Source organism: Bacillus sp. JKS001846, assembly GCF_900176455.1.
GTDB classification, from domain to species: domain Bacteria; phylum Bacillota; class Bacilli; order Bacillales; family Bacillaceae_G; genus Bacillus_A; species Bacillus_A cereus.
Map to the genome: position 1 here is coordinate 3,250,225 of NZ_FWYG01000001.1, position 57,671 is coordinate 3,307,895.

Here is a 57,671-nt window from a genome sequence, read left to right on the forward strand (position 1 = left end):
TTACTTATTTAAAGGGGATTACATATATGAACGATATTAATGTTGGTCACAAAATTAGGGCATTTAGAAAAGGGGCCGGATTAACCAGTAAACGTTTAGCAGAGTTAGCTGATATAACACCTTCCATGTTAAGTCAGATTGAAAAAGGAATCACAAATCCTTCATTACAAACACTAAAATTAATTTCTGTAGCACTAAATATTCCATTGTTTAACTTTTTCTTAGAGGATACCAATACAGAAGAATTAGTTGTAAGAGCTAACCAAAGGAAAAAAATAACTTTTCCTGAAAGCGGCAATGTTTCATATGAGTTATTATCTCCTAATTTAGATGGAGCACTAGAATTGGCTTTAATGAATCTGTTCCCTGAAACTGCTTCATCTATGGAGCCTGTGGCACATAAAGGGGAAGAAATAGCATTTATTATGGAGGGACAAGTAAAACTATATCTAAATGATGAGGTTTTACTTCTCAATACAGGTGATAGTGTTAAAATCCCACCTTATACAAAGCATAAATGGGAAAACACTTCTTTAAACAAAGTCACTGTTATATTTGGGGTAACTCCACCATCTTTTTAATTTCAAATACTAGCGAAGAAAAGTTAGAGAAAATAATTCTCTAACTTTTCTTGTATACTTAATTTTATTTTAAGAAATTAAAAAACTTGTCTCCCAATTATATGAGATTAAAATCTAAACGATTAAAACTAATGAAATAGATCTTTTTAATTACATACTTAATTTATTTTTTAATGTCCAATATTTTTCTCCATTAGCTTCAAAAGAGAATTCTACCCATCCATTTGGATCTTCACGATAAATAAAGATGGTTGTTCCAGGGGTTACTGTACCAACTTTATTCTCCTCGACAGCTACATCTGGTCTACTTTTAATTTTTAAATTAAATGGATAAGGTACCTGGTAGTAAGCAGCTGATGATACAACATTTGAGCTTGAACCGTCTGCATACATTTTATATGGAATTTCATTCGATAACGCGTCGACATCTAATGTTTCAGGATTCTTTGGTAATTTTTTTGCATATGTATAGTCTTCTACATGAAACGGTTTAATACGTTCCATAATACCCGCAATTTTCTTAGCCCAGCCTTTATCTGATGCATATTTCACATTCATGCCAGTTAATGTTGGGCCGTTATAATACATACCACTTTCTTCTAAATATCTTTCTCGTACATAATTAGCGTTATAAGCAATGCTATCCCCGTAGCTTGGTAAATATTTTGCATATTTAAACGGATCTCCATCATATGCACGTAGACCGAATAGATTATGTTTTTGATATGCGATTTCTGATTTTCCGTATCCAGATTCTAAAATCGCATGCGCTGCTAAATAATGAGCACTCACGCCATATTGATTTTGCGCATTGATAAAATCTTGCCCATGTCCAACTAAAGGACTATCCGAGTGATATTTCGCAATAAAACTATCAATCTCTTGAGCTGTAATTTTCGAAGCCACTGTTAAATTTAAATCTTCATATGAGGTAGCAGTAATAACCTCTTTTTCATCGTTTAAATTTTGTTGTAACATATCTGTTTTTGCAGTAAGTTGAGCAGCTTCAGCACGTGTTATAAATCTATTTGGTTGCCAACCGTTCTCGGTACCATTAGAGATTTTTAAATCTATTAAAATATTGGCATATTTTTCTCCCCAATGCCCTTTTAAATCTTCAAATCTAACCTGATCATTATGATTTGGTGTGCTTTGTAGTTTATATGCATTTACTAGCATCGTAGCCATAGCAGCGCGAGTTACTTTTCCGGATGGATTGAAGATTCCATTACCTTCACCTTTAACAATCCCAGCTTTTTCAGCAGCAGCAATATAAGGAGTAGCCCAGTGATTTTGTGAATCTGTAAAAGATGGTTTTGCAGTAGGATCAATTTGTATCCCTAAAACTTTTGTCATAATCTTTGTAGCCGAAGCTCTGTCTAAGGAGTCATTTGAACCAAAAGTTCCATCTGGATAACCATTTAATACCTGTTTATCAACTAAATAGTTAACGGATTTATCAGCCCATGTAGGAACATCAGGAAATTTATGAGTATCCGCTAAAATATTAGAAGAATAGGATAATATAGCTCCTGCAAGGATACCTGTTGCAATTAATTTGTGCTTCATTAAAATAAACACCTCTACCATTGTATTTATCAAATTGAAATTTTCTATTTTTATATTTACATGTTTGTAATAATAATAAAATTGTATTATCACGCATTCAATTCGATGTAACGAGTATAGTTACTTATATACATAAGTGTCAATGAATGTCTTTTACAAAATTGAATAATATTTACATATAATCAAGTTTCCGTGATCTTATAATTGACTTATGTATATGGTAGATTTAATAGTGAAATTCCCTTTTGGTAGTTTAAGTTTCTTGAATTTAATGCAGTGAATACTTAACCTATCTACTCTTAATAGTTTAGATTTTTGTCACAGGCAATTATTAAATAAATTTTTTATTTTCCTTAAGCTTAATTATTAAATGCTATTACTATAATTTTCAGTGCAGAATCAGTAGAAAACACAGATATACTAAAAACATGTTAATGTATTCTTAATAATAAAATATTTTTATAAATATATGCATATATTATAGTTTTTAATATAATTGGTTCGTCTGTTATTTCTTTTAATCCGTTTCATTAGGCAATTCCTCTATACAGAGAATTGCCTATCTTTTTAATTGTAGTCCTCCTACTATCTTTACAGGAGTAGCACCACGTCACCATCAACTTAAGAGGTTTTAATACCCCCAAGGAGCAAAAATTTGTTTCTTTAAAACTCATTAATTTTTGTTCAAAAAACTCCAAAGGTGATTTCTTTCCATCCATGCCCACATCCGTTCCCCCATATTGGGATAATTTCTAAACTCAAATACTCCAGCATTGCTAATCTTTTTTTGCATAAGTGATTCGATAATCTAAGTAATCAACAGCAATTACACGCTTAGCATTTTTCATCCAAGCAAATTTTTGTGGCATCAATCCAACAGGTCCACAATTAAGCACGATAACAGTATCCCCTGACTTTACATTTGCATTTATGACACTCCAATAGGGGTTCTGTAAAACATCGGATAAAAAAGAGGGACTCATCCTCCAGTTCACAAAATTACGGTATAACAAATAGAGTAAAGTTTCCAAATGGAACTTTTAAATACTCAGCTTGCCCACCTGGGTGATTACCAAATTTGCTGAATCAGATGCCATATTCATGAACCCAGCACATAATAGTTTTTGGATGAACTGACACACCACGTTCATTCAAAATTTCAGAGACATTACGCTAGCTTAAATAAAAGCGAAAATAGTAGCCGACGGCTACTATTTTCGTTTTGAGGAACATTTAATTTCTTAAGTTGATGGCAATGTAGCAGTACCCCTACTAATATTCTTGCTTTTAAATCATTTTCAATATATTATAATTATATACAAACATAGGGATTATAATATACAAAAAGGACTCAAATCTATTATTAAAATTTAAATCCTTTTCAAAGATAAAAAGATTCTATCACAACGTAATATAACTTATGCTTATCTTTTTAATATATATCTAGTAAAAACACATTTTTTATCAATAGAATTCTGTTTTCAATATAAATGGAAACTTTAAATAGAAGTTTATTAACTCTCGATGATAGGAGTTAGTGGTCTAGAACATAGAGAAACAAGGCACCGTACAAAGTAATCTGACAAACCTAAGATGTATTTTATATTGTTTGCTCATCTCCAGATACAATAAAAGAGCCTTACCTCTCTAGGCAAGACTCTACTAGTTTAATTGTATAATATTTACATGATAACTAAGAAACAGAAAACATATAACACCAAATAGCAGCACCCTATTATTCCTCCTACAGCTAATACCTGTTTAATCCAACTTTTAAGTTTTGGATTACTGTAAACTTTTTGCACTCTTTCCATATTTCCTCCTATTAAGGAGAACCCTTATAGACTCTCACCTTGCTATGGTACCATTAAAAAATGTCTAATAGAGGCATAACGTATAAATATGCAATATTGCATACAAAATTGTATTGTTATAGTAGAATAATGTGTTTTTCATTTTAAGGGCATTATAAAACTTTAACTTGATAGTAATGGGGTAACAATTGCGATTTAGAGATAAGATTCGATTATACAAAGACCACCCACCGATATGTGGGAGATGAAGAAAACACTTGCGAAATTGAAACGATTGAATTAAAGTGCTTGATATTAGTATGGTTAACAGAATATGAAATTCACTTAAAAAATCGTAATTTTAACTAAAAAATATCAAGCCCCCTCCTTTCTAGGACGGTCTTGGTATTTTTTACGTTCACATACAAATTATTATTTGTATTGCTGCATAGGTTCTCTTTTAAATTATATACGTCTACTTTACCATTGCTAAACAATTATTAATGTCTTCCATTTAATTGTACTAATTACCTATAACATGTTTTAAAAACTATCTTGGCTAAAATGATAAAAATAAAGAGAGATACTCGTCCATCTCTCAATAAGTACTGTTATTTTTAAATCATACCCTTTAATATTAACCCCAAAACCGACATAGTGATTGCACTAATAATAATTCGTAAAATCCAAGTTGTATTTATGCTAATCTTTTCTAATTGCTTATTAATTGTAGCTATGTCTTTCTCATTAATTGTTGTACGAGTTTCTAAATTACGAATATCTCGCATAATTTCTTTTTGTTCTGCTTTTAAACTGTCAATTTTCACATAAACATCTTCCAATGCATTCACACCCTTTTATAATCTTAATAAAGCAATCTTTACATGATATGAGACAACCTTATCCATGGTGAATTCATTGCAGGAAATTCCATACAAAACCCGTATTTTGTTGAAAATAAATACTCATTAAATGTCTTCTTGTTACAAACTATAGCTTTCTAATCGTCTTAAGTATCACCATCTGACAGTTAATGTTCATGTTTATCCATCTCATATCCTTTTAGTTGTGTCCACATGACCTTATCGTCAATATACAGGACTTGCAGTAAGGTGGCGTTTTCCTTCATATATATCCCGTAAGCATCTACATCTACAGGCTTCAAGTAAAGAGTTCTATCGAACTCTAATTGATTAGACTATCTCCGCAGTCCTTATGGTTAGCAGCTTGATCGCTTCATTCTTTAGATTGATACTTGCGTTAATATCCTTATCATGATGTGTTTGACATGAAGGGCAAACACATTTACGTAGGTTGAGATTTTTAACGTCTTTATTTTGAGACCCACAACAAGAACATAATTGTCTGGAAGAAAATGTTTTAGATACGACAATGACTTGTTTTCCATACCATTTTGCTTTGTATTCTAACATGGCTCAAAACTGTGACCATGATACTTTACTAATTGCTTTTGCTAACTTATAATTCTTTAATATATTCGATATTTATAAATCCTCTATATTTATCTATGAAAATTTAAGTAATAAATAATTCAAAAAGTAAAATAAAAATACTACAATTAAAAACTTCCATTTGTTTCTTTTCGTTGGTTTTCCAGCTTGTTGTATATAAAAAAACAAGGCAATACCTGCCATGGTAATTAAAAATATTGGATAGTAATTAATCATCTGTAATACCCCCTCGATACAAAAATAAGAAGTCTCATTTTAAGAGACTTCTTATTTTTAATACAAACGACATACATAGGCTAAACATACACAATAAAGTCAGGATGATGTACTTTATTGCTTTTTATCATAACATATAATTTATCATTTTTATTTAATAATCCCACACAATAAAACTTTATCAACCTTAAAATGTTTCATAATAAAAAATGAATACAGATAAAATTAACAATATACTCACTTGATGCACACGGAAAACGCTCAAAAGATATAAAGTTCTTCAGCTAATTCCCATTCTTTCAAATACGTACAAGCTAACGCCATAAGGTTATTACAATAACCGATTTTCACTTCCTACCCATTGTGTTCAGTAAATATTTCTTTTGCTTTTGTTGCTTGTTGGAAAGCCACAAAAGCCTGATAGTAATGATATTGGAACACAGCTTGGTTATAATAAAACTCTGCCTTTTCAATTTCATCCGGAATATTTTTAAGTGAATTTTCTGCTATTTCATAATGCTCTTTGGCTGCATTGTAGTCACCAACTGCATTAGAGTAGATTGCTTTATAAAAATGATAATAATACGATAAGAAATCGTCAGTTGGTTTATTAAAAGATTCAATTTGATCAAAACTATTTTTAGCTACACTCAAATTATCTATTAAATATTTATAACCAAAATCAAGTAATGAATAATACAGTAATAGATTTTGGTCTTCTTCAATATTTTCTATAGAACTCTCAATTTCTTTTTTTATTTATATGCATTCGCAACATTTCTATTTCGAATTTCAATATACCAGGCATTTAACAGTTCAGTAACTTTATTATTTATAGTAGTTTGAACATCCAATTTGCATCCTCCTTTTCCAAATTTATCTATATTTTTTCCCTTCTATACTATCACACAACATTAAATCTTGATATCTTCATAAACTTGAGATTAATTTAATAGAAAATTCAGATGAACAACCATCTAACTAACCGTGTGTTTTGGTTACAGCCTCATGCCCATAAAGCTAACATTTTGAAGTGCCCCCAAAACAACAAAAATGGACCTGATACTATAAAAAACACAAAATTTCCGTTTATCTTAGCTTGATCGATATAGGGTAGCGTATCGTTAAAGTATGTATCATTTTTCTTAGCAGCACGCTTACGCCCAATGAAGATACACTGTTTAAATGCATCGAGCTCCTCATTATCATCACCAAAACGCATTAACCAATTTCCTCGTAATGCTTTGCTAAGAAATAACTAATATCATCCCTAGCGAATCTGTCGTATGGAATGACATACACCATAATCTCACCTTCTTGTAAATAAATGAACAAAAAGTTTTAGCTCATTAGAAGCATATCATCAAAAAAGGTAGAGTCCTTAATACAACTCCACCTTTTCTATATATAACGAATCATTTAATTATTTAACAGTATGTTTTTAAAATCTCTATATTTTAGAAAACTTAACAATAAAACCATACTTTCCTATTTCTTTGAAGAAACAGGATCCATTTTTAATGTTTTTATTCCTTCTTTTAATGTAAACGCATCTGCTCTTAATGTTTTCCAGCTGTCTTTGGCTGCATTCAGATTAGGTTTTAAGAATTTAAATTTATTTTGATCTGCTTTTTGGGATGCTTTATCAATATGATTAAGTACTCCTGAATATTGAGAATCTAAATCATGCCATTGTGCTGACATATAGGTGAGAGCATTAATAGCTGATCCAATTGCATTTTGCATTTCAGCAATATTATTATACGCAACTCCAACTACACGATTCAATGTAATTTTATAGTCTACCGTTTGGCGCAATTGCGCTAATAGCGGTTCCAGCGTACTTAAATTATTTCTTGCTACCCCTATCATTACACCTCCAGCAATCCATGTAGGGATTGAGGGAACTGATACAGTTATTATTCCATCCGATTCTACTTGTTTAAAATGTCTTACTTGCTCTAAAACATCATTTAGACGTTTTTCATCTTCATCTATTCCAGATGCTTGATTTTTTAAAATCGATTGCAAGATATCTTTATGACCTCCAAATGCTCGGACATCTTCTCCAATACTATCTCTTAACTTAGCTAGTTCTTGTATTAAATTCTTTGTATATGCTTGGTTTTTTTTAATCTCACCTTGTAAATCTGTAATGCCTTCTTTTAATGTATCTGCATCTCCTTCATTAATTGCTTCTACTAATGTATCGTAATAATTGTCAAATGTAGTATCATACTCTACAATTCCTGTAAGAGTATCTAAAAGTTGTTTTTTTATGTGCGCATCCCACTTTGTAGCATGCTCTCTTGCATTCTTTTGATCTTGTGCAATTTGACTAGGTAGATTTGTATATCCTTTAATATCAATTCCTTCAAAGTTAACATCTGGATTATTAATTAACAAATAAGAGTAATCATTCATGGATTTTGCAAATACCCCAGCATCTTGCAAAGCTTTTTTCATCTTTTCACTGTTTACAGAAAGAGATATATCTTCCGTACTGGTTTGTTCTATTTTACTTTCACTTGCAAAAGCAGCTACTGGTGAAACTACAGTAGTTGTTGTCAGGGTTAAAAACGTCGATACAGCAAGTAGTTTATAAGGAAAATTATTATTCACTTTAATTCCTCCTATGAATATATATTAATTTCTAGTTTGTTTTTTCTTGTTTAAAAGCAATGTCTTTTGAAATGAATTCTGCATCCTTATGAATATCATTCCAACTTTGTTTAGCAGCTTTTAAATCGTCAGGTATTAACGAAAGTTTATGTTCTTGCATTTGATCGATATTATCATATAAATCTTTATAATTAGCCCCCATTTTATTCCATTGTTGCTGAATACTTGTTAGAGACATTATTGCTTGATCCACTGTCTGATACAAATATGTTAGAGTGTCTTTCGTATTAGTAAGTGAAATAACCGCTTGATTAGCCAAATCAGCTTTCATACTTAATTCTCCGATTTTATTCGAAATTTCATTATAAGAATTCATATGATTAGATGCCTCGACGCCAGCTGCTGTTCCTAAACCGATACCAGCGGCTCCTAGAGCTGTAAGACCACCAACAACAGCTGGCGTAGCTGTACCACCAGTCACAACAATTACTACCGCTCCTGCAATCGTTCCAATAACTAAAATAGCTGCTCCTAATCCACCACCAATTGACCAGGCTAATACATTATCAAAATGTGTTTTCTGTGTAGAACGTAAATTCTCAATTTCGGCCTGAAGTTGTGGGACTAGCGCTTGTTTTCCCGCTAATATAGCCGTCAATCCTCCCTGTCCATCTGGACCACCAACATTATTTTTAAAATCTACAGTATTTGTATACAACTTTGTTTTGAAAGCCTCTAACATCTTAATGACTTCCGTAACTTCATTTGAATTTGTATGAATTGTATAGATTAAATCCCCTATTCCTTCTTTGAGGCTCACCTTATCCTTCTTTTTTACAGTATCTACTAATGTGTCGTAATAATTTTGAAATTGCTCATCATAATTTACAATATTACGTGCTGTTTTTTGAATGTTTGGCTTCGCTGTATCTAACCAGTAATTTGCATTGATTCGTGACAGTTCTTGATTCAGGTGAATATTTTTGATTAATTCTTCTCCACCCGAACCTAAATCAATGTTGGATAAATTTACATTCGGTTGCTTAATCATAGTTTTTGCGTACAAATCCATTACAAGAATATGAGAGCCTGTTTCAGCCAACGCTTTCTTTAATCCTTCAGGTCCTAACGCATAATTTTCTATTTTCTGTTCTTGAGCTGTCTGTTCTTGTGCAAGTGCATGAATAGTACTACCATTTGTAGCGGTTATAATCGTTGCTAAAGTAGCTAAGGTTATAACTTTAAATGGAAATTTCATCATTTGATTCTCCTCCTTATTTTCCGTTTCGTTATAATTTTTTTAATAAACCTAATTTCTTAATATCAAAATTTATAAACTTGTTCTTCAAGTTGAATTGTCACACTTTTTAATCGTCTTAATATATCTTTTTGAGCCTGAGTATTATTGGTATCAACTTCCGTCGATAATTTTGTAATACTATTATTTATTAGATCCAAATCCTCTTTGTAACGTTTCATTAACTCAATTTCTCCATCTACTTGATTAGTAAATGTATGCAAGTCATTTTGCATGAAAAGAATCATTGATTTTTGTAAATCTGCTACTGTTAATTTAGTTGTTAAGTCATATAACTTCTGATTTTGTTTCTCTAAATCATTTAAATATGCTCTTTGCTCAGCTGTTAGTTTATTAATTTCAGCAAAAGTATTATATGTTTTTTTTATTTTTTCAGGATCAATCACTTTCATAAGATCATACTCTTTCGTTTTTGTAACTGCAGCTGCAGCGATTTCACCTTTTTTACTTTTCTCTATCGTTTCACGTGCTTCTTTTTTGGCAGTTTCAATTTCTATAGCTGATTTTCCCTTTTCTTTTGCTTCTTGCTCTGCTTTCTTCTCTGCGTCTACAATGGCATTGTTTATTTCTTTTCCTTTGTTATACGCTACTACTGCTGTTTGAGCAGCCGGTTCAATGATATCTTTCGATAGACTATAAATTTCTTGGAATACCTTTAGCCCTTGTTCATTTAACGCGCCTGGTAATAATGCTATTTGCTGCAAATCATTTTGAATAGATTTTTTTGTATCTAGCATTTCATTTTTTAACTTATCTATTTTTCCTGTTCCCTCTGAATTAAGGACACTTTGTGCTTTTACCACATCAGTATCAAGGTTTTTCAACTTCTTATCTACCAGTAATTTTAAATCTGTTAACTCATTAATTTGACGTTGCACACTTTCTTGATTTGTTATGGTCATGTCTTGAAGAACTTCCAGTCTATCTGTAAACCCTTCTTTATCTTCCTTATTATCTACAAATCCTTTTAATGTTGGATAATAACTATTAAATTTAGTTATAAATCCTTTACTTTTTGAATTTAATAGAATTAATTTAGGGTAAAGTTCGGATGACCACTCTTTCATATCTTGTTTAATTAGAAATTGAGTTGTATTTAAAGATGGAATTTCTTCAAATTGTACATTCGGACTTGCTAAAGCTCCATCGATAAAGGTTTGTGTTAACTTGGAGTGTGCACCTATTTTTCGTAATGCTGAGGAAATATCTACATTATCTTGTTTTGTTTCTGCCTGAACGATTGGCGTTGCTAGAGTATTGATAGGAAAAGTCGCCCCGGTAACAATTGATGTTATTAAAAATCCTGTCATAATTTTATTCTTCATTCCTTACACCTCTTCACTATTGTTTTTTACAAGTTTTAGTCGTAAATGTTGTACAACCTAACGTTAGGATTTCTTCACACACACTTGCGGATAGAAGTTTTTTCGAAAGAGTAATTGCATCTCGTTTTTTATTTATTTTTGATAGAATATAAGGTCCTTACTTCCCCCCCATTTTAATCACTATGCTTTTCATAAGTAAACTAGAAAATCGCATATCTTATGTTTGATTTTTCCGACATTAAATATTTTGTTTTTTTCTAATTATATTAAAAAAATTTCCATACTATTATCACTTCATGAAGCGAAATAATTTTACTACTATAATTAAACATAAAATTTGTTGGTATCATTAATTCTTAATAAATATCATGCAAAAAAATGTTTTCACTATAACTTTATGGGATTTTATGTATTATGTACTTTATATGAATATGTACAATTGCATACTCATATACTCTCCTTCAATAACATACAAGGTAGTCACTATACATTCCTATCAACTTAAGTTTTTTTACTCCTCCAAGTGTAAAAAAGTTTTTATTTCTAAAATTTAACTAGAAAAGATGATGTTTTTTATCTATATTTCAATTTAAATTGAATTACAACTATTTTTTATAGTTTGTTCGAACTGGAGAATACAACCAAATTAATCTAGATAATATAGTGAAGAAGCTTTTTCTCAGAAAGAAGGAACTGATTCTAAAAATGAAATAACTTTATTGCTACTTAACATTTCCTTAATCGGCCTTTTAGTTCAGATCTTCTTTTCACTAAAAAACATCCCTTTAGATAAAAAGGTTCCAAGGAACAAAACATCGCAATTTTTTTAAAACATTACACCTCTTTTGTAAGCAATGTGACTTTATTTAAAAAGCGACATTAAAAATTTTTTTTCAAAACCTAGAAGTAACAGTTTGTCCAAAACAAAAACAACCATAAGTTTGCCGGTCCGGAAAACTTATGATTCATATCACACTTATTCTTAAAATTATTCATTCAAATCTTCTACTTATATTATTTTTTCAAGCTCTATTACTTTTAAACAAATTAGAATTCCATTTTCATGTAGAAACATATAAGTTTCTTGCTGCTTTTTTGTAGAATTGAAAGTCTAATAATCCTTGAATCTACGGATATTTTTTCTAATATTTATGATTTTCTACGCTCTAACATTAAATCTTCCCTTTTGAGGGTAAGTCTATGTCCTATTTTTGATAACCTATAAAAGTTTTATCTTTATTTCTTTTTAATATATACGATATATATTAATAATAGATTTTATCGATTCTGGAACGTGATTGATTTTGTCCTAATCAAGTTAAACTTTTTTACTGAAACAAGATATAAATCGTCAGTTTTAACTATATAGTTGAGAAGGAATGCATAAAAAAGGAGGAAAATAATAATGAAATATCAAACAATATTTTCATCGTTAAAAAAATCCTGTTTTATCTTAATACTCTCTTTCATTATATTAATTCTTGCACTTCCAGCACCAACTTTTGCACAATCCAATAACAATGTTACACCTGGAACAGATTACTATGTATCTCCGGCAGGAAGTGACCTCAACACTGGCACATTAGATCAACCTTTCGCTACCATTCAAAAAGCTGCTGACGTCGCCACAGAAGGAAGCACAATCTACATAAGAAGCGGAGTTTATAACCAAAAAGTACATGTAACTCATTCAGGAATCTCAGAAGCACCGATTACTTTTCAAAATTACCAGAATGAAAAGGTAATTCTCGATGGCTCTAAAGTCAAGTTAGAGGATGATGGATTATTTACCATAGAAGATAAAAATTATATTCAGGTAAACGGGTTAGAATTTCGCAATTTAAAATCAACGAAAGTTAGCGAAACCCCTATTGGTATTTATATTACCGGAACAGGGAGTAATATCGAGATTAGAAATAATTATATCCATCACATTGAAACGAATGTAAAGAATGGAAACGCACACGGTATTGCTGTCTATGGTACTTCATCTAGTGCACAAAATAATTTAAATCATATTGTCATCGATAATAACGAAGTAGCAAATTTGAAATTAGGACTAAGTGAAGCAATTGCTGTGAATGGGAATATTGATTCTTTTGAAGTTACCAATAACAAGGTGCATGATAACAACAACATTGGAATTGTTCTGATTGGACATGAAGGAGTATCTCCAGTAGCTGCTTTAGATCAAGCACGGAATGGAATTGTTCGTAACAATATCGTCCATCACAATTCATCTTTCAATAATACTAGTTATAACGAATATTCAGCTGATGGTATTTACGTGGATGGTGGGAAGGAAATTATTATTGAGCAAAATCAGAGCTATGAAAACGACCTCGGTATTGAAGTAGCTAGCGAACATGCGGGGAAAAGTGCAAGTCAAATTACAGTTAGAGATAATACAATATCTAACAATACTATGGGTGGCATTGCAATTGGTGGATATGACAGTCAGCAAGGATACGCTGAAAATAACACGATTACCAACAATTTGATTTATAAAAATGACACAAAAGATCAAGAGAGTGGTCAAATTGAATTAAATTACGATCTTCGTAACAATGTGATTACCAATAACGAAATCTATGCAAGTAATAGTCGTATTTTTATTAGCAATAATTTTAATAAAAACACAGGAAACAAACTTGATTACAATCATTACTATGGTGAATTCGATCAAAATAATGGCTTATGGCAATGGAAAAGAAAAACGTATAAAGGATTTCCAATTTATCAAGCCGGTATGAATCAGGAAGGAAATGAACAACATAGTATATTTAGCAAATTACCCTCTTCATTCAAACTAATACAGTAGTCTAATACTAAATTAGTATTACGTTATAAAAAAGTACATGCAATAGGCACTTTAAGAATACTAATAAATTTAACCTTATTAAAACAAAAAGAGATGCCCTAGTACCATACCTAGGGCATCTCTTTCATTTTATTATAAATAATCTTAATTTCTAGACCTTATACATCCCTAACAAATTAACAATTATCCACTATATTTTCTACTTAAAACATAGTATTATTATTAGCTGCTTCACTTGGAATCTCTTGAATTACATCCCAGTGTTCGACAATCTTTCCGTCCTTGTTACGAAATATACCGACTATAGCAACTCCCTTATCTTGAGAATTAGTACGACAATGTACATGAAGAGCAACTGTATCCCATTCAGCTACTACACGTTTAATCTCTGCAGAGGAATTAGGGTTTTTAACAAAATCCTCCTTAAAGAAATCCATGAAGGCTTTTCGTCCATCAGCAACAAAAGGATTATGTTGCTTATACTCTTCACCTACATATTTTTAGTAAAAAACTCATAGTTGAATTTAATGTATCTAATTCCTTTTATTATCAGAATAAGCCTTTACAACAACTATTTATTATTTTTTATTTCATTAATTCTGTAATTTCTTTAATACACTTACCATTATCCATTGTTATATCTAATTTCTATTTAAAACCCTTCTTTGTACGTTTATACCTATATATCGTGTTAAATTGTGTGTGGCAAGATAAAATAAGCTGTTAAATTTAATTATTGTTAGGTAGTTTCTACAGTATGATATTATCACACAATTAGTTATACATATAAAAAAGGTTTCTTGCCTTGTAACAGGAAACCTTTTATGTATTATTAACCTACAAATCTAAAATTTCAACAATCTGACGTGCCTTAGCATTATCTATATAATAATGCATCTCTAATCCTCTTCTTTCTGATTGAAGTACGGTTCCCCTCAATTTTGATAAATGTTGTGAAACAGTGGATTGGGGGAGTCTTAATATTTCCGTTAACTGTGTAACATTGCATACTTTATGGTGCATTAATTCATTTACAATTTGTAATCGAACAGGATGTGCCATTACTTTTAATACATCTACATCGTCTTCGTGGATTTCAGATAGATTTCTTTCAGATATTAATGTTATCATTTTGCATTCTCATTTATTATTAATTTCTATTTTCCAGTTATCCTTATAATTAATACTTATAGCTAATTACCATTTGTCCTGTTGAGAAAATATATTCTCTTTTTAAAACAAAAAGGACACCAATTAATTAAAACGTTTTTTACCGCTTTAATTAATTGGTGTCCTCTAATTTTTTGAACAAAATATATCTTATTTTAAAGGATATTTTCAATTCTTTTTTCTCACGTCTAGTAAAATTTTATATTTTCTTTAAAATTCATATTAAGAATATTCTTCAAATCCTGAAAGCACAAGTTTGCGGCAAACTTATGCTTCATATCACATTCCACACCAATCAAGCTAATTAACACTATCAATGTAGTGCTAACTATCTTAATTGAATATTAGTAATAATGAGTTTAAATATTATCAATTAACTTTATATTACATGTATGTAAAAACAATGACATGATAAGCTTTTTCAAATTTTTCTCCTTGTAAAGATTTGAAAATAGTATTTCAATACTCTCCTTACTGTTAATATGCCTAGAAAAAGAACCCCATAGGGTTCTTTTTCTGTTCATTCCCTAAAAATCTCATATTAATAAAAAAGAAGAGGGATATATCCTCTCTTCACCAATACAATCGAACATCTTTATACTTAAGGAAGGGCATACATTCATCAAGAGATGAAATGAACAATAATAGTTCACCTAGTGAATTATAACACAAATCCAATTCCATTAATAGATAATATTAACATTTATAGGATAATTGTGACAGAACTGTTAAGCATCTTAATATTAAAAGGCTTTATATGTATGTAAATTGAAAGTGGATAGTGTAAGAATAAAATATAAGGAGGATATACCATGTTTAACAAAAAACAAACATTCATAACAACGGTAACAACTTTAACACTAGGATGTGGACTTACATTCGGATTAACACCGGCCTTTGCAGATTCTAACAAGATTTCCGCCAATAATATTCCTGTTCATACTATTCAGAACCAAGAACAAGAACCTTTTACTGGATATGTCATTTCAGTAGAGAACAATTATTTAGTAGTTGCTGCTACGTCTACAAAAGATGAAGCTCTTGCTTATCAACATGATTGGTGGGATCTAGTTTCTCAAAATAAGATTTTAAGGGTCCCTGTTTCAGATGGTGCAAACTACACATTAGGTGAGAAATTAAATGTATATGCAGCTGCATGGACTAAATCCCTACCACCAATAGCTGTTATGCCTACAATTGAAAAAGTATTTCAATAGGTAATATTTCCAATAATTAAGCTATCCCATATAAAAAGGAGTCGAATAACGACTCCTTTTTATATTCTACATTCCCTTGGATTCCTTACCTTCTCGTACCCCTAATATTTAATAACATGCTTCTTTCTCCCTAGCTAAAGATGATATAGAGGTTATGTCACTCGCTTCTTTCCTTTCTTCTTCTATGGAAGTAGCTATTATACTAGTCGAGTATCAAACATCATCATTATTTTATAGAACAAATAAGACATCTTCTTAATTCATGCTCTAATTAAAAAAGAGATCTAATACATATCTCTTTATAAAACATATTTAAAAATAAAAACCAAAGGACAACAAGCATATCTCTTTTGTTGTCCTTTAGTTTTTATCGTTGCCTATTCCATATTGTACTAAATTTTTTATTTTACTCTATTATAGAATGAGAATAAAGTTTGATTAAAACATCAATCTGACTTAATTTTTTTCCTACCAAACTAAATTATGCTGTAAATTCCTTATCCATTTAGAATATAGTATTTAGTAATTCTTGTTCTGGACTGAATTTTTTAGTATTATAGCCATCGATTAAACTTCCTTATGTATATTCTCTTTATAAATTGAGTAACTAAAGCATACATTGTTAAAATTCCCAATAACCACAGAAAATAATAAAATGGAAGTGGGGTTAAACCAATTTGAGTACTTAAACTGGTAAATGGAAGGGAAATCCCTATAAACATAACCAAGCCTGTAAGCATCAAAACTGGCCTAGCAGCCGTACTTTGTAGGAAAGGGATATGTTGAGTACGAATCATATGCACAATTAATAATTGTGTTAATAACCCTACTACGAACCAACCCGTTTGAAATAAGGATTGCATCTCAGGAAAATTTGCACCAAATACATTCCACATTACGATAAAAATGATTATATCAAAAACACTACTTACCGGCCCAATAAAAATAATAAAACGAAATAAATCTTTTGTATCCCAACTTCTTGGTTTTATTAAAAATTCATTGTCTACTTTATCCCACGGAATTGAAAGTTGGGATAGATTATATAGTAAGTTTTGACATAATATTTGAATTGGTAGCATTGGAAGAAAAGGAAGAAATGCACTAGCAATTAATAAACTTAATACATTTCCAAAATTTGAACTTGCTGTCATCTTAATATACTTCAGTATATTTCCAAACGTTGTCCGTCCTTCCACTATAGCATCTTCTAAAACATGTAAGTCTTTTTCTATAAGTATAATATCTGAACTCTCTTTAACAATATCATCTGCTGTATGGATAGATACACCAACGTCAGACTGTTTTAAGGCAAACACATCGTTAATTCCATCCCCCATAAACCCGACTGTATGACCATTCATTTGAAGTGCCTTTATAATACGGAATTTTTGACTAGGATTTAATTTTGCAAACACACTTGTTTTACTTGCAAGTTTTCCTAATACCTTATCAGGAAGACTATCAATTTCATAACCCAGTACTGGTTCTCCTATATACAAGCCCATTTCCCTACATACATTTCTTGTCACGGACTCGTTATCACCTGTTAAAATTTTCACTTGTACTCCTTTCTTTTGTAGAGTATGAAGTGCAGCGATAGCCGATTGTTTGGGTGGATTTAAAAAACCTACATATCCAACGAGTATCATATCTGATTCATCATTTATAGAATAACTTCCCACTTTATCACTATTTAATTGTTTATATGCAACTGCAACAACTCGCATCCCCTGCTCTTGCCAGAGTTCAATTAGGTGTTTATTTCTACGCTGGATTTCATCTGTAATAGGAATTATCTTATTATTTTCTTTTATAAAACTACAAATTGATACAACTTCTCTAACTGCACCTTTACAAAGCATTATTCGTTCGTTAGCATTTTTTTCTATAACAACTGAAACTCTTCTTCTATCAAAATCAAATAGACATTCATCTATTTTGGAGTATTGAGACAGATCATATTTACTACTATCTTTTACATAACGTATAACTGATAAATCAATTTCATTTTTATTATTTGTATGGAAGTAACTATTTATATACGCTAATCTTAAAATCTCATCCGACTTCTCTCCATTTGTATCTGTATGGCGTACCAGATCCATCTTATTTTCTGTCAACGTGCCTGTTTTGTCGGTGCAGAGAATATCAATAGCTCCAAGGTTATGAATAGAAGATAGTTGTTTTACAAGTACCTTTTTTTTACTCATATTAATAGAGCCTTTAGCTAAATTAGCTGTTACAATCATTGGAAGCATTTCTGGAGTGAGTCCAATTGCTATAGCAATTGCAAATAAAAAAGCCTCATACCAATTTCCATTAATACCCCCATGGATTATCATGACAATAGGAGTCATGATGATCATAAATTTAATTAATAGCCAACTAACTTTGCTTACCCCTTTATCGAATTTAGAATCAGATTTCTTGTTCATCTTAACCTGATTCTTTGCTATTGAACCAAAGTAAGTATCTGTTCCAGTACCTACAACTATTACTTTTGCTGTACCACTTATAATATGAGTTCCCATAAAACAGAGATTTTCTAATTCAATTAGATTTTGGATTTTTCTAATTTTACGTTTTTTGTACATATGGAAATACTGATTTGATTTTTCAACGGGTAATGCTTCTCCTGTTAGAGATGATTGATTTACAAGTAAATTTTCTGATGAGATAATCCGTACATCTGCAGGCACAATATTTCCAGCAGATAATTCTATAATATCCCCTGGTACAAGATCCTCAAGACCAATTTGTAACTTTCCACTTTCCTCCAATAAAGTTCTCTTATTTTCTTTATAAGGAATATTTCCCTTCCTGAGAACAGTTACCTTTTCATATACAAGATTTTTTAATCTTTCTATAGACTTCTGAGAACGAATTTCTTGTATGAACCGAATTAATACGCTTAACGTCACCATGATTCCCACAATAATAGTACCTTTTATATCATTGGTAAAAAAAGATAACATCCCTAATATAATTAGAAGAGAAATAAACGGACTTCTAAAAGAATTAAATAATGTTATATACCATTTTATTCTTTTTTGAGAAACTACTTTATTTTCTCCATACACTTCAAGCCTCTTAGTAGCTTCCTCGTGAGACAGCCCTTGAGACGTTGTTTTAAAAAAATCTAACGTTGATTTAACATCACTTTTTGCAATTTCAATTAGCATATTATAATTTTTGCTTAATACTTCCTGTTTATAAAAATATTTTTTATTAGATCTCAACAAATTTACCTCCTATCCAAATAAATAGAATTCCCCTGTTTTAAAAAAATAATTATAAAACTACATTCTTATAATTACTCTGAATTTTCAATTAAATCCAGAAGTTCAATAGCACTTAAATAGTATTATTCTCACCATAAATAGTAATTTTTATTTATAAGTTCCCTCTTATTAGCAACAAAAAACTACTATAGCCATAATTTTCAACTGCAACAATTGAGCTAGCACTATACATAATCAAAATTCCAAATACAATTGTAATGATAAGCGAAAACACCAACGGATATTCCAGTAACTTGAATACTTTTTTCATTTCTATTCTCTCTTTCTCTATACTTCCAACGAGTTTGTCTACAAACTTTGCGGAAACGAACTTAGGTATAAAAAAACTTAATATAAGTTTCTTATAACCCTAGTAACATTTTTGCAATGGTAAAGTACAGAATTAACCCCGTTCCATCGACTAATGTCGTAATGAACGGACCTGAGATAACAGCTGGATCTAGCTTTAACTTATTTAAAATCAAGGGTAATACAGATGAAACAATGGACGACCAAATAACAATGAACAATCCAGTAATAGCTACAACTTGCGCGACTTCTGTACCTACGCCTAAAGTGTACGCACGAATTAATGCTGCCACGGCTAATGTAAGCCCTAGTAAAAGGCCTACTAATGCTTCTTTTTTCATAACACGAAATATATCTTTAAATTTCACCTCATTTAGAGCTACAGCTCGAACCAATGTAGTTACGACCTGTGTACCTGTATTTCCACCAGTTCCAATTAACAACGGAATAAAGAAAGCCAGTGCAACTACATGAGTTAATGTTTCTTCATAATGCCGAAGTACAGAACCAGTATATGCTTCTGCTACAAACAGAAGTAATAACCAACCTATACGTTTACGGTATATTTGCCAAATAGAAGTTTCGAAATATGGCTTATCTAATGGGGTGCTCCCTCCTAATTTTTGAATATCTTCAGTTGCTTCTTCTTCGAAAACATCCATTGCATCATCGAAGGTTATAATACCTATCATCCGATTATCCATCGTTGTTACAGGTATAGCGGATAAATCATAATCCATTAGTTTTTGTACGGCTTCCTGTTGGTCTAGGTTCACTGAAACTGAAATAACATCTGATGCCATTATCGATGATAAAGTTTTATCATCTGAAGCTAGCAATAATTCACGAATAGAAACAATTCCATTAAGCTGACCACGTGTATCCAGAACATAAATATACGAAATTGATTCAACCCCTGCCCCAATTTTTCTAATATGCGACAGCGTATCTTTCACTTTCCAATTTTCCCTGGCAGCAATATAGTCAATTGTCATCAAACTGCCCGCTGTTCCAGATTGAAAAACCAGCAGACTTCTAATTCTTTGTTGAGATTCTTCAGACAAAAGTTGTATAAGTTTTTCAGCCTGAAGTGGATGAATTGAAAGAATTACATCAACAAGGTCATCAATAGATTGCCTAGCTAATAGCTCTTCTCCTCTATCCACAGGCAAATTGGTACAAATATTATATTGCTCCTCTGGTGTAAGGTAACTGAGAATTTTCGCACCTTTTTCAGTAGGAAAACATTTTATTAAAGATATCTGATCTTTATGTTGAAAACCTTTTATTTCCATTGCGATATCATAGGATTGAATTTTTATAAGCTCTTGCACTAAGTGTGTATCTTTTGTTGCTAATAATTGTTGTAAGCATTTTTTCATCGTAATTCCTCCTTAAGGACAGTGGTACTTGGTATCATTTTCCCACTTCTAGGAAAACTAATTTCTTCATAAATATGGGATCAATATCATCAATCATTAGTCTTCCCCCCTTTTATAAAAGATTTATTACAAATAAAATTTTGCATATAAAAAACCTCCCTTAGTAATTCAACTAAAGGAGGTTGCTAAAAAAGACATAGCTAAATAAAGCTCATTCCCCCTAGTTGAGTTTTGGCACTATACAACGTAAAGGATGAATCATTCATCACTTAGCTATCTTAAGAAGAGCCTTAATCCGACAATTCCTGTTCTACCCATTGGCATCTTTCGATATTTTTGGGCAATAGCCTGTGTTTGTATAGGAGCCTCACCTAACAGGTCATAGATATCTCAAATTTTTTGTTCGTTTCGTGTTAAAGCATATCTACTATTTTTGAACTTGTCAAGTAATAACAGCACTTATTTTTTCAATTAAGACAATATCAACAACAATAGTAATTTACATAATGCCAATTCCATCGTCTTACGCTATGATTGGCTGACCGTTTCCATCAAATTGTTTCCATTCATATTCTAGCTACCGCTTTTACAACTTCAGGAGGAACATTTTCTTTTAATAATGCGTTATGAGGCTTTACTCCTCTTCTAAAATAGCGTAATAATATTCGTCCCACCATTCATTCCCATGTGGTATACACTTCCTGAAATAGCCTTCTCTTCTCATTCCAATCTTCTCCATCACTCGATATGATGGTATATTCTGTGGCTGACATGTAGCTATAATTCTATGTAACTTCAATTCCTTAAACCCATATTCCAATGTAGCTTGTGCTGCTTCAGAAGCATATCCTTTATTGAAATATTCAGGGTTGAACACCCAACCAATCTCATAAGTATGCTCACCAAAGTATTTATGAAAAACTATATGACCAATCAAAATATCTTTATCAATTAATACTACAGGAAAGTTCTTAGCGTTTTCACCAATATTTTCATTTACAAAGTTTTTTGTATCTTCTTCAGTAAAAAAACCTTCAGGTATGTATTTCATAACATTGATATCTGATGTATACTCATGAACAGCTTGCCAATCTTTGAACTCAAATTTTCGTATTAATAATCTTTCTGTTTTTATAAACATTTACTTTTCCCCCTCAAAAAATTGCAACTATATTTTAAATCCTCATTTAATCCTTAAACTAAAAAGAACTTGTAGGAATCTCTACAAGTTCTTTTTAGTTTAAGGTGAATATACGGGCCAAACAAACTATCTTACAGATTGACTGTAGAAATTTTAGGGGTAATGCTTTGACAAATATATTATATAACAAATATTAACATCTATAGGATTTATTTTTAAAAATCATATGAATTAAGAAAGGAAGTAGTTTTTTTCTTAGATACTATTATTAATAACTGGGTATCATTATATTTCATTCTGCAACTTATTTAGAAGAACTATGTACATTTCGAAGAAGTTTTTCAATAAGTTTTGTTTTTTCATTTACCTTTGTGGCATATGTGAAATCACCATAACAATATGGATACCTAAAATTATTTTTATTTCCACCACAAGTATACATCGCTGGATTTTGATCAACTTTCATCTTAGAAAACTTTTTGGCTGAATCCTCCGAGTGTTGTTTAACTTCTTGACTAGCAACAAAATCAATATACCCTGGCCCCATATTATAGCTTTGAATAATTGTATCCATGCTAACATCCTTGTCCGTTCCATATTTGTACATTTTAGCAAAGTGTTTTACCCCTTGTTCAATGCTCAAGCTTGTCTCTTGAATTTCATTTGGCTTTAATCCAAGTGATTCGGATGACTGCATAGGATCGTTTCCCTCACCTCTACTCTCTTGGTACATAATTCCTAATAAAACTGCTGTTTTCTCTCCTAAATTATATTTTTCTAATTCTTTTTTCAAGGTAGATTCATATTGCAATACACGTTTTTCGGTGGCTAGCGCTTTATTTTTTTGAATATTGGTTTTATGATTAAAATATAGCATTCCAAGTATTATTCCTAAGCCTAAAATACTAATAAGGAACACTTTTATAATTTGTTTTTTACTTGTATCCTTCATATATTCCTCCTCGTATAAAAAATTTAATTTTTCAAAGGTAATTGGTTATTTACAAACTATGTAATGAACATCTATCTCCCGCCCTTTTTAGACTCAAACATCAATACTTTAAGGTTTTAAGTTTAATATAAAAATTTAAAGATAAGGTAAAGATAAGGTAAAGATAAGATAAAGGGCATTTTTTATACGTACTTTAAAAGATATTGGTACAAAGGGGTATGTGGGGAAATTTGTTGATATAAATGGATTTAGTAATAATGGAAAGGTTAACGTACAAATTATTAATAATGGAGGTATCATTCCAGATGATTTACCCTATCTTTTCAATATGCTTTATATAAAAACTACAACATAACATATAATAAAAAAACGGCGAACCCTCGACGTAGGAGAATCCACCATCACAAATAAATGATTATTTCACACCTAGTTTTTCTTTTACTTTCTTAGGAAGCTCATCTTCCTGCACTTCCTCCCAAGCTGTTACACCTTTTTTATCTAAATGATATACACGTAGGAATGCTTCTTTACGAAGATTCTTTTGTGCGATAAATTCTAACTCTTTTTCTTTACCTTCCTTATCAAAACCCGATTATGTATATTCATACTCCTTTCCCATCACTTTACCATCCATAGATTTTGAAACTCCTCCTTTTCCATCCATAGATTTTGAAACTCCTCCTTTTCCATCCATATTAATTTGAACGTAATATTCATCTTTACCAATACGGTTGATATCACACCAAACTAAAACACTTGCAAATACAACTTCCTTATTTTTTACGTACCTGTATATTTTTATCTTTTTACTCACTTTTATTTTTCTTTCTTAACTAACTTATTTAAGATAATCTCATATAAATTACTTAACGAATTAATGCTATTTGCGACATAAAAAAAGAGAGGCGTCTGCCCCCTCTTAGAAGTGAAATTCAACTTGCTGTTCTTTTGTAATTGTCTCATCCCCTCAGGATTAACTGTGTCGCTAAAGAGCAACTTAGCTGATATAATCTCCTCAAGCTTACTCTTAATGAATAGACCTACGCTACCTTCTTTCTTCACCTTCCCATAGAATTTGTTAGCATTCTCATCTTTCTCCTAACTAAGATCTTTTACTTTTACTAATTTCATATGAGAAATTCCCTCCAAATGTACACACTAAGAATGAGATTTGATAGAAGATACTTGTCTACATTTTGACTTTTCCTATTAAAACTGGAATATTTGGTAAAATGTATTAAACACGCAAATAACTTGATATCGTATCTCATGATTTTAATAATGATTCTGTTTTTCATTGTAGTAAGGTTGTTTATCTCATATTGAATTACCTTTCATTTTTCTTACAGGTTCGCAATATTTTTGAAAAGACAGTTTATAAAGCCGAGAATTATTATTTTTTAAGAGATAGCATTGAGGAGTTTTTCATATGCACTGTACTATACGGTACTAGATTCCCGTACAGATTTCATTTACAATTCATTGTATTTTCTTTACCATTTACCAAGTTAAAATGGAACAAATTTATTACTTAGAGTGTCTATTATGTGTATCCCTAAAAATATGAAAGGACTTATTATTCCCCAAAGTAAAGTGATGTAAAAAAGTGTGTATTGAGATACTTCATTTAAATGTTACGAGTTTAATACTTTCACGGGTAAACTATAAAAAAAGAAACACCCTAAACAGCAACTGTTCATTCATATAAACGCTTTGGTTCTGCTTAGCCTGTTAAAATTCAACTTCAGAAGTATCGATATCCAACACCCGCTTTAATTAACATCGGTATTTAAAATACCAAAACAAAATCCATATATCGTTGAAAGAGGTTGAAAATTCATGTACGTTTTAAACAAGTTCTTTACCTACAAAAAGATTGTACCCGTCGTATTACTTTCATGTGTAACACTAATAGGGTGTTCTAATAGTAATACTCCATCTGAACCACCTAAGCAAACAAAACAAATAAAGCAAATTAAACAAGAAAATACAGGTCATGATTCTTTTGCTAAGCTTGAAAAAGAATATAATGCTAAGCTTGGTATTTATGCTCTGGATACAGGTACAAATCAAACTATTGCTTATCATTCAAATGATCGTTTTGCATTTGCCTCTACATCTAAATCATTAGCAGCGGGAGCTCTTTTACGTCAGAACTCAATAGAAGCTCTTGATGAAGGGATTACGTATACGCGTGAAGACCTTTCTAATTATAATCCAATTACAGAAAAGCATGTGTATACAGGAATGACGTTAAAAGAACTTGCAGATGCTTCTGTTCGATATAGTGACAGTACGGCACATAATTTAATTCTTAAAAAGTTAGGTGGTCCATCCGCATTTGAAAAAATCTTGAGAGAAACGGGAGATACGGTTACTAAATCTGAACGATTTGAACCTGAATTAAATGAAGTACATCCTGGAGAAACGCGCGATACCAGTACACCAGAAGCGATCGCTAAGACACTTCAATCATTTACATTAGGATCTGCACTTCCAACAGAGAAACGTGAATTATTAGTAGATTGGATGAAGAGAAATACGACTGGAGATACGTTGATTCGTGCGGGCGTACCAAAAGGATGGGAAGTAGCTGATAAAACAGGCGCAGGATCTTATGGAACAAGGAATGATATTGCAATTATTTGGCCACCAAATAAAAAACCAATTGTTCTTGCCATCCTTTCTAATCATGATAAAAAAGATGCAGAATATGATGATAAGCTTATTGCAGACACAACTAAAGTCGTATTAGATACTTTAAAAGTTACGAATAAAAACTAATAAATTAATAGTTTTCCGTGGTTAGGGGACATATTCTCTAATAAGAGTAACCATACATGAACGTCAAATGATGCTAAAAAAAGAAAAAACACGCAGTTCCATTTGGAATTGCGTGTTTTTATTTTGCTAATTTATTTTGGATAACCGCTTGTGTCATCCAGTACTGATTAGTTTGCACATGGTCTTTTCGAACAAATGCCCCTATGGATTTTGAAAAATCATTATAGTGAAACGCATCCGTTAATCTAAGTACATACCCCTCCTGAATCCCTCCAAAGAGTGAAGTACCGTTGTAGCACGAACGAATTACCTTTTCATTATAGGGGCCACGATATAACACTGGAACGTGTGCAAGGCCTAACTTTTTACACCATGCAACTGCTGCATCCCACGATAAACATTCATTTTTCTCATTCTATATTGAAAAGACATAAAAATAGGACGTCAGTGCTGTGTAGTGAATGCCATGACAAGCATACACATTTTCACCACATATCCTCCAGCCTTCTGGAATTCTATCCCCCCATACTTCCTTGTAACTTTTTTACCCATGTTCTCGATGGGTTATGACCACTTGATAACGACCTTGCATGAATAGCATCTTTATAAAGAGATGTATTTTCACCATCTAACTTCGTACGATTAATTACTTCCTGTAGTAGCCTTTCTACTGTATCTATTTTATCTCATTTGGTTTTCTCAATATTCTTTACTTCTATTTTTTGATTGTTATAACTGGCACTTTCTTAGTATCAGAAATTTCACTGTAACCATAATAAAGTAGAAAAAACAATAAAATAATTGTCCAAATAAATATAAACACTTTATAACTATACTTCATATGAAAAACCTCATTTTCCCTATATAAGTGAATGTACATACACCTTATAAATCCTATTACATGAATTATTGGATATTGCAGTAGTAGAGAATCATTAAGTATTAGAAATTGTTATTCATAAACATATCCAAGAAATCTTCAAAAAATATCATCTAGACATTTTAACATTTCATAAAAATGCACAGATAATATTTTTACGTTTAGCTAAGTAATGCTTATTATGTAATAAATCCTTATCTCTATTTCACCTTAATGTTTATATGTACAAGAGTCTGTGTAGCAACTAGGCTGTACTTTAAATATGTACTAAATTGTGTGTGGGAAAGGAAGCACATTTTATTTAAAGTTGTGACTTTGAACCCTTTAATTAGTTGGTAGTCTTCTTCATTCAGACAGAAAGGAAATTTAAAGTGTGCACGTATTTTCAACTCAGACTCTTTACTACACACACTCCTATACACATAAAACATCTATACCTTTCGTAACATTAAGGAAACAAAAGGAAATGATATAGAAATAATTATAATATTTCGTAACAACCTTGTAACACAAATGTAACACAATACATTTAATCGTACAATACTTTTTTAGCTAATTATCAACAAAGCATTGTTAATATCGTTCAAATTTAATAATGTTCCCATAAAGTAATACATATTGTTTGTGAAGTGTTTTTTCAAAATATAACGAAACCTACCATGACGGAGGAATGTTAATTCAATTTAAGAATAAATGGATTGATACCTTTCTAGCTTTTGTATCCCAATCATAGTATAGAGAGGATTATGGTTATCCAATAAATGTATGTGAACATATACAAGCTAAGCCTTCTAAATAATTACTGTAACTAAAAAAACAAGTAATTATACTTGTTTTTTTAGTTTACTTTCCAATATCGCAACAGTTTTATGTGCTCTCTTTTCCTGTCTACATTATTGGATGCATATCTTACTAAAGATAGCTTCTTTTTTTATGATTCTATTGAAGTAATTAATTGCTGACGTTCTTTATCTCTATAAATTTTCATTTCATGTTTAAACTCGTAATTTCCTACTTCAAATCTAGCCCATTCCTTACTTGTCCAATATACTACATCTACATTTTCTTTTAAGATTGCAGAACACACATCCACTAATTCATCTTTGTAAAATGGAGCTTCTTTTGCTAATTCAAAAGCAAGCACTTTTGGATCCTTAGTTTTAATTTGAAGTTCCCTAGAGGTTTGCCCTAAATACTGCCATGGCGATGGTATTGATTGAACTTGGGCATCTCCCCTATCTTGAAACTGTGATGGAGAATAATTTGTTGAAGCAAATGTAGGTTTACTTACTCCTATTGCTGTTCCTAAAACAATAGAACCAATAATAAGTTTTTTAATCATTTTTTCAGCCCCTTTAATAATTTTGGATATGCTTCATTTTTATACCACGTTCACAGTCATGTAAATAAAGATAATTTGACATAATTCTGCGTTTTCCTCGAAAAATGCATATTAATTACACACCTTAAATTTACCGAAAACAAAATTGTTGGTTAAGGTAAACTTTCTTGTCGTAAGTATACAATTTTTGTATAAAAATTAGTTTTTAAAATATTTGCATACTTATTGATAAAGCTTCCTGCCATACCTTATTCGAAGCCAATTTACCTCTACCTACTCACTTCGCATTCCTTGAAGAAGGAATCTTCTTGACTAAAACGATAAAAAAGTTGGGGATTTCCCCAACTTTTTTATACGTTTATTGTCTTATTAATCCTGTAGATGTAACCCGATATGTTCTTTTCTTTCCGATATATTCCTGTTTTCCATTCTCAAGGTTAGTTAAAGTCGCGCGTGTTTTTTCCTTTGCTGCTTCCCCTTCTATATGAGTAAATTCTATATAATCTCCCTCTTTTACAGGTACTGTTTGGGTTTCAGCATTTTGTTGTCTATTTCCCATAATTTCCTTATTGTACATAACGCTACCAGATGAGTTCTGGACTTTAATACTTGCATATGTGCTATTGAAATAAGAATGCGGTACACCAGCTTCTAATATTCGCTTTAAAACTTAGATATATTTAATATTTTTTTCACTACTATTATTAATCAAATTATAGTATTTTGTATTAAAATCTTATGATTTAGGACTAAATAACTTAATTGATCACACTATTTGACTCAGAATTGTTTACCAGAAAAACGTTATGTAAACTCTCTATTTGTCAATTAGACAAAATAGTTTATTTGCTGGTACCTTATCATTAGCTAGAAAGAGCCTACTAAAAAAACGTAGACTCCTTTAGGTATCTAAACATTACATATATTTCAAACGTAGATTCCTCTAACGTTAACACCTGCCCAATTCCAGCGTTGTTTACAAGGATATCAAATGTAGTATCACCTATATATTTTTGAAGAGATTGATCCATCATTGAATACAATTTATTAATGCCATTAAAAGTACTTAAGTCTGCACGAATCGCAAATACGGAACCGCCATCTTTTTTAATTTTATCCACTACACTTTCTGCTTCTTCTTTTCTTTTACTATAGTGAACAACGACTAACGCACCAGCCCGTGCCAAATGTAAGGCAATACTTCGACCTATCCCCCTACTAGCCCCTGTTACTAATGCAATTTTCCCCTTCAATTTATTCATCTCATCATCCCCTGGTTTAAAAAAATCTACTTAGTTATATCACAAGATACCCTTTGAAATGTTGCTCACTAATTTGATATCCATAAAACCAAAAGGCCCACTCATAATTATAAGAGTCGGCCTTTTCACTTCACATATTCATTAGCTTTACATACAGCATCCCCAACTGTTATGTACTTTGTACTAAGTATAATAAAGACTCTAAATGGTATTATAGGTAAAGCCAACTTAAACTAAAGTTAATTCATATACATTTTGCTTAGAGTCTCTGCCTTTAAACAGTTCGTTTAGGATTCTATGCATATATTCAATAAAATTTCAGCAATGCCTGTATTTTTCATCTTTCATATTTTTCTTTGTTAGCTATGAGTATACTTAAAAAACTAAAAACTATTTGATAATCTTTTAGAATCTAACTTTCTTTTAATACTATTTGCTATTTCTTCAATATTTTCATTTAGAAAGAAATGATTACCTTCAAAAGAATGAAAAGTACACGTTTTACTTGTGTATCGTTCCCATTTTATTACTTGATCATATGTAGTAAATTCATCATTTTCCCCATTAAATATAAGAAAATCAATATCACATGGTTGTGTATTTTTGTCATGAATATACGTCTCAACGATTTTAAAATCTGCTCTTAGAATAGGGAGAAAAATCTCCATTAATTCTTCTGATTGCAGTACCCCAGATGGTGTACCTCCCATTGCAATAACTTCTCTTTTAAATTGCTCATTAGAAAGATTATGTCGGATATTTTTTATTTTACTATTTGGATGATTTCTACCGGACAAAACAAGAAATTCAGGCGATACGTTTTTAGAATCTTTTATTTTTCTAGCTAATTCATAGGCGATCAAACTTCCCATGCTATGCCCGAATAGAATGTAGGGCGAATCATCTATCTGCATAACTATTTTATTGTAGACATCATTTACTGCCTCTTCCATACTTTGGTACAAGTTTTCTTCAATTCTATATCCTCTACCAGCTAACTCTATCGGGACTACCTCAATATATGGATTAAAGTGATTTTTCCATTTTGCGTAACTAAACGCAGATCCCCCAGCATGTGGAAAGCAAAAAAGTTTAGTCTTCTGCATTGATTTTCTCCTTACTTTCAAATTTGTATATATTTTGGCAAATTGCATAAATGTCTTTAATTATTATCTCTTGCGGAAATTCATCCCTTGTTGCACAAGCAGATAACTTATAATTTGGATCAATGTTATATTGTTTAAAGTAAAAGTTTTTAGGTATATTCTTGTATGAAATTAAAGTTCGTGATTCTTTTTTTATAGAGAATGAATTTAATGGGGTATAAAGCCCTTTTCCAATCGTTTTTATATAGCTTTCTTTTAATGTCCATAAATCAAAAAAACAATTAATTTGTTCATCAGAATTCATATTAGATATATCATAAAATTCATCCGCTGAAAAAAATTCTTTTGCTAATTTAAGAGCCTCTATCTCTGAAATCTTTTCTATATCAATACCCACATTAAAATTAGCAGTAGTACAAACCACCCATTCTCCTGAATGTGACAGATTAAAATGAAAGTCAGAAAAATTTTCAACAAAAGGTTTTCCATACTCATTATATTTAAATCTAATTTCTTCATTATTAATTTTATACTTTTGGCAGATTAGAGATCGGATTAGTAAATCCCCTATCAGGGTCCTATTAACGTCACATGAGTTTAATAAACGCTTCATTCGTTCTTTCTTCTCATTTGAAACCAAGTTACTAAGTTGCTTAAACAAATGACTTTCAATATTCTTTGGTATTTTCACAGCTTGAATGTGTATGATAAATCACTTCCTTTTTTAAAGATGGCTTCATATATGTGCGTTACATAAATTCAAATTAACTTTATTAAATTGCAAATACAATAGAAAAGGTGCATATTTACATATCAATGAAAATATACACCTTTCCTCAATAATATCATCAAAGCATTAGTTTCTATTACAAAAAATAGAGAGGATTTACATCATTCTATGAGCAACTCATATAGGTTTCTATGTCTCTATCAAGTAAATTTTCCATTATCCTCTTAAAAATTAATACTCTTGATATATTCATTATTGCCTACACTTTATTTGCAGTTATTGGTCTCCCCTTTTCATTCATAGCGTTGCATCTTTTGCACTCTCTACTTTTCAGTTAATGAAAGGGATGTTTCTTTTATCCCTTCAAATTCATTTAATAGGTACTTAGCTATCTTTTCAACTGCGGGGAAGTCTACTATTTCCTCATGTGATCCAGGGACTGAATACCTATTTACTCTTCCTTTTAATAAAGGTCCCCAATCTGTAAACAACTCTTTTCCTTCCTCAGCACTAAAGTAGATAACTTCTCCAAAGTATGGTATCAAATCATTCTCTGCCATTAAGTTCAGGCATTTCCTATGAGCATTGATAACTTGCTTCAAATTCATAAGATTTGCATCAGGCGGGAGTACTCCTTCCATAATTAATCGCTCCACAAGCATATCTTGCTTATGAACGAGCCCTTCTTCCTGCTCAGTAAGATCTCTAGGAATGAAATGTTCAGATATATATGAGAGCATATCCTCCCTTGTTTTACGATCTTGCTCTGAAGGTACTTTAGTATCCATTAGTATCAACAACTCAACTTCCTCACCTTGATTCTTTAGCACAGTTGCGATTTCATAAGCAATTGCACCGCCTAAAGACCATCCTCCAAGACGATATGGGCCTTCTGGCTGAACACGTTTGATTTCTTCAATGTAAAGTTGAATTAGTTCCGGCAAGGTCAATTCATCAATTTCTTCCTTTTCTATAAGAGGATTCTGTAAACCATAAAATGAACAATGGTTCTTAAGTAATCTTGCTAGTTGAATGTAACAGAATACATTCCCCATAAACGGATGAACACAGAAGAAAGGGCTTTTTTCTGATTCTTGTAGTGGAACTAGCGCTGCTACTGATTTCGTCATATCATGCTTATCACGAATAAGGCATGCGATTCCTTCCAATGTTGGATTCTTAATCAATGTTGAAACCTTAATCTCTTTTCCAAACTTCTCCCTAATTTTTGAAACTAATTTAATTACAAGGAGAGAGTGTCCTCCTCTATTAAAGAAATCATCATTTACATAGACATCTTCTATCTGTAACACATCCTGCCAGATTTTAATCAACTGATATTCAATTTCATCCCTTGGAATGATTGGTGTAGAGAAGTTATTTTCTCTATGAATAGTTAAATTGTTCAATGCCTTTCGATCAACTTTGCCATTCGTTGTAAGAGGAATCTCGTCTACCTTAATAAAGTGTGCGGGAACCATATAATTTGGTACTTGTGTCTTGAGATACTCACGCCACTCATGCATACTACCATCTCCAACTACATAAGCAACCAATCTCTGCTCTCCTAATTTATCCTCTGTTGCCAAAACTACTGCTTCTTTTACCAATGGATGCCTCTCTATACTCGCTTCAATCTCTTCAAGTTCAATACGAAAGCCCCTAATTTTCACTTGATTATCAATTCTTCTCAAGTAATCTAAATTACCATCAGGTAAATAACGAACCAAATCTCCCGTACGATATAAACGCTCTTCTTCATTAAATGGATGACAGATGAATCGCTCTGCTGTTAATTCTGGGCGATTCAAGTATTCTCTCGCTATACCTGCACCCCCAATATATAGCTCACCTGTTACACCAACTGGAACAGGTAACAAATTTTTATCCAATACATAAGTTTGAACGTTCGGCAATGGACGTCCAATTGTTACTCTCTTACTATCTTTTTTAATATGATAGCATGTTGCATCAACCGTACATTCTGTAGGACCGTATACGTTATAAAAATCAATCTTTTCAGTCTCTACTAGCTGTTCCCATAATGACGGCATGATTGCTTCACCACCGACCAATATCTTGCTTGGTACATGAACATCAGCACTTATTTCTAGCAATCCTCCATCTATTAGTAATTGAAGTAATGAAGGTGTCATATCAAACATTTCCAATTTATTCTCCCTAATATAGGACACAAATTGTTCTGGATTAGTGCGAACTTCACTTGGAATAATATATAAACTTGAACCATAAAGCAGCATTTGTAATTGCTGAATAGATACATCAAAGGCAATTGATGCATTCAAACCGACGCGCATATTACTAGGTATCTCATGTGAGAAAACTTCTTTTTGTAAACCATATGATAGGTTTATTACAGAATGGTGCTGTACTAAAGCTCCCTTTGGATTCCCTGTCGAACCAGAAGTGTAGATAACATACGCTAAGTTTTCCCCTGTTACCTCACATATTGGTGAAAGTTTGCTTTCTTGAGAAAGCATTGCTTGGTCCCTATCTAGGCAAACTGTCTTAATGTCTTTAGGAATCCAGCCTAGTAATACTTCATTTGTAACTAACACTTTAATTCCTGTGTCTTCTAAAATATATTGTAGGCGGCTTTCCGGATTCGATGGATCTAATGGAACATAGGCTGCTCCAGCCTTCCAAATTCCCATGAGACCAACAACCATCTCAACTGAACGCTCAAAGCAAAGGCCAACTAATGACTCTGTCCCAATTCCACATTTCTGTAAATGATGGGCTAATTGATTAGCTCTTTCATTCAGCTCTCGATATGTTAGTTGCTGTTTTTCATCTACCACTGCCAACGCGTCAGGCGTACGATTTACTTGCTCTTCGAATAGTTGATGAATTGCATTCTCACGTGGATAGGATATAGTATTATTATTCCATTCTTCCAATAGCTTTCTTTGTTCAGCTTCCGTAATATATACTAGCTCCGATAGATTTTGATCAATGTTTTTGAGCATTTGCATTAACACTTTGTGTAAATGGCCCAGCATTCGTTCAATGGTTACTCTATTAAACTTACTACGGTCATACATTAACTTTAACGATAACTGGATTCCTGGAACTACAGCTAACCCTAATGGGTAGTGGGTTTGTTCTACCCCTTCCAATTCACCAATTTCCAGATTTTCTGAAGACTCCTCTTTCACTGGATAATTTTCAAACACATATAAACTATTGAACAGCGGTATTCCTCTAGGAATTTCACTCCACCCCTGAATCTCTGTCAAAGAAGCATACTCATATTGTCTTCTTTCTATCTCTTCCTCTTGTATCTTCTGCAACCAATCTATTAATTTTATATCATCCATCAATTGAATTCGCGTCGGTGACGTTGTAATGAAAGGACCTACGATGTTTTCAACATCAATAATCTCCGTAGAACGTCCTGAGCTTGTTACACCAAAAACAATGTCATTTTCTCCACTATATCGGCTCATGAGATATGCCCATGCACCTTGAATTACTGTACTCAAAGTAAGTTTATTGCGTTTCGCCCATCCTTGTAACGCTTGAGTCTGCTCTTCTGATAAATACGTAACCTTCTCTGTGTAACCTTTTTCTTCCTCTTTACTTTCTAAGCCCAGCAAAGTTGGCGCAGTAAAACCTTTTAGCTTCTCTCTCCAGAATTGTTCCGCCTGCTCCTTATCTTGCTCTCTTAACCATTGGATATATTTCTTATATGGTGAGGACTTAGGTAACTTCACAGCTTCTCCATTCATTCTCTTCTGATAGACTGTAAGTAATTCATTAAATACTAATGGTAAACTCCATCCATCCAGTAAAATATGGTGATGGGTCCAAACAATCCGATATTCTTCCTCACCTTCTTGAATGACTGTTACCCGCATCAATGGTGCTTCATCAAATTGGAAGGCTTGTTTTCGATCTAATGCCAAAAAGACTTTTCTTTTTTCCTCTATCTCTTCACTTGTCATTGTACGCCAGTCTTCTTTATTCACTTTAAATGGGATATTTTCATACACCACTTGTACAGGTTCTTCAATTTCGTCCCATACAAATCCTGTACGAAAAATTTCATGCCGCTGAATTACAGATTTCCACGCCTGCTCAAATGTAGGAATATTCATTTTTCCTCGAATCATAAAACTCAATTGCACTATATACGGTGCAACATGTTCATCCCCTTGGTCATGCAATGTGTGGAAAATCATACCTTCTTGCAAAGGTGATAGTGGATATAAATCAGTAATCTGATTGTTCTTTCCGCGATGCATTTTGTTTAGTACATTTGTCAAACCTTCTTGGCTAAGATTAGCCATTGCAAAATCCGAAATGGTCAGTGCAGATTCTCTATCTGAAAATTGAATCAATGTACTCAGTTGATATAGCATATTCTGTGCAATACTTTGAATCGTTGATTTGGAAAATTGTCCAACATTGTATACCCAAGTGAACTGAAGTTTTCCATCCGTTACAACCCCAATTACATCAATTACATGCGATCGCTTGGAACTGGCAGCATGATCTAAACGCTTAAATTCGTTCTCCGGAATAAACATTGCATCGCTAGAAAACATTTGGTCAAATTGTCCAAGATAGTTAAAACTAATAGACGGTGTATATTGGGAGCTTAATTGCTCACACATTGTTGCGTTCATGTAACGCAACACCCCATAATCAACACCCTTATTAGGAATTTTGCGAACTTGTTCTTTAACTGCTTTTAATGCTTCAATTGGCGTATTAGCACTAGTAATATTTAAATGAACTGGGTAAATACTTGTAAACCATCCCACAGTTCTCGATAAATCAACATCTTCAATAATCTCTTCTCGACCATGTCCCTCTAAATCTACGCTCAATATCGGCTGCCCCGTACATGCTGCCGTAGCTTGTACTAATGCTGCTAATAATACTTCATTGATTTGGACACGGTGAGTGCTTAAAGTCTCTTGCAATAACATACGGGTCTCATTCTCATTTAACACCACAGTAATTTCCTCAGTTACTGCGCTTACTGGATTACTTATAGTACCATCTACCGGCAATTTAACTACGTCTTGTTCAGCCTGCTCCTCCCAGTAATGTAGCACTTCTTTTGATAGGCCAGTTTCAGCGTAATGATGTAATTTCTCCGACCATTCTTTAAAAGATGTACTCTTCATAGGTAATTGAATTTTCTGCCCTTGGACTACTTGCGTATATGCTGTTTGCAAATCTTCCAATAAAATTCGCCAAGAAACACCATCCACGGCTAAATGATGAATTGTCCAAAATAATCGGCCAGCGTGCTCACCTTCATCAAAATACACCATTCTCATTAGCGGACCATCATGTAAATTCAAACTTTCTTGTGCAATATTAATCTCTTTTTGAATAACCTGATGCCAATCAGCTTCCGGCACTTCGTCTAATGAAATGACAGTAAGCATCAATTGTTCTTCTATTCCTTCATTCCACTGTTTCCAAACCCCATTAGGTAAACGTTCATATCTTAAACGCAAAGCATCATGATGAAGTAGAAGGTTACCTGCCGCCTTTTCCAGTGATCCTATGTCCAATTTCTCTTTCGTTCTAAAGAACATGGATTGATTCCAATGATGTGGGTTAGGATGATTTTGTGCAAAAAACCTTTGCTGAATAGGTGTAAGTATCGTCTCTCCAGTTATAATTCCCTGTTCAGCTTGTACACCTTGTTCTTCTTTGACTACTTGCGCCAACTCAGCAATTGTTTGGTGTTCAAATATTTGTTTTGGTGTCAATTGTAAACCAACTTGCTTCGCGCGCGAGACAATCTGAATGCTAAGAATTGAATCTCCACCAATTTCAAAGAAGTTATCATTCATACCAATACGTTTTGAACCTAGCACACGTTCCCAAATGATAGAAAGCTTATGTTCACGTTCATTTCTTGGGGCCACGTATCCTTCTTGTGTTCCTTGATAATCTGGTATAGGTAACGATTTCCGATCAATCTTTCCATTTATGGTTAGCGGTAATTCTTTCATTTCGACAAAGTAGGAAGGTATCATATGGATTGGCAGTTTTGTTTTAAGATACTCTCGCCATTCTTCTAAACTGCCTTCGCCCACTACATAAGCTACCAGCCTCTTATCTCCCGACTGATTTTCCCTAACCATTACAACTGCCTCTTTTACTAAGTCATGCTCTTGTAAAGTCGACTCAATCTCTCCAAGTTCAATTCGAAATCCTCTAATCTTCACTTGATTATCCATTCTTCCTAAGTAGTCTATATTACCATCAGGAAGATATCTCACAAGATCACCTGTTCTATATAACCTCTCGCCTTCTTTGAATGGATGAGAAATAAATCGTTCGGATGTTAACTCTGGACGATTCAAGTACCCCCTTGCTAGACCTGCTCCTCCGATATAAAGTTCCCCCATTACACCAACTGGAACTGGCAACCTATTTCTATCTAATACATAAGTTTGGATGTTAGGCAATGGACGTCCAATTGTTACTCTCTTACTATCTTTCTTGATATGATAGCATGTTGCATCAACCGTACATTCTGTAGGACCATATACATTATAAAACTGGATTTTATCAGTCTCTACTAGCTGTTCCCATAATGACGGCATAATTGCTTCACCACCAACCAGTACCTTACTTGGAACATGAACGCCATCGCACGTTTCTAACAATCCGACATCTATAAGTAATTGAAGCAATGAAGGTGTTATATCAAAGATTTCTAACTTGTTCTCCCTAATATAAGCTACAAACTGCTCCGGATCACTTCGTACTTCGCTTGGAATAATATACAAACTTGAACCATAAAGCAGCATTTGTAATTGCTGGATAGATGCATCAAAGGCAATTGACGCATTTAAACCGACATGCATGTTAGATGGTATCTCATGTTCGAAAACCTCTTTTTGTAAACCATACGACAAGTTTAGTACAGAATGATGCTGTATCAAGACACCCTTTGGATTCCCCGTTGATCCTGAAGTATAGATAACATACGCTAAGTCTTCTCCTGTTACTTCACATTTTGGTGAAAGAATGCTTTCTTGCGAAATCATTGTTTGATCCCTATCTAGACAAACTATCTTGATTTCTTTAGGTATCCAATCTTTCAATGACTCGTTCGTAACTAATACTTGGATTCCAGTGTCCTCCAAAATATATCGTAGGCGACTTTCTGGATATGATGGGTCTAATGGAACATAGGCTGCTCCAGCCTTCCAAATCCCCATAATACTAACAACCATCTCAATTGAACGCTCAAAGCAAAGTCCAACCAATGATTCATTCCCAATTCCGCATTGCTGAAGATAGTGGGCCAATTGATTAGCTTTTTCATTCAGCTCTTGATACGTTAACTGCTGTTTTTCATCTACCACTGCTACCGCATCAGGTGTACGATTTACTTGCTCTTCAAACAGCTGATGAATTGTACTTTCCTGTGGATATGCTACAGCACCATTATTCCACTCTTCCAACTGTTTTTGCTGTAATCCTGATAATATAGGCAACTTAGCTAATGATTTATCAGGATTCTCCACGATTACATTCAACCAGTTCCCAAAATGTTCAGCCATGGATTCAATAGTTAAGCTGTCAAATAAATCAGTTCTATAAACAAAAGTAAGTAATAAACCCTCTTCCACTTCTGCAGCAGTTAAACTTAAATCAAACTTAGCGATTGGAGCATTACTTTCCATTACTTCTATATTTCTTCCATGTAGTTCTGGTAGCTTCTGTCCCGTATTTTGCAAAGTAAACATGGTTTGAAAAATCGGAGAATGGCTTGTATTTCGTTCAGGTTGGATAACCTCTACAATTTTCTCAAACGGAACATCTTGATACTCATACGCCTTCAATGCTTTTATCCGTACTTGAGATAACAACTCTTGAAATGCCGGTGCATTACTTAAATCAGCTCGATAAACCAAAGTGTTGACAAAGAAACCAATCAGCCCCTCAATTTCTCGATAATTTCGATTTGCAATTGGGCTACCAACAATAATATCCGTTTGTCCCGTATAACGAGCAAGGAAACTTTGATACGATGCCAATAAGGTCATGAAAAGTGTGGCCCCTTCTTGACGACTTAGTTCGTTTAATTTATCCAGTAATGAGCGTGACAACAAAACATTATGAGTTAATCCATGATGGGTTTGCACTGGCGGACGCGGACGATCCATTGGCAACATTAAGACTGGTAACTCACCAGATAATTCTTCCTTCCAATATGCAAGCTGTTGATATAGTACTTCATCTTTCAACCAGTCTCTTTGCCACTGAGCAAAATCGGCATATTGAACTGGTAGTGGTTCCAGCTCTGCTTGTTTTTCACCAATCGTATTCTCATAAAATGCCATCCATTCTTGAAGCAAGATTTCCATCGACCACCCATCCGAGATAATATGATGCATATTACACAGAAGAACCCATTCTTCTTCTGAAATTCTTATGAGTTTCCCACGGAATAATGGCCCTTGTTCTAAATCAAATGGAGATTCGACTTCAGTTTGAATCCATTGCTCCAGCTTTCTTTCTCGCTCCTCTAATGAAAGCTTAGTTAAGTCCATTTGCAGAAGCGGACGGAAAACGTACGGTTGAATCTGCTGCACAGGATGGCCATCCTCTTCATAAAATACAGTCCGCAAAGATTCATGACGCTCTATCAACTGATTCCATCCCAATTCCAATGCTTCAGGTAACCAATTCCCTGTAAGGCGGCATGCCATTGGCATATTATAAAGGGCACTATTAGGTGCAAATTGATCAATAAACCATAAGCGCTGTTGGGCATAAGATAGTGGAATATTATTTCCACGTTCCATCGGCACCAATGGTGGAATTTCTCGTTTTTCATTCCCCTTACGTAACTGATCCATTCGTTTCGCTAATGCCTCGATCGTTGAATATTCGAACAGTTCACGTACTGGCAATTTGATTTGAAAGACTTCCTGTAAGCGCGAGACCACTTGTGTAGCAAGTAGAGAGTGACCACCAAGCTCAAAGAAAGAATCTTGAACACCAATGTCTCCTATTCCTAGCACTTGACTCCACACTGAAGCGATAAGTTCTTCCAGCGGAGTTCTTGGGTATACAGTATTTTCAGCGGATTGTTCACTAAGTATAGGCAATGCCTTCAAATCAAGTTTTCCATTCGGTGTAAGTGGTAAAAATTCCATCTCAATAAAGTTTGTTGGAACCATGTAATTTGGTAAATGTGTTTGTAGATGTTCTCGCCATTCATGGACACTTCCTTCACCAACTACATAAGCTACTAATCTCTTATCACCTTGATTATCCTCTCGTACCAATACAACTGCTTCTTTCACAGAAGAATGTGCCTGCAAAACAGCTTCTATTTCTCCCAATTCAATCCGGAAACCACGAATTTTTACTTGGTCATCTATACGTCCATGGAACTGGAGATTACCATCAGAAAGATAACTTGCTTTGTCTCCTGTATAATAGAGACGTTCTCCTGACTTGAAAGGATGTGGAATAAATTTTTCCTTTGTAAGATCCGGACGATTAGCATATCCACGTGCAAGACTCTTCCCTCCAATATAGAGATCTCCAATTACGCCAATTGGTACTAGCTGAAGATGAGAATCTAACACATAAACTTCTGTATTTGCAATCGGTCGACCAATCGATGGCGTACCTGTTGTCACTCCTACAGGTACATAACAATCTGTGGTAACAACGGTATTTTCCGATGGACCATACTGATTAATTACCGCAAAAGGAATATCGTTAGATGGGTACTGCGTTAATTGATCCCCACCAGTAATGATAAAACGAAGATCCGTTTTATCTGGCCAAGATAATTTCAAGAGCCTTTCCAGAATAGGCGTAGGTGCAAAGCTAGCTGTTATTCGTGAATCAATGAGCCAGTCCCTTAGTGCTTCTGGATTAATTCTCAGTTCCTCTGTTGACAAGTAGAGTGCTGCGCCAGCAGTTAGATACGGCCAAATCTCCTGCACAGCCGAATCAAAAGCAACCCCTGCAATCTGAGTCGCACGATCCTCTGCTGAAATATGATAAACTTCCTGATGCCAAGAAACCATATTCATTAATGAGCGATATTCAACCATGACACCCTTCGGTTTTCCTGTAGAACCAGAGGTATAAACAATATAGGCTAAGTTCTCTGGATTTATTTGACGTGTAGGTGCGATTACGCTTTCCACCGTTAATTCTTCTAACCTCACCATTTCGACGTGTGCGAAATGGCCTTCTTGTCCTTCCGCCGTCACTACAAATTGAATCCCTGCATCTTCAATCATGTATTCTAACCTTGATTTTGGATACAACGGATCTAAAACGACATAAGCTCCACCAGCTTTTAAAATGCCTAGTAAACTTACCATTAGCTCAGCTGACCTCGGAAGATAAACCCCTACCACTGACTCTGGGGCTACTCCCTTTCGCTGTAAAACATTTGCCAACTGATTTGCTTGTGTATCCAGTTCACCATAAGTCCACTGTTTTGTTTGATCAACTATCGCAATCGCATCAGGACGCCTTGCTACTTGCTCCTCAAATTTGTCGCAAATAAGACCCTGATGAGACATTTCTATTACAGTGTCATTCCATGTTTCTAATAACAAAGTACGCTCGGGTTCTGATAGCATGCTCAGATCATGCAACGGATTTTGTGGGCGATGAGAAACTTCATGTAGCCATTTCTCAAAGTGTCCTGCCATCCGTTCAATAGTAGTAGCATTGAATAAATCCTTATTGTACTCAAAAGTAAAAAGTAATCCCTCTTCCGTCTCAACTGCCATTACACTTAAATCAAACTTTGCAATTGGACTATGGCTTTCTATCATTTCAATACTTCTACTAGATAACACCGGTAACCCTTGTTTCATATTTTGCAAGATGAACATAGTCTGGAAAATTGGCGAATGACTTGTACTTCGCTCCGGTTGCACAACTTCTACAATTTTTTCAAATGGAATATCTTGATATTCATACGCCTTCAATGCCTTTTGACGAACCTGATACAGTACATCTTGAAATGTCGGTCTACCACTCAAATTAGCTCGATAAACCAGCGTGTTAACGAAGAAACCAATTAGTCCTTCAATTTCTCTATAATTCCGATTCGCAATTGGGCTTCCGACCAGAATATCTTCTTGTCCCGTATAACGAGATAGAAAGCTTTGATATGCAGCTAAAAGCGTCATGAAGAGCGTAGCCCCTTCTTTTCGACTAAGTTCATTCAATTTATCATGTAGCGTGCTTGGCAGAACCATAGTGTATGTCGACCCGTGATGAGTTTGTATTGCGGGACGCGGGCGATCCACAGGAAGTTGGAGTACAGGAAGCTCCCCAGACAATTCTTCCCTCCAATATTGGAGTTGTTGATCAAGCACCTCCTCCTTTAACCATCCTTTTTGCCACTGAGCAAAGTCGGCATATTGAACCGGTAATGGTTCAAGTTCCGCTACCTTTCCATCCGTTGCTTTCTCATAAAATGCCATCCATTCTTCAAGTAGGATTCCCATTGACCATCCATCTGAAATGATATGATGTAGAGTACAAAGGAGTATCCATTCTTCCTCTCCCACGTGCAAAATACTTGTCCTGATTAATGGACCCTCTGTTAAATCAAATGGTACTTCTGTTTCTTGTTGAATTAAACGTTTAACTTCTTCTTCTTGATCTTCAGAAGAAAGCATAGTTAAATCCGTTTTCGGAATTGATTGAAAAGCATACGGTTCAATTTGCTGTACGGGTTGACCATTCACCTCTTGAAAGACCGTCCGCAGTGATTCATGACGTTCTATTAGTTGATTCCATCCCGTTTCCAATGCTTCAAGTAGCCAATTCCCTGTAAGACGGCATACCATTGGCATATTGTAAAGGGCACTATTAGGTGTAAATTGATCAATAAACCATAAACGTTGTTGGGCATAAGATAGTGGAATAGCTTCTCCTCGTTTCATTGGTATTAGTGGCGGAATCTCTCGTTTTTTATCTCCTTTACGTAACTGTTCTAATCGCTTTGCCAGTGACTCCACCGTTGTATATTCAAATAGTTCACGTACTGGTAATTCGATTTGAAAAATTCTCTGTAAACGTGACACTACTTGAGTAGCTAGTAGTGAATGACCACCGATTTCAAAAAAGGAATCCTGAACACTAATATTTTTTATTCCTAACACTTGGCTCCAAACGGAAACGATGAGCTCCTCCACTGGTGTTCGTGATGAAGTAATATCTTCACTTATGAACTGTTCTTCTAATTCCAATAATGCTTTCCGATTCACTTTACCATTTGGAGTGAGTGGCATACCTTCAATTTGGAAAAAGTATGCCGGAACCATATAATGTGGTAATTGCTTCTTGAGATATTCACGCCATTCTCCAGCATCCCCTTCACCCACTACATAAGCTACTAACTGCTTATCTCCTGGTCGTTCTTCCTTCACCAACACGACTGCCTCTTTTACAGATGCGTGATCATGTAAAGCTGCTTCAATTTCTCCCAATTCAATTCGGAATCCTCTAATTTTAACTTGGTTATCTATTCTTCCAATATATTCTAAGTTACGATCATTCATATATCTCACCAAGTCACCCGTTCGATATAATCGTTCCCCGTCCTTAAAAGGATGCGGAATAAAACGTTCAGCAGTTAAATCCGGTCGATTGAAGTAGCCACGTGCCAATCCTACTCCTCCAAGGTAAAGTTCCCCTGCCACACCAATCGGGACCACTTGTTGATATTGATCTAACACATACAACTCTGTATTATCAATCGGACGACCAATCGGAATAAGCATTGCTTCTTTTTCTAAATCACAATCGTAATAAGTCACATCCACAGTCGCTTCAGTAGGACCATACAAGTTAATTAACTTTGTTTGCTGAACATTGTAAAAGATCCCCTTAAACCGGCGAACCTGCTCAGTGTTTAACGCTTCTCCACTAGTAAAAACTTGAATTAAAGACGATACATCCCTTTTCGAATTATATAGTTCCATATAATCTAAGAAAGTAGATAACATCGACGGAACAAAGTGCATGGTGGACACGCGATATCGTTCAATATACTCCTCAATCACCGCAGGATCTTTCTCTCCTCCTGGTGGAAGTAAACAAACACGTGCTCCTACAAATGACCACCAAAATAATTCCCATACAGAAACATCAAATGAAAACGGTGTCTTTTGTAGGATTGTATCCTCCTCGGACAATGGGTATTTTTTCTGCATCCACTGTAGGCGGTTGATAACGGAATGATGTTCAATCATTACCCCCTTTGGATTTCCCGTCGAACCCGAAGTGTATATAATATAGGCTAAGTTATTTGCTGTTACTCCACTTACCGGAGCTAAATTACTCTCTTTAGAAATCATCACTTGATCCCGGTCTAAACAAATTGCTTGAATATCTTTAGGTAACCAGTCCTGTAGTGCCTCTTTTGTTAACAGCGCTTGAATTTGTGAATTCTCCAAAATATATCTCAGGCGGTTTTCAGGATAACTTGGGTCCAGTGGGACATAAGCCCCACCTGCCTTCAAAATCCCAAAGAGACCGATAATCATATCAGGAGAACGTTCAATACATATACCAACCAATGATTCAGGTCCGATACCTCGTTTTTGTAGAAAATGTGCCAATTGATTCGATTTTTCATTTAGTTCTTGATACGTTAGCTTTCCACCCTCATAAACTACCGCCACTGCATCAGGCGTCCGTGCAACTTGCTGCTCAAATAGCTCATGAATCATACAATCATGACCATAAACTACGTCCGTATCATTCCATTCTTCTAGGAGTTGATTTTGCTCAGTATCCGATAGCATTGACAGCTTTGTATATGATTCATCTGGATGATACGTGATTTCATTTAGCCAGTTCTCAAAATGTCCTGCCATACGTGCAATGGTACTACTATCAAATAAATCCGTGTTGTATTCAAATGAGACGAATAGACCTTCTTCCACTTCATAGGCAGTTAAGCTCAAATCAAATTTAGCAATAGACATATTACTTTCTACCATTTCAATACTTCTATCAGGCAAATCTAGTCGTTCTTGTTTTATATTCTGTAGCGTAAACATGGTCTGAAATATAGGGGAATGACTCATGCTTCGTTCAGGTTGCACAGCTTCTACCACTTTTTCAAATGGTATATCTTGATATTCGTAAGCTTTTAACGCCTTTTTCTTTGTTTGGTTCAAAATCTCCCGAAAAGTAGGGGTGCCACTCAAATCTGATCGATAAACCAACGTATTAACAAAGAAACCAATTAATCCTTCTACTCCCTTATGGTTCCGATTTGCAATCGGGCTACCAACTAGAATATCTTTTTGTCCCGTATAACGAGCAAGAAAGCTCTGGTATGCGGCCATTAAAGTCATAAATAAAGTAGATCCTTCTTGTCGACTTATATCCTTCAATTGACTGAGCAATTTATAAGGAAGAATCACATGATGCGCAGCCCCAGAGTAAGTCTGCTTAACCGGTCGAGGTCGATCCACTGGCAGTTGTAAGATAGGAAGCTCACCAGACAATTCTTCCTGCCAATACGTAAGCTGACGATTTAGCACATCACCTTGCAACCACCCCTTTTGCCACTTCGCAAAGTCTGCATATTGAATAGATAATGAACTTAATTTAGCAGGATTTCCGCCCGTTTCTTCTTCATAGAAAGCAAGGAATTCATTCATGAATATACCAATGGACCAAGCATCAGAAATAATATGATGCATCGTACACAGTAATAACCATTCATCCTTCTCTAATTGAACAAGCTGATTACGAATTAAAGGACCATTCATTAAATCAAATGGTTCTTGCGCTTCTCTCGCAATTAAACTATCTACCTCTTTTTCTTTTACTTCTAGAGGAAGTTGAGAGTAATCCCTTACAGGTAATGCTCTAGGAAGGAATTCGACAATTTGTTGCACAGGCTGTTCTCCTATTTCTTTAAAAACAGTTCGTAATGATTCATGACGTTCAATGAGTCGATTGAATCCCTTCTCTAATGCTTCAGGTATCCAATTTCCTTTTAGATGCCATACGGTTGGAATATTATATAAAGAACTGTTTGGGTTAAATCTGTCCATAAACCACAAACGTTGTTGTGCATAAGACAACGGGAGTGCTTCTTTATTCTCCTTTTTTTGCATTTGCTTCTGAAGCCATGCTCTCTTCTCAGGAGAAAGTGAACTCAGCTTTGCAAGTAAATCACTTCTCATTTTTTTACCCCTTCCTCAATCAAATTACTCTCAAATATCCCTTGTGCTTCTTCCTCTGATAACTCTTCTAATTGCTTAAGCAGTTCCAGTAATTCTTCATCATTACTCACTTCTGCTTCTTTTTGAATATAATCTTGAAGGCTTATATTCTCCTTACTATCATTCTGCATTTCTTGATTTTTGTTATCGAGCAATTGATCAATCTGTTCTGCCAATTGCTGCACCGTATGAAACATAAATAAATCATGCAATGATATCTCGATTCCAAAAGCCTCTTTAAGATTGGAAACAGCTTGCGTAGCAAGTAATGAATGTCCACCAATTTCAAAAAACGAATCTTGAATTCCGATGTTTTCCATGCCTAAAACTTCATGCCATATCGAAACAATTGTTTTTTCCGTAGACGTACGAGGAGCAATATAACAACTCGCTATCTCCTGCTTCTCTGGTGCTGGTAAAGCCTTCCTATCAATTTTTCCATTAGGAGTGAGTGGAAATGCATTTAATCCAACAAAATAGGATGGAATCATATAATTTGGTAGTTGGTCCTTGAGATAATCACGCCACTTTTGAGCACCCCCGTCTCCTACAACATAGGCAATCAAACGTGGATCGCCAGGATAATCTTCCCGCACCATCACAATAGCTTCGTTAACTAATGTATGCTTTTGTAATACCGCTTCGATTTCTCCTAGTTCAATCCGGAACCCACGAATTTTCACCTGATGATCAATTCGTCCAACATACTCCAAATTTCCATCCGGCAAATACCTTACTAGATCTCCAGTCCGGTATACTCGCTCGTCTTCTTTAAACGGATGCGGTATAAATCGATTTTTCGTTAAGTCAGGGCGTTTTAAATATCCACGTGCTAACCCTGATCCACCAATGTACAACTCACCAACTACACCAATTGGAACCATTTTTTGTTCAGCACTCAATACATATACTTCTGTATTGAAGATTGGTTTACCAATTGGTGGTACCCTATGCATGACACCCTTTTCTAATTCCATATACGTGGAATACGTAGTATCTTCAGACGGTCCATATAAGTTGAACACCTTCTCAATCGTACTTCTCTCGTATAAATCTTGAACAAGCGGATATGGTAACGGTTCTCCAGCCAAATTCATTACCTTTACTGAAGAAGGAATTGTTTTTGCTCGAACCAGTTCCTTTGCTGCCGATGGCACAGTATTAACCAAAGTCACACCTTTGGTAGACAACTTGTCTAGATGTAGAGCATTTTCAGCGACAATCACCTTACCACCCATCGTTAAGGGAACAAATACTTCAAAAACAGATAAATCAAAAGATAGTGAAGTTGAAGCTAATACTCCCGCTAATTCCTTTCGAGAATACGTATGATGCGCCCAATGAATCATTGTTACTGTATTCCTGTGCTCAATCATTACTCCCTTTGGATTTCCCGTGGAACCTGAAGTATAGATAATATAGGCTAAGTTATCACCCGTCACTTCACTCGTGCATACCGTAGTAACTTCTTGTTCTATTTCTGCTCGATTACGATCAATACAAATGACGTTAACGAATGTAGGTATAACCATTTTTTGTTGTAACTTTTCCTGTGTCACCAGTACCTTTATTTGAGCATCTTCTAAAATGTACTGCAGTCGACTTTCCGGATACGCTGGATCAATTGGGACATATGCTCCTCCCGCCTTCATAATTCCTAAGAGACCGACAATCATCTCGGATGAACGTGTAACGCAAATCCCAACCAATGTTTCGCATGTTACACCATTTTTTTGTAAATAATGTGCCAACTGATTCGAGCGTTCGTCCAACTCTCGATATGTTAGTTCTTCATCTTCGCACACTACTGCAATTGCTTCTGGTGTTTTTTTCACTTGTTCTTCAAACATTGTATGAATCGTACTATCTTCTATATCTATAACGGCTGATTCATTCCATTCCTCTAGTAGTTGCTTATATTCCACTTTCGATAACATATTCAATTCTGATAATAAACATTTTGGATAAGAGGCAATTTGATTTAACCAATGTTCAAAATGATTTACCATACGTTTAATGGTTGTATCATTAAACAAATCAGTATTATATTCAAAGGTTAGTGATAATCCTTCTTCCGTCTCAGAAGCAAATAAACTCAAATCAAATTTGGCAACAGAAACATAGCTTTCCATGAGTTCCATTTGTCTTTCGGATAGCTGAAGAAACTCTTGTTTCGTATTCTGTAAAGTAAACATAGTTTGGAATATTGGTGAATGACTTGTATTCCGTTCAGGTTTTACGGATTCTACCACTTTCTCAAATGGGATGTCCTGATACTCGTATGCTTTTAGTGCTTTTTTTCTTATCTGCGACAATAGTTCTTGGAACGTCGGATTTCCACTGAAATCAGCTCGATAAACTAACGTATTTGCAAAGAATCCTATTAATCCCTCAATCTCTTTCACATTTCGATTAGCGATGGGGCTTCCAACTATAATGTCGTCCTGTCCTGTATAACGAGAAAGGAAGCTTTGATACGCTGCCATCAATGTCATAAATAAAGTGCATCCTTCTTGCAAACTTAAATCTTTGAGCTTTTCCTGTAAGGAATTCGCCACTATTAAGGACTGACTTGCACCACGATGGGTTTGAACTGCAGGTCGAGGACGATCCATCGGTAATTGTAAAACCGGTAGTTCCCCAGATAATTCTTCCTTCCAATATTGAAGATGCTGATTCAAACTCTCCTCTTTTTGCCATTCCTTCTGCCACATGACAAAATCTGCATATTGGATAGATAACTCCTTCAATTCCACTGGTTTTCCGGTTAGTGCTCCTTCATAAAAAGCCATCCATTCTTCAAGTAAGATTCCCATTGACCATCCATCTGAAATAATATGATGCATCGTACAAATGAGAACCCATTCTTCCCTGTCCACTTTCAATATTCGTGTTCGAATCAGAGGACCTTGTCCAAAATGAAATGGTTCCTCCGCCTCGTTTTGAATAAGGCGTTTCATTTCTCTTTCCCTATCTTCCAAAGAAAGATCTGTTAGATTCGTTTGAGGAATATGCCTGAACACATGAGATTGAACCTGTTGAAAAGGTTCACCCTCTTGTTCTAGAATTGTCGTCCTTAATGATTCATGACGCTCCAACAATTGATTCCATCCGACCTCCAATGCTTCAATTGACCATTTACCTGTTAAGCGACACGCTGCATGAATATTGTACATAGCACTATTTGGCATTAATTGATCAATAAACCATAGACGTTTCTGCGCATAGGAAAGTGGGATAACTTCTTCTCGTTTCATAGGTACAAGAGGAGCAACCTCTCGTTTTTTATCTTCTTTTCGTAACTGATCCACTCGTTTCGCCAATGCTTCCACTGTATCGTGCTTGAAAAGTTCACGTAATGGAATTTTAATTTGGAACATTTCTTGCAATCTAGAGACAATTTGAGTAGCAAGTAGTGAGTGCCCACCACGTTCAAAGAAGGAATCCTGAATGCCAATATTTTCTGTTCCTAACACTTGACTCCAAACCGAGGCAATAAGCTCTTCCGATGGCGTCCGAGGTAGCACATTTAAATCTTCAATAGCTTGCTCATCAGGTGCTGGCAAGGCCTTTCGGTCAATTTTCCCATTTGGAGTAAGCGGGAAGTGTTCTAAATCTATAAAGTGCGCTGGAATCATATGATTTGGTAATTGTTTTTGTAAATACTCTCTCCACTCCTCGGTATTTCCATCGCTTATTACATATGCAACCAATCGTTGATCACCTGGACGATCTTCTCTAACTAATACGACAGCCTCTTTAATAAACGAACATTTTTCTAAAGTCGCTTCAATTTCTCCTAATTCAATCCTAAAACCACGCATTTTGACTTGGTGGTCCATTCTACCTATAAATTCTAAATTCCCATCAGTTAAATATCTTACTGAATCTCCTGTTCGATATAGTCGTTCCCCAAATCGATATGGATGCGAAACGAATTTTTCAGCAGTAAGATTCGGACGATTTAAGTATCCACGTGCTAAACCAGCACCACCAATATATAACTCACCCTCAATTCCTATTGATTGCAAGCGTTGATTTTGGTCTAATACATATAATTGCGTGTTCTGTATTGGCTGCCCAATAGAAACAAATTCTTGATTAGGCTGAATATCAAATGCATTCACATAAATAGTGGCTTCAGTTGGCCCATAAAAGTTGGTTAATTTCACTTGTCCACTATAATTCCATTTCTGTTGAAATCGTCTAACCAACCCTGAACTTAGTTCTTCTCCACCAGAAAATACATGGCGTACGGACGAACAATTCATATTCAATTCAATATGATTGAAGTGGTCTAAGAAAACAGATAACATCGAAGGTACAAATTGAACTATAGTAACCTGATGTTGTTTAATCACTTCAGCTATAATAGAAGGATCTTTTTCTCCACCTGGAGGTAGGAAAGATACACTTGCACCAACGTGAATGCCCCAAAACAATTCCCAAACAGAGACATCAAATGAGAATGGCGTTTTCTGCAAGACCACATCCTTTTCAGAAAGCGGATATTTATGTTGCATCCATTCTAGATAATTAATTACTGAATGATGCTCAATCATTACTCCCTTTGGATTCCCTGTAGATCCTGAAGTATACATAACATACGCTAAATTTTCTCCTGTTACACCACTTATACATGGGGTTGATTCTTCTTTTTCAATTGCAGTGTAATCTTTATTCATACAAATCGTTTCTATATTTTCAGATACAAACAAATTTTTAGAATTCTCTTCCGTCACTAGTACTTCGATTCCAGCATCCTCTAATATATATCGAAGTCGACTCTCTGGATAAGTAGGGTCAAGTGGAACATACGCTGCTCCTGATTTTAGAATACCTAATAACGCTATCATCATTTGTAATGAACGTTCCATATATACCCCAACTAGAAACTCTGGGCCTACACCATGCTTTTGTAGATAATGAGCTAGCTGATTTGCACGCTTCTCCAACTCTTTATAGGTAATTTGTTCATTTTCGTAACTAGCCGCGATTGCTTCCGGTGTTTTTTTAACTTGCTCTTCAAACATCGTATGAATCATGCCTTCAGCCGAATAATTAAATTGAGTATGATTCCATTCCTCTAGTAACTGTATCTGTTCTTCTTCTGTTAAATGAGTAATTTCAAATAGTTTTGAATCTAGGCTCTTCGTCATCTGAATTAATATTTGCAATAAGTGATTCTGAATCAGATTTATTGTTTCTTCATTAAAATAGCTTCGATCATACATCAACTTTAAAGTAATTTTCTTACCGGGCATTACAATGAGTGTTAAAGGATAATTTGTTTGTTCCGTGCTTGTAACATCTAGTAATCTTAAATCATCATTTCTCTCACCTTGAATTGGATAATTTTCAAACACATACAAGGTATGGAATAAGGAGCTATTTCGCGGAACCTCACTCCAGCCTTGAATATCTATCAACGAATTATACTCATACTGTCTTCGTTCCATTTCTTTCATTTGTATTTTACGAAGCCAATCTACTACTGATGTATTATCCGTTAATCGAATTCTGGTAGGTAATGTGTTAATAAATAGCCCCACCATATTCTCTGCTCCCATTAAATCAGTAGGACGTCCAGCGCTAGTTACGCCAAATACGACGTCACTGTCACCGCTATACCTACTCATCAAATAAGCCCATGCACCTTGTACTAACGTATTCAACGTTAATCGACTATTTCGTACCCACTCTTGTAACTTCTCAGTAAGTTTCTCAGATACTTGATAAACACACTCTCCATAGCCCTTCTCTTGTCCTTGATCCTTTCTTTCCATTGCTAATGGCGTAGGTGCATAGAACCCTTTTAATTCTTCTTTCCAAAATTCCTCTGCTTGACTTTGATCTTGTTTATTTATCCACTGGATATATTTTTTATAAGGAAGAGATTTAGGAAGAGTCAATAATTCTCCCTTTATCATCTTGAGATAAACTTCCATCACTTCACTAAAGACCAATGACACACTCCATCCATCTAGCAAAATATGATGATGTGTCCAAATAATTCTCGTTTCCTCTTTTGCTTCTTTGATCGCAGTGACTCTCATCAATGGTGCTTCATCCAATAAAAATCCTTTTCTACGATCTACATTCAAAAACTGTTGTAATTTCTTCACCCTTTCCTCATGTGGATAGGTGCTCCAATCCTCTTGATGAATAGTAAAAGGAAGACGTTGGTAAACCGCTTGTAGTGGCTTTTCTACTTCCTCCCATACAAATACTGAACGTAAAACCTCATGTCGATTAATAACATATTCCCAAGCCTTTTCAAAAGTATCAACATCCAATTGCCCCCCGAGCAAGAAACCTACTTGTACAATATAGGAAAAAGAATGTTCATCATCTTGATCGTATAAAGTATGAAACAGTATTCCTTTTTGCAAAGGTGATAAACCATATATATCAATAACGTCTCCCATTTTTACACCCTCTTCTTTGTTAATTTAAGTAATACTTTGCTCAAGCTTTCTTCCGTAAGATCCTCTGCATCAGCAAAATCTGATACCGTAAAAGCAGACTCTGTTGTTGGTTTATTTATAAGTTGACGAAGATGCCTCAACATACCATCTGCTATCACTTGAATTTTTAATTTAGAAAACTGTTTCCTACTATACATCCAAATAAAATGTAACTTTTCATCTTTCACCATTCCGATAACATCAATTAGATGAGATGGTTTGGAATCTGGAGCATGATCTAAAAATGTAAATCCTGTCTCTTGCATAAACAAAGAGTCCCTTGAAAACACCTGATCAAATTGGCCCAAATAGTTAAAGCTTATTGAAGGCTTTTGCTGATAAAACGGAAGTAATCCTTTATTCAAGTAACGTAAAATGCCATAGTCAACTCCGCGATTTGGGATTCGACGCAATTGCTCTTTGACTGCCTTTAACCCTTCAATAGGTGTCTGAGTTCCTTGAAAATTGAGATGAACGGGATAAATACTCGTGAACCAGCCCACTGTCCTTGATAAATCAATACCTTCAATCATCTCTTCTCTCCCGTGTCCTTCTAGATGAATAGAAACGGTTTGCTGATTTGTACAATCGACGATAGCTTGTCCTAATGCCGTTAATAGTACCTCATCAATCCTTGTCTTATGAGTGACTAGAACTTCGTGAAACAATGCTTGTGTTTCTTCTATTCCTAAAGTCCTCGTCACTTGATCAATCGATTCTTCTGTCGTTTCTTGTATTGGATAGTCCATTGGAATTTTCATCGTTTCTTTTTCTACTTGTTCATTCCAATAATCCTTTACTTCTTTTGAAATACCCGAATCACTGTATGTCTGAAGTCGTTCAGACCATTCTTTAAAAGATGTACTTTTCGCAGGTAAGCGAATTTCTTGACCTTGTTTCATCTGGTTATATACCACCTGTAAATCTTCCAATAGAATCCTCCATGACACTCCATCTACTACTAAATGATGTATCACCCAGAATATTCGATCATTTTCAGTCAAGTTATCTTCAAAGTACACTACTTTCATTAACGGACCAGTAATTAAATTGAAACTAGCTTGATGAATATTCATCTCTTCTTGTATTATTTTATTCCACTCTTTTTCATTAACTTGATTCCGTTTTACAACATGGAGTACTGACAGCTCATCAGTCCCTTCATTTCTCTGTCTCCACGTTCCGTTTGGTAACTGTTCGTACCGGAAACGTAAAGCATCATGATGTTTCAGTAAATTTAATATCGCTCCCTCTAGTAATTTCACATCCAATCTTTCTTTTACTCTTAAAAGCATTGATTGATTCCAATGCTCTGTATGTGGATGTTCTTGCTCGAAGAACCAGCACTGAATTGGAGTAAGAGGCACATCACCTATCACAATTCCCTGCTCCGCTTGTACTCCCTGCGTTTCTATAGCCACTTGTGCCAGCTCAGCGATAGTTGGGCATTCAAACATTTGCTTTGGAGTCAGTTTTAACCCCACTTGACTTGCTTGAGATATGATTTGAATACTGAGAATCGAGTCGCCACCAATTTCAAAGAAATTATCATAGATTCCCACCTTTTTAACACCTAATACTCTCTTCCAAATGGTAGTTAGTATTTGTTCGTTACTATTCCGAGGGCCAACACATTCACTATTAATCTGCTTTTCCTCCGGCATAGGTAAGGCCTCACGATCAACTTTACCGTTAGTTGTAAGTGGAATAGCTTCCATCGCCACAAATCCCGAAGGAACCATATAACTTGGTAGTTTCGCTTTAAGATATTCTCTCCACGCATCTACATTTCCATCTCCTACAACATATGCTACTAATCGTTTATCGCCTGGCTGATCTTCTCTTACAATTACAACTGCCTCTTTTACATATGCATATGTATGTAAAGTAGACTCAATTTCCCCAATCTCAATTCGGAAACCACGTATTTTAACCTGATGATCAATTCTTCCATGATAATCTAGATTCCCATCTGGCAAATACCTCGCTAAGTCTCCTGTCCGGTATAATCTTGCTTTCAGATCACTACTAAATGGATGAGATATAAAACGCTCTGCTGTTAATTCAGGTCTATTTAAATACCCACGTGCAAGCCCTGCCCCGCCAATATAAAGTTCACCATCAACACCTATAGGAACAGGTTGTTGATAAGCGTCTAGTATATACACTTCTAAATCGGGAATCCGCTTTCCAATATTACTTCTTGAAACATGCTGCACATCATCTAAAGTAATTGGATAATATGTAACATGAACTGTAGTTTCTGTAATTCCATACATATTAATTAACTGTGGTTTTTTCTCCCCATACCTTTGAAACCACGGTAACAAGCTAGTAGGTTCTAACGCTTCTCCGCCAAATATGACATAACGCAGCTGCAAATTTTTATTCTTATCTTCTTGTTCACACACTTGTATTAATTGTCGAAATGCGGAAGGTGTCTGATTTAGAACTGTGACTTCTTCCTCCACCAATAATTGATAAAAATCCTTAGGTGATCGACTAATCCAGTACGGAACAACAACTAATTTTCCACCATATAATAACGCTCCCCAAATTTCCCATACTGAGAAATCAAATGCATACGAATGAAAAAGCGTCCAAGTATCTTTTTCATTAAACTGATACCAACAATCCGTCGATTTAAATAACCGAATGACATTGTGATGTTCTATCATAACGCCCTTTGGATTTCCCGTTGATCCCGAAGTATAGATTACATATGCCAGATTTTTGGGACCGACACTAGAAACCGGCAAAGTCTTACTTTCTTTCCCAATCTCATCTTGATCACGATCCAGGCAAATCGACTCAACATTTTCTGGTAACCAGTTCAATTCTTTTAAACTTTCTTGCGTTACGAATAACTGAATGCTAGCATCTTCTAAAATATATTGAAGTCGTTGCTCTGGATATGTTGGATCAAGTGGGACATAAGCCCCACCAGCCTTCAAAATCCCTAAAATACCTACAATCATCTCGTGGGAACGTTCAACGCACAGTCCAACTAAAGTATCAGGTCCTACTCCTTTTTTCTGCAGATAATGAGCTAACTGGTTTGCACGTCCATTAAGCTCCTTATAAGTAATTTTTTCTTTTTCATACGTAACTGCAATAGCATTTGGATAAATCATCGCTTGCCGTTCGAACATTTCATGAATAGTTACTTGAGGCGGGACATCCAGTTTAGGATTGTTGAACTCAACTAAACTTTTTCTTTTATCTTCCTCAGAAATGATTTCTATTTCAGCCACCTTCTGCTTTGGGTTTTCAAAAGTGTTTTCCATTATCGCTAACATCACGTTAAAAAACCGTTTTATCTCTTCCTTAGAAAATAGCTCCTCACGATAATCAATATGTACATGTAAAGAGTCTATATCAATTAGATTTTCAATATGCACTGCAAAATCTTGTACTTCTTCACGGTTTGGAATCCATAGTGAGTCACCACTTTCATCACGATCCCTATAATCAATCGTAGTTCCGAAAAGTCTCACATTACTGTTATTCTCTTTATTAATCTGCTTTAATAACAAATCAAATGGATATTTCTGGTGTCTTAATGATTTACTTTGTTTTCTGGACACCCTACTAATAAATGAAAGTACTTCTTCTTCTGGATCAATATCCATTCTTAAAGGAACTGTACTCACCATCATTCCAATCAATTTTCGTTCCATTTTAGTCATACGGTTGCCGTAAGCCATTCCTAAACCAATATCAAGCGATGAGGTCCACCGATACATGGACAACGAGAAAGCAGCAACAAAAAGGGTGTATAAACCAAAATTGTAATCTTCAGAAAATTTTTCTATCTTTCTCTTCAAATGCTCCGTTAATATAAACGTCTCACGTGATGCTTTGGTACTAACTTGGTACGTATTATAAGGCTTCAACCCGGTCATAGATGGCAGTGTTTTAAATTCCTCTAACCAAAATTTTTGATCTTTTTGAAAACGACTACTATTCAAGTATGTTTGTTCATTGGTCAGAAATTGAACATATGAATTTTTAATTTCGCCTTCCTCATTCTCGTTATGCATGTCATAATAATATTTTGCAATCTGCTCAGTAAATATTTGAATTGATAAACCATCCATAATAATATGATGAACATTTCCAAAGACTGCACATTCATTATCGTTTAATTTTATTAAAGCGAAATAGTATAAATTGGAATTAAATAATGTAAACGTTTCTTTTGTTTTCTGCTCAATCCATTCCTCAAGCAAATTTGTATTCTCCACATTACTGAAATCAAAAAACTCAAATTCTTGTTCTTCATGTTTAATAAAATATTGTTTCGGTTCCTGATGCCCATTTTCTTTTAACCTAATGCACAGACCGTCATTTTCACTGATAACGCGATTCACAACTTGGTTTAATTTTGAATAGTTCATTTTCCGATGAAGTTTAAATAAAAATCTTAAATTACATATTCCTTTATCAGAATGAATAACTTCTGTATACCATATTCTTCGCTGCGGATGGCTTAATGGATAACATTCCTCATTGGTCATAAAAATCTTCCCTTCAAAAATTATTTGCTCTTATTGGTTCGTGTTTATGTTTAGCCCATAAATATTTCTGCAGTGAAACTCCAATTACTCCAATAATAACAAGCCCAATCCCTCCATAAACATAGAGTTGAGTTACTCCAAATAAATGCACTAATGGGCCACT

21 protein-coding genes, 11 pseudogenes and 1 riboswitch (1 of these 33 running past the window's edge) are annotated in these 57,671 nt (G+C 34.3%); of the genes and pseudogenes, 6 read left to right on the forward strand and 26 right to left on the reverse strand.

Annotation, left to right across the window (positions count from 1 at the left end):
- Positions 1–26 precede the first annotated feature (26 nt).
- Positions 27–581 (forward strand): helix-turn-helix domain-containing protein, encoded by a 555-nt coding sequence (locus B9A45_RS17525; RefSeq protein ID WP_000997924.1) that lies wholly within the window; start codon positions 27–29, stop codon positions 579–581.
- A 150-nt stretch (positions 582–731) separates the two neighbouring features.
- On the opposite strand, the gene B9A45_RS17530 is transcribed toward B9A45_RS17525, so the two are convergent.
- The 9 genes and pseudogenes from B9A45_RS17530 to B9A45_RS17575 all read right to left on the reverse strand — a co-directional run bounded on the left by B9A45_RS17530 (position 732) and on the right by B9A45_RS17575 (position 10,896).
- Entirely contained in the window at positions 732–2,150 is a 1,419-nt protein-coding gene (locus B9A45_RS17530; RefSeq protein ID WP_000680988.1) for an S-layer homology domain-containing protein, read from the reverse strand.
- 674 nt (positions 2,151–2,824) lie between these two features.
- Positions 2,825–3,230: pseudogene (locus B9A45_RS17535) on the reverse strand (glutathione-dependent formaldehyde dehydrogenase); the annotation flags it as partial.
- Between the two features lie 1,330 nt (positions 3,231–4,560).
- Positions 4,561–4,785, reverse strand: coding sequence for a hypothetical protein (locus B9A45_RS17540; protein ID WP_000390477.1), 225 nt, complete (start codon positions 4,783–4,785; stop codon positions 4,561–4,563).
- 351 nt (positions 4,786–5,136) lie between these two features.
- Positions 5,137–5,463, reverse strand: a pseudogene (locus tag B9A45_RS17545) (zinc ribbon domain-containing protein); the annotation flags it as partial.
- A 435-nt stretch (positions 5,464–5,898) separates the two neighbouring features.
- Positions 5,899–6,485, reverse strand: a pseudogene (locus tag B9A45_RS32230) (tetratricopeptide repeat protein); the annotation flags it as partial.
- Positions 6,486–6,751: 266 nt separating this feature from the next.
- Positions 6,752–6,957 (reverse strand): annotated as a pseudogene (locus B9A45_RS32800) (DUF6094 domain-containing protein); the annotation flags it as partial.
- Between the two features lie 162 nt (positions 6,958–7,119).
- On the reverse strand, positions 7,120–8,253 hold the full coding sequence (locus tag B9A45_RS17565) for a hemolysin BL binding component B (RefSeq protein ID WP_001063466.1): 1,134 nt from the start codon (positions 8,251–8,253) through the stop codon (positions 7,120–7,122).
- A gap of 31 nt (positions 8,254–8,284) precedes the next feature.
- Positions 8,285–9,514, reverse strand: coding sequence for a hemolysin BL lytic component L1 (locus tag B9A45_RS17570; RefSeq protein WP_000975318.1), 1,230 nt, complete (start codon positions 9,512–9,514; stop codon positions 8,285–8,287).
- Positions 9,515–9,576: 62 nt separating this feature from the next.
- Positions 9,577–10,896 carry a hemolysin BL lytic component L2 gene (locus B9A45_RS17575; protein WP_016109999.1) on the reverse strand — a complete coding sequence of 440 codons (1,320 nt, stop codon included), beginning with the start codon at positions 10,894–10,896 and terminating at the stop codon, positions 9,577–9,579.
- Between the two features lie 1,405 nt (positions 10,897–12,301).
- Between B9A45_RS17575 and B9A45_RS17580 the strand changes: the two genes are divergently transcribed.
- Positions 12,302–13,717, forward strand: a complete 1,416-nt coding sequence (locus B9A45_RS17580) for a right-handed parallel beta-helix repeat-containing protein (RefSeq protein WP_084064407.1) — start codon at positions 12,302–12,304, stop codon at positions 13,715–13,717.
- 203 nt (positions 13,718–13,920) lie between these two features.
- Here B9A45_RS17580 and B9A45_RS17585 read toward each other — a convergent pair.
- A pseudogene (locus tag B9A45_RS17585) lies at positions 13,921–14,307 on the reverse strand (ester cyclase); the annotation flags it as partial.
- Between the two features lie 247 nt (positions 14,308–14,554).
- The gene (locus tag B9A45_RS17590) at positions 14,555–14,848 is read right to left on the reverse strand and encodes an ArsR/SmtB family transcription factor (protein WP_000631355.1); all 294 of its coding nucleotides are present in this window, start codon (positions 14,846–14,848) and stop codon (positions 14,555–14,557) included.
- 851 nt (positions 14,849–15,699) lie between these two features.
- Between B9A45_RS17590 and B9A45_RS17595 the strand changes: the two genes are divergently transcribed.
- Positions 15,700–16,104, forward strand: a complete 405-nt coding sequence (locus B9A45_RS17595) for a DUF3221 domain-containing protein (protein ID WP_016109996.1) — start codon at positions 15,700–15,702, stop codon at positions 16,102–16,104.
- Positions 16,105–16,658: 554 nt separating this feature from the next.
- On the opposite strand, the gene mgtA is transcribed toward B9A45_RS17595, so the two are convergent.
- From mgtA to B9A45_RS17615, 4 genes are all read right to left on the reverse strand, one after another.
- A complete protein-coding gene (gene mgtA, locus B9A45_RS17600; RefSeq protein ID WP_084064409.1) occupies positions 16,659–19,349 on the reverse strand; it encodes a magnesium-translocating P-type ATPase in 2,691 nt (896 codons plus the stop codon).
- Positions 19,350–19,750: 401 nt separating this feature from the next.
- Positions 19,751–21,079, reverse strand: a complete 1,329-nt coding sequence (mgtE, locus tag B9A45_RS17605) for a magnesium transporter (protein WP_016109994.1) — start codon at positions 21,077–21,079, stop codon at positions 19,751–19,753.
- Positions 21,080–21,288: 209 nt separating this feature from the next.
- Positions 21,289–21,465: riboswitch (M-box (ykoK) riboswitch) on the reverse strand.
- 248 nt (positions 21,466–21,713) lie between these two features.
- Entirely contained in the window at positions 21,714–22,220 is a 507-nt protein-coding gene (locus B9A45_RS17610) for a GNAT family N-acetyltransferase (RefSeq protein WP_000470142.1), read from the reverse strand.
- 304 nt (positions 22,221–22,524) lie between these two features.
- Positions 22,525–23,172, reverse strand: coding sequence for a lysozyme family protein (locus B9A45_RS17615; RefSeq protein WP_000655717.1), 648 nt, complete (start codon positions 23,170–23,172; stop codon positions 22,525–22,527).
- Between the two features lie 214 nt (positions 23,173–23,386).
- Here B9A45_RS17615 and B9A45_RS32805 point away from each other — a divergent pair.
- A pseudogene (locus B9A45_RS32805) lies at positions 23,387–23,509 on the forward strand (histidine kinase); the annotation flags it as partial.
- A 78-nt stretch (positions 23,510–23,587) separates the two neighbouring features.
- Here the strand turns inward: B9A45_RS32805 and B9A45_RS17620 are convergent.
- Positions 23,588–23,974: pseudogene (locus tag B9A45_RS17620) on the reverse strand (YxeA family protein).
- A gap of 1,037 nt (positions 23,975–25,011) precedes the next feature.
- On the opposite strand from B9A45_RS17620, the gene blaIII reads away from it, so the two are divergent.
- Positions 25,012–25,956, forward strand: a complete 945-nt coding sequence (blaIII, locus tag B9A45_RS17625; protein WP_084064412.1) for a class A beta-lactamase BlaIII — start codon at positions 25,012–25,014, stop codon at positions 25,954–25,956.
- A 118-nt stretch (positions 25,957–26,074) separates the two neighbouring features.
- Here blaIII and B9A45_RS33230 read toward each other — a convergent pair.
- Positions 26,075–26,437: pseudogene (locus B9A45_RS33230) on the reverse strand (RNA ligase family protein).
- A 1,045-nt stretch (positions 26,438–27,482) separates the two neighbouring features.
- Here B9A45_RS33230 and B9A45_RS31760 point away from each other — a divergent pair.
- Positions 27,483–27,569: pseudogene (locus B9A45_RS31760) on the forward strand (DUF2278 family protein); the annotation flags it as partial.
- A 198-nt stretch (positions 27,570–27,767) separates the two neighbouring features.
- Here the strand turns inward: B9A45_RS31760 and B9A45_RS17635 are convergent.
- The 9 genes and pseudogenes from B9A45_RS17635 to B9A45_RS17675 all read right to left on the reverse strand — a co-directional run.
- The gene (locus tag B9A45_RS17635; RefSeq protein WP_000592188.1) at positions 27,768–28,178 is read right to left on the reverse strand and encodes a hypothetical protein; all 411 of its coding nucleotides are present in this window, start codon (positions 28,176–28,178) and stop codon (positions 27,768–27,770) included.
- 358 nt (positions 28,179–28,536) lie between these two features.
- Positions 28,537–28,833, reverse strand: a pseudogene (locus B9A45_RS17640) (putative mucin/carbohydrate-binding domain-containing protein); the annotation flags it as partial.
- Positions 28,834–29,110: 277 nt separating this feature from the next.
- Positions 29,111–29,440 (reverse strand): annotated as a pseudogene (locus tag B9A45_RS17645) (SDR family NAD(P)-dependent oxidoreductase); the annotation flags it as partial.
- 383 nt (positions 29,441–29,823) lie between these two features.
- The gene (locus tag B9A45_RS17650) at positions 29,824–30,546 is read right to left on the reverse strand and encodes a thioesterase II family protein (protein ID WP_001172935.1); all 723 of its coding nucleotides are present in this window, start codon (positions 30,544–30,546) and stop codon (positions 29,824–29,826) included.
- The gene (locus B9A45_RS17655; protein WP_016109990.1) at positions 30,533–31,159 is read right to left on the reverse strand and encodes a 4'-phosphopantetheinyl transferase family protein; all 627 of its coding nucleotides are present in this window, start codon (positions 31,157–31,159) and stop codon (positions 30,533–30,535) included. The genes B9A45_RS17650 and B9A45_RS17655 overlap by 14 nt, the downstream gene beginning before the upstream one ends.
- 440 nt (positions 31,160–31,599) lie before the next feature.
- Complete coding sequence (locus B9A45_RS17660; protein WP_084064418.1) at positions 31,600–46,482, reverse strand: non-ribosomal peptide synthetase; 14,883 nt, start codon at positions 46,480–46,482, stop codon at positions 31,600–31,602.
- Positions 46,479–52,949, reverse strand: a complete 6,471-nt coding sequence (locus B9A45_RS17665) for a non-ribosomal peptide synthetase (RefSeq protein ID WP_000503035.1) — start codon at positions 52,947–52,949, stop codon at positions 46,479–46,481. Before B9A45_RS17665 ends, B9A45_RS17660 begins: the two co-directional genes overlap by 4 nt.
- 2 nt (positions 52,950–52,951) lie before the next feature.
- Positions 52,952–57,508: a non-ribosomal peptide synthetase gene (locus B9A45_RS17670; protein WP_084064421.1), complete on the reverse strand. Its 4,557-nt coding sequence runs from the start codon at positions 57,506–57,508 to the stop codon at positions 52,952–52,954.
- A 13-nt stretch (positions 57,509–57,521) separates the two neighbouring features.
- Positions 57,522–57,671: the 3' end of an MFS transporter gene (locus B9A45_RS17675; RefSeq protein ID WP_000858613.1), read on the reverse strand. It continues 1,104 nt past the right edge of the window; only the last 150 of its 1,254 coding nucleotides appear in the window; its start codon lies beyond the right edge, outside the window; it ends in the stop codon at positions 57,522–57,524.

Excerpts from the sequence above, each read along its gene's own strand:
- B9A45_RS17590 (WP_000631355.1), bottom strand. The coding sequence starts at position 14,848 with ATGATAACATTAATATCTGAAAGAAATCTATCTGAAATCCACGAAGAC.
- B9A45_RS17635 (WP_000592188.1), bottom strand. The coding sequence starts at position 28,178 with ATGATTAAAAAACTTATTATTGGTTCTATTGTTTTAGGAACAGCAATA.
- B9A45_RS17650 (WP_001172935.1), bottom strand. The coding sequence starts at position 30,546 with ATGCAGAAGACTAAACTTTTTTGCTTTCCACATGCTGGGGGATCTGCG.
- B9A45_RS17665 (WP_000503035.1), bottom strand. The coding sequence starts at position 52,949 with ATGGGAGACGTTATTGATATATATGGTTTATCACCTTTGCAAAAAGGA.
- B9A45_RS17595 (WP_016109996.1), top strand. The coding sequence starts at position 15,700 with ATGTTTAACAAAAAACAAACATTCATAACAACGGTAACAACTTTAACA.
- B9A45_RS17660 (WP_084064418.1), bottom strand. The coding sequence starts at position 46,482 with ATGAGAAGTGATTTACTTGCAAAGCTGAGTTCACTTTCTCCTGAGAAG.
- B9A45_RS17530 (WP_000680988.1), bottom strand. The coding sequence starts at position 2,150 with ATGAAGCACAAATTAATTGCAACAGGTATCCTTGCAGGAGCTATATTA.
- blaIII (WP_084064412.1), top strand. The coding sequence starts at position 25,012 with ATGTACGTTTTAAACAAGTTCTTTACCTACAAAAAGATTGTACCCGTC.
- B9A45_RS17615 (WP_000655717.1), bottom strand. The coding sequence starts at position 23,172 with ATGAAGGATACAAGTAAAAAACAAATTATAAAAGTGTTCCTTATTAGT.
- B9A45_RS17655 (WP_016109990.1), bottom strand. The coding sequence starts at position 31,159 with ATGAAGCGTTTATTAAACTCATGTGACGTTAATAGGACCCTGATAGGG.
- B9A45_RS17670 (WP_084064421.1), bottom strand. The coding sequence starts at position 57,508 with ATGACCAATGAGGAATGTTATCCATTAAGCCATCCGCAGCGAAGAATA.
- B9A45_RS17580 (WP_084064407.1), top strand. The coding sequence starts at position 12,302 with ATGAAATATCAAACAATATTTTCATCGTTAAAAAAATCCTGTTTTATC.
- B9A45_RS17570 (WP_000975318.1), bottom strand. The coding sequence starts at position 9,514 with ATGATGAAATTTCCATTTAAAGTTATAACCTTAGCTACTTTAGCAACG.
- B9A45_RS17575 (WP_016109999.1), bottom strand. The coding sequence starts at position 10,896 with ATGAAGAATAAAATTATGACAGGATTTTTAATAACATCAATTGTTACC.
- B9A45_RS17610 (WP_000470142.1), bottom strand. The coding sequence starts at position 22,220 with ATGTTTATAAAAACAGAAAGATTATTAATACGAAAATTTGAGTTCAAA.
- mgtE (WP_016109994.1), bottom strand. The coding sequence starts at position 21,079 with ATGAAAAAATGCTTACAACAATTATTAGCAACAAAAGATACACACTTA.
- B9A45_RS17525 (WP_000997924.1), top strand. The coding sequence starts at position 27 with ATGAACGATATTAATGTTGGTCACAAAATTAGGGCATTTAGAAAAGGG.